Here is a 48146-nt window from a genome sequence, read left to right as displayed (position 1 = left end):
GAAGATATGTAAGGCATCAAGAAAAGGTTGAAAAACAGGAGCAGCCGCAATTAGATTTGAAGTAGACAACGCCCCCTTTTAGGGGGCTAATGCAAAGCCACCTTCTTCAGAAGGTGGATTCTTTACTTACTCGAAGCCATTTCTTAACAGCTAAAAGATTTAGTCAACGATTCTGAGCAGTTCGTTGATCCCCACTTTTCCGCGAGTTTTAGCATCGACTTTTTTAACTATGATTGCAGCGTAAAGGTTATAAGTTCCGCATTTAGAGGGAAGGGTACCTGATACGACGACAGATCCAGCAGGAACTCGTCCGTAGTGAATTTCACCCGTTTCGCGATCATAGATACGTGTACTTTGTCCTAGGTATACGCCCATAGAGATAACGCTACCCTCTTCTACAATCACACCTTCAACGACTTCTGAGCGTGCTCCGATAAAGCAGTTATCTTCAATAATGGTAGGTCCAGCCTGTAGTGGCTCTAATACGCCGCCTATGCCAACACCACCAGAAAGGTGTACATTTTTACCTATTTGAGCACATGAGCCAACTGTCGCCCATGTATCGACCATAGAGCCTTCATCAACATATGCTCCAAGGTTGACATATGAAGGCATCAATACGGTATTTTTGCCGATAAAAGAGCCTTTACGGACGGCTGCTGGAGGGACGACGCGAATCGCCTCCTCTCTGAAGCGTGCTTCATCGTAATCGGCAAACTTCATTGGTACTTTATCGAAGTACTTAGTTTCTGCTCCATCGATAACACCATTATCGAAGATACGAAATGAGAGTAATACGGCTTTCTTCAGCCATTGGTGAACATACCATTGGCCATCAATCTTTTCAGCAACTCTAGCTTCACCTGTGTCGAGCATGTTAATTGCTTTCTCAACATCTGCACGTACACTTGGCTCCACAGTACTTGGACTAATCTCTGCGCGCACTTCAAAAGCTGCTTCTATGCGTTGGCGTAAAGCCTCCATTAAAATCTCCCAATTGTGTCATTGATTAAATTTGTCGAGCAATGATTATATACTCAAGTCATCTAAAATTGTTTTGCTCTGAGAAAATATAAAAGAATCAATTAGCATAATTCATGCAAACTGACACTTTTCTGATGATTAATCAGCAAACTGATAACCTATTTCTCTTGCTATTAACTCTTAGCTTGCTTTGAAAACGCCTTAATTAGGCTCTCCTGGAGCAAGCCCTTCTGCTCTGAATTAAGCTCTTCACCATCGATGTTTTGTAGCATAAAAAAGTCTTCAGCGCGTTCACCTATGGTGGTGATTTTTGCTGCCAGTAGCCGGATCTGGCAGCGATATAAAATATCTCCTACTTTTGCCAGTAACCCAGGACTATCTAGTGTAATAAGCTCCATCATACTTGTACTGCTGCGACGCGAGGGCAGGAAACTCACCCGAGTCGGCACATTAAAAGGCTTCATCTGGCGTGATAGTTTTTTGAACTTGGGTAACTTGGCTGTATCACTGTTGAGGGCTTTTATCAGGGCTTTTCTGAGACTCTGAATCCGTGATATTTGAGATACCGGTGTCCCATCCTGTTCAAGAATGACGAAGGAGTCGAGTACATAACCATCTTTTGAGGCCATGACGGTGGCATCATGAACATCGATATTCTTATTATCTAAAACCGCCATGACGGTGGCAAACAGTTTAGGTTTGTCCTGACCGTAGATAAATAGCTCAGTGCCACCACGAGTGGTGTGTTTGGAGATAAGTACTAAGGGCTCGGTCTGCTTATGTTTTAAAATTGCATCACAGTGCCAGGCTATCTGGTTGGCTTGATGTTTTAAAAAATAGTCAGCTTTAAACCTCTGCCAAAGTGTGTCTATGCCTTTCTCTTTCACGCCACGTCTGAGTAGCTCTTTTTTTGCTTTAGCCTGATGCTCTCGGACTCGAGCGCGAATATCGACAGGCTTCTCTTTACCCCGGGCAAGCACCCTCTGTGTTGAGAAGTAGAGATCTCTAAGTAGCGAGCCTTTCCAGCTGTTCCAGGTTTTTTCGTTAGTTGCACATATATCAGCCACAGTTAGACAGTAGAGATAGCTAAGATGTACCGCATCACGCACTTTATCGGCAAACTCTCCAACCACATCGGGATCGGATATATCGCGTCTTTGAGCTGTGACGGACATGACTAGATGATTCTCAACCAGCCAACTAACCAGTCGGCCATCATGATCGTTAAGATCATGTAGTTTACAAAACTCCAGTGCGTCTACAGCGCCTAATTTACTGTGATCGCCACCTCGGCCTTTACCAATATCATGGAAAATGGCCGCCAACACCAAGAGCCCTTTTTTAGGGAGTTGATTGATAAGTACTGAGCCTAAGGGAAACTCCTCTTTCTGCTCAGTTTGGGAGAACCTATCAATATTTTGCAAAAGCCTGTGGGTGTGCTCATCGACAGTATAAGCATGGAATAGATCAAATTGCATCTGACCTTCAATCTCTCGCCATGCAGGCAGGTATGACGAGAGCACACCATGTCTGTGCATGAGTGAGAGTGACGCTATGCCGCGAGGGTGACGTAATATCTCTGAAAATACGGCGCGGCACTCAGGAATCTCCATTAAAGGTCTAGTTAGCGAGCGTCTTGCCTTTCTTAAACTTCTTAGTGTCGGTGCATAAATCCCTTGAATATTGGAGTTTTTTGCAGCAAGCAAGAACAAGTTTAAAATCTCAACTGGGTTATCAAACAGCGACTCGTTTAAGCTTTCAATAAAACTTCCACGTAGCTGGTAGTTTTGATTAATAGGTTTTATTTCAAGAGCCTTTGTATGACCAAGCGTGGCTCGTTTAAACAGTTGTAGCAGCATCTGATTGAGTTCCATCACTCGGCGAACCGTTTGATAGTAACGCTTCATCATCTGCTCAACACCCAGTTGAGTCGAGTCTTCATAACCGAGAAGGTCTGCGACTTGGCGTTGAAGATCGAACAGTAATCGATTTTCATCTCTGCCAGAGATGATATGCAGGGCAAACCTGAGTTCCCACAGGAATGATTGGCACTCCAGCAGCTCCTCCAGTTCATCGGGTTCTAAGAAACCATGGCCAACCAGATCTTCTGTTTTTGAGGCATCAAAATAACGCATTGCCACCCAAGCGACAGTATGAATATCTCTTAATCCGCCGGGACAGGTTTTCAGGTTCGGCTCTAGGTCAAAAGCACTGGCTTTGGCATGGCGGGCAAATTGCTCATCTCGTTTGGCGATATAGAATTTGCTTGGGGGCCAGAACTCATCATCCCTGATACTTGCATATAAAGCTTGATATAAGGCATTTGGGCCAGATAGTAACCTTGATTCAATAAGGTTTGTGGCTATGGTGACGTCGCTCTTTCCCTGTTCAATGGTCTCCTTAATACTGCGAACACTGTGTCCAACTTCGAGGCCTGCGTCCCATAGAAAAGCGATATATTCACCGAGTGCGGCTTCAGCGTTTGGACTTAGCTGTGAATCGATAAGAAACAGCAGGTCAATATCTGATTGAGGGTGTAGTTCGGCCCTACCATAACCGCCAACGGCGATCAGTGCGATAGGAAAAGTATCGAGTTTTTGTTCGGCCCATTGTTGTTGCAAAAGTTGGTCGACAAAGTGACAGCGCTGAGCCACTAACTGTTTGATATCTCCCTTAAGACGAAATTGAGAGAGTAGTTCATTATTCTGTTCGAGTAGTGCTGCTTTGGCGAGTAGCGCTGGTGAAGTGGTCATCGAGTCCCTTGAAATACGCTAAACATGACCTAATCAGTTGATAAAACCTGCACTGGTTAGGTCATCAGTCTGTTTGAGATTAGTGATTAATTATCCGTGGGAAGTCCTCTTCTGCACGAAGCGTTAATACCTCGACCCCTGTTTTAGTCACTAACAGTGTATGTTCCCACTGAGCTGATTTTTTACCATCTGAGGTCGTCACAGTCCAGTTGTCCTCTTTATCTAGGATACAGGTGTGGCGTCCGGCATTGATCATAGGTTCAATGGTAAAGCACATACCTGGACGTAAAACAGTTTTGTCATTGTTTTTGTAGTGCATGACCTGAGGCTCTTCGTGGAAACCCGCGCCGATACCGTGGCCACAGTAATCTTTGACTATGCTGTACTTCTCAAGGCCTGTTTTCTTACCTTTGATAAATTTCTCTACAATGGTGCCAATTTCGCCTAATTTCATTCCTGGACGAACCTTTTTGATACTGGCGTAGAGGCTCTCTTGAGCGACACGGCAAAGACGCATATCTTTAGCACTAACATCACCGATAAGGAACATCTTAGAGGTGTCACCATGGTAACCATCTTTAATTACGGTGATATCCAGATTGACGATGTCACCGTCTTTTAGTGGGCGATCATTTGGGATGCCGTGACAGATAACGTCATTGACCGATGTGCAGATCGATTTTGGAAAGCCGTGATAATCGAGAGGGGCAGAGATAGCACCGTTCTCTTCAGTGAATTTTGCACAAATTTCATTAAGCTCATTCGTCGTCACACCCACCTTTACAAAAGGGGCTACCATCTCTAGAACTTCAGAAGCCAGCTTGCCCGCGGCGCGCATCTTTTCAATCTCTTCAGCAGTCTTTATCACTATACTCATTAAGCTATCTCTCGGGGGTTATTTCATGACGAATTCAGCGTGCAATTTACATCAAAAATTTGTGTTTGTAATCCTAATATGGTATAAAGCGCGCCGTTATGTTTGACTCTAGCACCTCTTTTTGCAAATGCGAAGTGACTCTTAATGCTCTGCATTTAGAATTCTAGCAACTTGCTTGGGGTGAAGAGTTAAGATGGCGGCCATTATACATGGCTAACTTGTAAATACTAAATCACACACGTGTCGACACATTCTCCGGGGTGCCTCTAGAAGGTCGGAGATATGGGATACGTGGAGGTCTAACCCCTAAATTATTAAGGTATTAAAATGACTACAGTTTCAATGCGCGACATGCTACAAGCCGGTGTTCACTTCGGTCACCAGACTCGTTACTGGAACCCAAAGATGAAGCCATTCATCTTCGGTGCTCGTAATGGTGTTCACATCATCAACCTAGAGCACACTGTGCCTATGTTCAATGAAGCACTTGCTTTCATCAGCAACGTTGCATCAAAGAAAGGTAAAGTTCTTTTTGTTGGTACTAAGCGTGCTGCAAGCGAAGCTATCAAAGAGTCTGCTATCTCTTGTGATCAGTACTACGTTGATCACCGCTGGTTAGGCGGTATGTTGACTAACTGGAAAACAGTTCGTCAATCAATCAAGCGTCTTAAAGATCTTGAGAGCCAGTCTGTTGACGGTACTTTCGACAAGCTTACTAAGAAAGAAGCGCTTATGCGTACTCGTGAGCTTGAGAAGTTAGAAAAATCTCTTGGTGGTATCAAGAACATGGGCGGCCTACCTGACGTTATCTTCGTTATCGGTGCTGACCATGAGCATATCGCTATTAAAGAAGCTAATAACTTGGGTATCCCAGTTGTAGCTGTTGTTGATACTAACTCTTCTCCAGACGGTATCAACTACATCGTTCCTGGTAACGATGACGCAATGCGTTCTATCCGTTTATACACTGAGTCTGTTGCTGCCGCTGCTAAAGCTGGCCGTGGCCAAGACCTAGCTGTACAAGCTGAGCAAGACGGTTTCGTCGAAGCTGAATAATAAGGCTGATGATTTTCATCTCCCATATTAACCAAGATACTTGATTGGTGAACAGGGGCCCTCTCATCTAACATGACTGGCCCCTGTTTTATATCTAGTGAATTTGTAGAATTATCTGTAGAGGATTTAACAATGGCAATTACTGCTGCCCAAGTTAAAGAACTTCGTGACCGCACTGGCGCTGGCATGATGGACTGTAAAAAAGCACTGACTGAAACAGCCGGTGACATCGAACTAGCGATTGATAACATGCGTAAGAGCGGTGCTGCAAAGGCTGCTAAGAAAGCAGGTAACATCGCTGCTGAAGGTACAATCCTAATTAAGAATGGCGAAGGTTATGCCGCGCTGTTAGAAGTTAACTGTCAAACTGACTTCGTAGCAAAAGATTCTAACTTCCTAGCTTTCGCTAACGAAGTGCTAGACGTTGCTGCTGCATCTAAAGTGACAATCGAAGATCTGAAAGCTCAATTCGAAGAGACTCGTGTTGCTCTTGTTGCTAAAATCGGTGAGAACATCAACGTACGTCGTGTAGAGTACATCGATGGTGCAAACCTTGCTCAATACCGTCACGGTGAGCGTATCGGTGTTGTTGTAACCGGTGAAGCTGACGAAGAAACACTTAAGCACGTTGCAATGCACGTTGCTGCTTCTAAGCCTGAGTATGTTAATCCTTCTGACGTTCCTGCTGAAGTTGTTGAGAAAGAAAAAGCACTTCAAATCGAAATCGCTATGAATGAAGGCAAGCCTGCTGAAATCGCTGAGAAGATGGTTATTGGTCGTATGAAGAAGTTTACCGGTGAAGTTTCTCTTACTGGCCAAGCTTACATCATGGAACCTAAGAAAACTGTTGGCGAAGTTCTTAAAGAGAAAGGCGCTAGCGTTTCAAACTTCATTCGTTTAGAAGTTGGCGAAGGTATCGAGAGAAAAGAAGAAGATTTTGCTGCAGAAGTTGCTGCACAAATCGCTGCTACTAAGGCTTAATCTCCTTAATCAAGCACCCCTAAGACCGTAGCAACCGCTGCGGTCTTATCGTATTTTACCTATCGGCAAAAATCAGGACAATAACAATGAGCACGAATCCTAAACCTGCATTTCGACGTATTCTTCTTAAACTCAGTGGTGAAGCCCTAATGGGCGAAGAAGGCTTTGGCATAGATCCTAAAGTGTTGGATCGTATGGCTCAGGAGATAAAAGAACTGGTTGAGCTTGGCATTCAGGTAGGTGTTGTTATCGGTGGTGGTAACTTGTTCCGTGGGGAAGGGCTAGCACAGGCTGGTATGAACCGCGTAGTGGGTGATCACATGGGTATGCTAGCAACTGTGATGAACGGCTTGGCGATGCGTGATGCATTGCACCGTGCCTATGTAAATGCAAGACTGATGTCTGCAATTCCGCTTAAAGGCGTATGTGATGATTACAACTGGGCAGAAGCGATTAGCTTACTAAAATCTGGCCGTGTAGTTATCTTTGCTGCGGGTACTGGTAATCCATTCTGCACAACCGACTCTGCTGCTTGTTTACGCGGTATTGAGATCGAAGCTGAAGTCGTTTTAAAGGGCACAAAAGTAGACGGCGTTTACTCAGATGACCCTGTTAAAAATCCAGATGCAGTAAAGTACGACGAAATGGGTTACGATGAAGTACTTGAAAAAGAATTAAAAGTGATGGATCTTGCTGCGTTTACCATGGCGAGAGATCACGATATGCCTCTATTGGTATTTAACATGAACAAACCTGGTGCTCTACGCCGCGTTATTATGGGTGAGCATGAAGGGACTATGATCAGGGCAAGCCGTCCCGAGTAAGCTTGTCATTGATACGTTAGCTTTAGATTAGATAGATTAAGCATTCAGAGACTTATAAAGGATAATTAACGTGCTAAATGAAATTAAGAAAGATGCTCAGGATCGCATGGATAAATGCGTTGAAGCGACTAAGACACAGATGGCTAAGGTTCGTACTGGCCGTGCACATCCAAGCCTACTAGATTCGATTAAAGTGCCTTACTACGGCTCTTTAACGCCACTAAAGCAAGTGGGTAATGTCTCTATTGAAGATTCACGTACTCTGGCTATCTCAGTATTTGATAGCACGATGATCCCAGCTGTAGAGAAGGCGATCATGAGCTCAGATTTAGGTCTAAACCCTATGTCTGCTGGTGCGACAATTAGAGTTCCACTTCCTGCATTGACTGAAGAGCGTCGTAAGGACCTCATCAAAGTGGTTCGTGCTGAAGCTGAAAACGGCCGTATCGCTGTTCGTAACGTTCGTCGTGACGCTAACTCAGATGTTAAAGCCCTAGAGAAAGAGAAAGAGTGTACAGAAGATGATGTACACCGCAGTGAAGATGAAGTGCAAAAGTTTACCGATGCACACATTAAACTGATTGATGAGATATTGGCTGCAAAAGAAGCAGAGTTGATGGAAGTCTAATCTAGGACTAAGAAACTAGAGTTCAGACGCCGTGTAGAGGTATACTACACGGCGTTTGTCTATTTAAAGGGTTGTAATAGATGTCGATCGACTCCCAATCTGGTCCTGAGTTCTCTGCTGAAGAGCTCGCAGAACTTGTTAAGCTGTCTATTCCCAAGCATGTTGCCATCATTATGGATGGTAATGGTCGCTGGGCGCAGGCGCAGGGTAAGCCTAGGGTCATGGGGCATAAAGCGGGTGTGAAAACAGTGAGGCGTGCGGTAAGTACAGCCAGAGAGATGGGGATTGACTCGTTAACACTGTTCGCATTTTCGAGTGAAAATTGGCGTAGACCCGACAAAGAGGTCACCCTCTTGATGGAGCTGTTTTTTACCGTGCTTCAACGAGAGATTAAGCTGCTACATAAAAATGGGGTAAGGCTGAATATCATAGGTGATACTAGCCGTTTTTCAGAACGACTACAGAAGCAGATCGCTGCGGCGGAAGAGAAGACCGCTGAGAATACTGGCATGGTCCTCAATGTGGCTGCTAACTATGGTGGTCGTTGGGATATCATGCAAGCGGCTAAAACGTTAGCTGAAAAAGTACAATCTGGTGAAATGAGCAGCAGTCAGTTCACTGAAGAGGCCCTAAGCCAACATTTAAGCATGCAAAATCAGCCTGAAGTTGATTTAATGATCCGTACAGGTGGCGATTACCGCATCAGTAACTTTGTTCTCTGGCAAGCTGCCTACGCAGAGCTAGTGTTTACTGATACGCTATGGCCGGATTTTGATGAGCATGCTTTTAAACAGGCAGTAGCGACCTTTGCTTCAAGGCAACGTCGATTTGGTTTGACAGGCTGTCAAATAGAGTCGTTGCAAGAAAATAAATAATTTAGAGGGACAGTTTTGCTAAAACAACGAATAATAACGGCAATTTGGTTAATTCCCTTGGTTTTGGGGGCTATTTTTGGGCTCCCCACAGAATACTTCTCCTGGGCTCTTATAGGTGTATTTCTGATCGCAGCCAAGGAGTGGGGGCAGATAATCGATAAACGCTGTCAAATGACGCAGTGGAGTTTTACCATCACCATAGGTGTTTTGCTGGTCGCACTTAACCTGTTTGTTCCAAGTGATGAACTTTGGTTTAAAGGTCAACTTCATCCTGTGTTTCTTTCGATTATTCTCATTGGTGCTATCTGGTGGGCTGTTGCATTTCTTTTAGTGATCTCTTTCCCTAAAAGCGCCGCATTGTGGCAAAAAAGTCACATGTTTAAGTCTATGTTTGGACAACTCACTCTCATTCCATGCTACACAGCCCTTGTTGCACTTAAGGGGTTGAGCACTCAAGTGGATCCATACTATGGCGGCTCTCTTGTATTTTTGGTCATGTTAGTTGTGTGGGCAACGGATAGTGGTGCTTACTTTGCAGGGAAGGCACTGGGTCGTACTAAATTAATGCCAAATGTGAGCCCTGCTAAAACTATCGAAGGTTTAGTTGGCGGTTTGGCCATGAGTATGTTGATAGTGGTGGGAATCATGCAGGTTTCTCCTGAGCAGGAGTTAGGCTTACTGGTTTGTGTGACACTTTTTGTGGCCTTGGTTTCTGCCGTTGGCGACCTGTCTGAGAGTATGTTTAAACGTGTTGCTCAGATTAAAGATTCAGGCAAGATATTACCAGGTCACGGTGGGGTGCTAGATCGTATCGATAGTTTAACGGCCGCACTGCCTATATTTACACTAATCTATATCGCATTTTGGATGTAACTTTATGCAAAGCATGGTGATTTTGGGGGCGACTGGCTCCATAGGCGCTAGCACGCTCAGCGTTATTGCCAGTAACCCTGAAACATATTCAGTTTACGCCTTAGTCGCTAATACGAATGTTGATAAGATGATGGCTCTGTGCGAGCAGCACAGACCCAAAGTCGCGCATATGGTCGATGAGCAGGCTGCAAAATCTTTGCAAGCACGTCTGTCACCAAGTTTAAAGATAGAGGTAACAACAGGGGAGTCACAGCTTGAAGGTATTGTGACTTCAAGCTCTGTAGACACTGTGATGGCTGCGATTGTTGGAGCGGCAGGATTAGTGCCTACGTTAGCTGCGGTTAAAGCGGGTAAACGTGTGCTCTTGGCAAATAAAGAGTCATTGGTGATGTCTGGTCGTCTCTTTATTGAAGAGATGAAAAAGTCTGGTGCTCAAGTGCTACCTGTTGACAGTGAACATAATGCCATTTTTCAAGCACTTCCTGAGTCAGTACAGCAAGAGATCGGTTTCTGTGATTTAGATGGAGCTGGGATCTCGCATATCCTGCTTACTGGATCTGGAGGGCCGTTCTTGACATCACCGTTAAGCTCATTGCCTCAGATGACACCTGCTCAGGCTTGTAAACATCCTAATTGGTCCATGGGGCGCAAGATCTCTGTTGATTCAGCCAGTATGATGAATAAGGGTCTTGAGTATATTGAGGCGCGCTGGTTATTTAATGCATCGGTAGAACAATTGAAAGTAGTGATCCACCCTCAAAGTGTTATCCACTCGATGGTTCAGTACCGTGACGGCTCTGTTATCGCTCAATTAGGCAACCCGGATATGCGTACACCGATTGCACATTGTATGTCCTATCCACAAAGAATTAACTCTGGAGTTGAACCTTTAGACTTTTTCAAAGTCGGACAGTTAAGCTTCTTAGAACCTGACTTTACTCGTTTTCCCTGTTTGGCATTAGCCATCGATGCTTGTAATCAAGGACAGGAAGCCACCACAATATTAAATGCAGCCAATGAAATCTCAGTTGCTGCGTTTTTAGATAATAAAATTAAGTTTACCGATATTGCTAAAGTGAATGAAACCTGTTTAAGTCAGGTTGCAAAACAAGCACTAAACAGTATTGATGACATTTTAGCATTAGATGTACAGACTCGTGCCTATGCTTCAGAATGGGTAAATAAGATTTAACTGATCTCTGAGGAAGGGAATGATCGATTTTTTATGGAACTTAGGTTCCTTTATCATTGCGTTAGGTATATTAATTACTGCACATGAGTATGGCCATTTTTGGGTTGCTAGGCGCTGTGGAGTTAAGGTCGAGCGTTTCTCTATCGGTTTCGGTAAGGCGATTTGGCGTAAAGTGGGTAAAGATGGCACTGAGTATGTCATCGCGCTTATCCCGCTTGGTGGCTATGTTAAGATGCTTGATGAGCGAGTCGATGAGGTTCCTGAAGAGCTTAAAGAACAGGCATTTAATCGCAAATCAGTGTGGCAGCGTATAGCCATTGTTGCCGCAGGGCCGCTAGCTAACTTTATTTTCGCTATTATCGCTTTGTACTTTATGTACTTGATTGGTGTCCCATCAATCAAACCTGTTATAGATACCACCACAGAGAATACACCTGCTGAACTGATTCAGGTGCAAGAGCCGATGCAGATAACCTCTGTGGGTGGAAAAACGGTGAGAAATTGGGAAGAGGTTACTTATGCCTTAGTTGGGCATATTGGTGATCCTGAGATAGCGTTGACGCTTAGACCCATGAGCCAAAACAGTGAGGTTAACGATTCAACCCCGTTAAATTTAGGTAAAACCTACACATTAGATACTAAAAACTGGCAGTTTGACCCAGATAAAGAGTCGCCAATTACCTCATTAGGTTTGGGCATCTATAGGCCCGCTATTACACCGGTATTGGGTCTTGTTAGTCCAGATGGTGCTGCAGCCGCAGCGGGTATTGAAGTGGGTGACAGTTTAGTCTCCATGAATGGCGAGCCTTATCAGAGTTGGGATGGGTTTGTTGAGGTGATAAAGTCTTCAGCAAATAAACCCGTAGAGTTAATGGTGAGACGTGGTGGCGAGCAGCTTAAATTTATCGTTACCCCCCATGAAAGAAAAGGCGCTCAGGGCCAAGTCGAGGGAGTGATAGGAATCGCTCCAACTCAAGCTGCTTGGCCTGAGAATATGAAACTTCAGTTGGAATACGGTTTTATCGAATCTTTTGCGGTAGCAGCAGATAAAACATGGCAACTTGTCGATGTCAGCTTTAAGATGATTGGCAAGTTGATCTCCGGCGACGTTTCGGTGAAAAATTTAAGTGGACCAATATCCATTGCACAAGGTGCGGGTAGTAGTGCTAACTATGGATTGGTTTATTTTTTAGGTTTCCTCGCGTTAATCAGCGTTAACTTAGGTATTATCAATTTATTACCTTTACCAGTGCTTGATGGGGGACATCTGTTATATTACTTCGTTGAAGTGATCACAGGCAGGCCTGTACCGGAAAAGGTTCAGGAAATTGGATTCAGATTTGGGGCAGCTATGCTGCTAATGTTGATGAGCATTGCGCTTTTCAATGATTTCTCCCGACTCTGAGCAAGGACACACATATAATTAGAAGTGCTCTATGAGATTGAATAAACTTTTTGCCTCGATGGTATTAGTCGGTGCGTCTTTATCAGGGAACGGTTGGGCAGACACATTCCAGCCTTTTGAAGTCACAGATATTCAAGTGCAAGGTCTACAGCGTGTAGCTCTTGGTGCAGCCTTACTGACAATTCCAGTCAAGGTTGGTGATACTGTTGATGAACTTAAACTTCGTCAAGCGATCAAAAGCTTGTACGCCTCCACAAACTTCGAACATATTGAAGTGAGCCGGGATGGCGGGGTGTTGGTTGTTACGGTCAAAGAGAGGCCGACAATCAGCGCCGTTACTTTCGAAGGCAATAAAGATATTAAAGATGAGCAGCTGCAGGAGAGCTTAGATGGATCCGGAGTGAAAACCGGTGAAGCGCTCGATCGCACTATGCTGTCTGGTATCGAGAAAAGCCTACAAGATTTTTACTATGGTGTTGGTAAGTATGGTGCCAAGGTAGAAGCTCAAGTTATTAATTTACCTCGTAATCGTGTTGAGTTGAAATTCAACTTTACCGAAGGTTTAGCGGCTGAAATTAAGCAGATTAACTTTGTTGGTAATGAGGTCTTCAGTGATGCAGAACTGACTGGCATGCTTGAGCTTAAAGACTTTGTGGCATGGTGGGATCTGTTTGGTGAGCGTCGTTACCAGAAGCAGAAACTGCAAGCCGATCTTGAAACTGTCAAATCTTTCTACCACAACCGTGGCTACATTCGCTTTGATGTGACCTCTACACAAGTCACCATGACGCCTGACCGTAAAGGGCTTTACATCACGATTAACGTCAATGAAGGTGAGCCGTATAAGGTTAAAGAGGTGAACCTAACTGGCGACTTGATGGGGCGTGAGAAATTGATGGAGGCGATCCTTCCGATTAAGGCTGGAGATACCTACAATGGCGCTGATGTGACCTTTGCCGAAGAGATGTATGGCAAGTATCTTGGTCGTTTTGGTTACGCTTATCCTGAAGTGAAAACTTTTCCTGAAATTAATGATGAGACCAAAGAGGTCAGTCTGAACGTTAACATCAAGCCAGGTAAACGGGTTTATGTTCGTAGCATTAACTTTTCGGGTAACCAGATAACCAAAGATGAGGTGATGCGACGCGAGCTTCGTCAGATGGAAGGTGCTTGGTTAAATTCAGCTCAAGTTGAGCAGTCTAAAGCTCGTTTGAATCGACTTGGTTATTTTGAAACGGTTGATACTGAAACCGTACAGGTTCCAGGTACTGATGATCTGGTTGATGTGGCGTTTAATGTAAAAGAGCAGCCCTCAGGTTCCTTTAATGCGGGTATCGGTTACGGCACAGAGTCTGGCATGAGCCTGCAGTTTGGTGTGCAGCAGAGTAACTTCTTAGGCACAGGTAATCAGGCAGGTATTAACTTAAATACCAACAAGTACTCTAAGAACGTTAATCTCTCTTTCACCGATCCCTACTTTACTAAAGATGGGGTGAGTTTAGGTGGAAGTATTTACTGGAACGAGTTTGATGCAGATGAAGCAAACCTAGAAGCTTATAAAAACAGCTCATACGGTATTGCGGTTAACTCAGGTTTCCCGATAAACGAATATAACCGTATCAATGGTGGTTTAGGCTACCGTCATAACGAAATTTCTGAAATTTCCGCTTATGAGCAGGCACTGCGTTTCTATAACATCTATCGTGATAGTGACGATCCTAATGCATCTCTCTCTTTTGATAACTTTGAAGCAAATTTGGGCTGGTACCGTAGTACGCTAAACCGAGGCACTTTCCCGTCGGATGGTTCATCACAGCGTTTAAGTACTAAAATGACTGTTCCAGGTTCAGATCTGCAATATTTTAAAGCTGATTTGGATACTAGTTTCTATTTCCCAATCACTCGAAATCACAGCTTTGTGCTATTAACTAAAGCACGCTTGGGTTACGGTAACGGTTATGGTCAGTTTGAAGATAACGATCAGATCTTACCATTCTGGGAAAACTATTACTCAGGTGGTAGTAGCTCACTGCGTGGATTTAAGTCTAACTCAGTGGGGCCACGTTCATTCTATTTGACTCGTGGTTTAGAGCCTTGCTCACCGGATCCATCGGGTGATGGTTGTTACTTACCAGGGGATCCTAACCAAATTCAGGTTAGCTCTGGTCGCTCTATCGGTGGTAATGCGATAGCTACTGCCAGTATCGAGATGATAGTACCAACGCCTTTCTTAGATGAAGCATATACCAACTCAGTTCGTACTAGTTTCTTCCTTGATGCTGGTAACGTTTGGGATACTGAGTTTGATTATGATTCATATAGATACCTTCCGGCTCATGAATTTGATAAGCTAGAGGATTACTCTGATCCGGCTCGGATCCGTGCCTCATGGGGTATGAGTGTACAATGGTTGTCACCGATGGGACCTATGGTGTTTAGCCTTGCATGGCCACTTAAAGAGTATGAGGATGATCAAACTGAGATCTTCTCATTTAATATTGGTAAAACTTTCTAAATTCTAACTAATTAAATAAAGATATCTCGGCAAGTTTTGCTGAATACAAGGAGTATTTTTGATGAAAATGTTTAATCGCGCGATGACGGTTTTGGTTCTACTAGCAGCCCCTTTAGCTGCACAGGCAGAGAAGATTGCAGTTGTTGATATGCAAGCCGTTTTCGAACAGTTACCCCAGCGCGAGCAGGTAAGTAAAACTCTGAAAACTGAGTTTGGCGATCGTGTTGCTAGCGTACAAAAGATGCAGGAAGATCTGCGCGGTATGCTAGAGAAGCAACAACGTGACGGTGCCTTGATGAGCGAGACTCAGAAAACTGAGATGGTTCGTAAAATGGAGTCAATGAAGTCTGAGCTTCAACTTAAAGGTAAGGCGCTGGATGAAGATATGCGTCGTCGCCAAGGTGAAGAGCAGAACAAGCTATTAGTTAAGGTTCAGCAAGCTATTAACAAAATTGCTGAGAAAGAGAGTTATGACATGGTGCTACAACGTGGCGCTGTGATCTATGTTAAGCCAACTGCTGACATTAGCAATAAAGTTGTTGATGCTCTAAGCAAAGGTTAACAACAAAGGCTAATTATTGATGAATAGCTACACGTTAAGAGAGCTTGCAGAAGCTCTCGACGCTGAGATTCAAGGTGATGAGACACTGGTTATTTCCAGTGTCGCGACACTGGAAAATGCTGCCCAAGGGCAGCTCTCTTTTTTAGCGAACCCTAAATATCGCGCTCAGCTTGAAACGACTCAAGCGAGCGCGGTGTTGATCTCACCAAAAGCACTTGATGGCTTTAGTGGCAATGCTCTGGTTCTGAATGATCCCTATGTGGGCTTTGCCAGAGTCGCTCAACTATTAGACACTACCCCTAAGTCAGCAGTTGGTATCGACGCATCTGCAGTCATTCACCCGAGTGCAAGCTTAGGTGAGGGTGTGGCTATTGGCGCTAATGCGGTGATTGGCGAGAATGTTATCTTAGGTGAAAACGTTCAGGTAGGCCCTGGTTGTGTTATCGGTCAAGCGTCTATTTTAGGAGCTGGCACCCGCCTTTGGGCTAATGTGACTATCTACCACAATGTTCACCTTGGACAAGATTGTATTATTCATTCAGGTGCAGTGCTTGGCTCTGATGGCTTTGGTTATGCGAATGAACGTGGTCAGTGGATCAAAATTCCACAAACTGGTGGTGTTCGTATCGGTAACCGAGTTGAGATAGGCGCCAGTACTACTGTCGATCGCGGCGCGATTGAGCACACAGAGATCCACGATGGTGTTATCCTTGATAACCAAGTACAGATAGCTCACAACGATATTATTGGTGAAAATGTTGCGATAGCGGGTAATTCTACTATTGCAGGCAGCACTAAGATTGGAAAATACTGTATTATAGGCGGAAATAGTGCGGTTGCTGGCCATCTAACGCTCGCCGATGGTACCCATGTTTCCGGTGGTACTAATGTCACTAGCGTGATCCGTGAGCCTGGTGTTTACACCTCAACAAGTGTCGCTATGCCAAATAAATTATGGCGTAAAAATACAGTTAGATTTAAACAGTTAGATGAACTATTTCAACGAGTTAAGAAACTTGAGAAAAGTGTTCAAACAGAGGATTAACTGCTTATACGCAGTTTGAGGAATATTTAGTGTCAGAACAATTAAATACTATGGATATCAAAGAGATCATGAGCTTTTTGCCCCATAGATACCCGTTTCTATTGATTGATCGAGTGTTGGATTACACACCTGGTGAGACGCTACATGCGATCAAAAATGTCACTATCAATGAACCTTTTTTCCAGGGACATTTCCCGGTTCAACCTGTGATGCCTGGTGTACTTATCTTAGAAGCGATGGCACAAGCGACGGGTCTTTTAGCTTATAAGACCATGAAAGAGGTGTCTGACAACTCTCTCTATTATTTTGCTGGTATCGACAAGGCTCGTTTTAAGCGTGTTGTTGAGCCTGGCGATCAGCTTCATTTTGAAGTTAAGATGGTCAAAGAGCGCCGAGGGATAGGGGTGTTCACTGGTGAGGTTAAGGTTGATGGTGAGCTAGTTTGCTCGGCAGAGATCATGTGTGCTCGTAGAGAGATCAGCAAGTGATAGATAAATTAGCGTATATTCACCCTGATGCCAAAATTGGTAACAATGTCACTATCGGCCCTTGGACCTATATCGGTGCAGATGTTGAAATCGGTGATGATTGTTGGTTAAGCTCTCACGTAGTCGTGAAGGGGCCAACGGTTATTGGTAAGGGCAATAAAATATTTCAATTTGCCTCTGTGGGTGAAGATTGCCAAGACAAAAAGTACGCTGGTGAGCCGACACGTCTAATTATGGGTGATAATAATATCATTCGTGAATCTGTGACGATCCACCGTGGTACTACCCAAGATAAAGGTGAGACTCGCATAGGCTCAAACAACCTGTTTATGGCCTATGTTCATATCGCCCATGACTGTGTTGTTGGCAACAATGTGATCATGTCTAATAACGCCTCTATTGCTGGCCATGTACATGTAGGCGACTGGGCTATTTTAGGTGGTCTAACTGGTGTACACCAGTTTGTTCATATCGGTGCACATGCCTTTACAGCCGGCTATTCGCTTATCTTGCAAGATGTCCCTCCATTTGTGATGGCATCTGGTCAGCCAGGCATTCCTCGTGGCTTGAACAGTGAAGGAATGAAGCGTCGCGGCTTCTCTAAAGAGAGTCAGATGGCGGTTAGAAGAGCGTACAAGACCCTTTATCGTAAGGGGCACACAGTTGAAGAGGCGGTAGCCGCTTTGGCTGAAGAGTCTGATGATGAGCAAGTTAAGCTGTTAATCGACTTTGTAACTAGCTCTAGTCGTGGCATTATTCGCTAACACTAGCAACAAATAGCACTATCGATGAGCCCGTTAATAGACGGGCTCTCTGTTTTATAGCTATTTATGATTGGTATAATAAGTCTGTTCGCGACAATTAATTTTAGTCTGTGCTGATGTCGATTAGTATTAACCTTCTTTTTTAATGTAACCTAAGATTTGATCCTATGAGTGAACCTATACCCCCTACATTTGCCATGGTTGCCGGAGAGCTCTCCGGAGATATATTAGGTGCTGGTCTGATAAAGGCGCTAAAGAAACAGTACCCTAACGCTCGCTTTATTGGTATTGGCGGCCCCAAAATGGACGCTTTGGGCTTTGAGTCTCTCTTCTCCTTTGAAGAGCTTGCTGTGATGGGAATTGTTGAGGTGCTCGCTCGCCTACCTAGACTATTGAAGGTGCGTAAAACATTAATCGATGAGATCTGTGCCATAAAGCCTGACTGCTTTATCGGTATCGATGCGCCGGATTTTAATATTGGCTTAGAGTTAAAGTTAAAAGATCGTGGGATCAAAACAGTTCACTATGTCAGCCCGTCAGTCTGGGCTTGGCGTCCTAAACGCATCTTCAAGATAGCCAAAGCGACCAATATGGTTTTGTCCTTGTTGCCATTTGAGAAAGCGTTTTACGATAGACATGATGTCCCTTGTACTTTTGTGGGTCACACCTTAGCCGACGACATTCCAATGAGCAGTGATAAGAGCGCTGCCCGTCAACTGCTTGGACTTGACCCTGAACTTGAGTATTTGGCTCTTCTTCCTGGTTCAAGGGGCGGTGAGCTTAAGCAGCTCGCCGAGCCCTTTGTTAAAGCGGCGTCAATCATTAAGCAGCGATACCCAGATATTCACTTTGTGACCCCCCTTGTTAACGCTAAGCGGCGTGAGCAGTTTGAGGAAGCATTAAAGCTTTATGCTCCCAACCTTGAGATCACACTGGTTGAGGGTCAGTCACGTGAGGTGATGGCCGCTGCTGACTGTATTTTATTAGCCTCAGGCACTGCAACGCTTGAAGCTATGCTGGTGAAGCGTCCTATGGTAGTGGCATATCGTGTTAATGCCATGACCTATAGCATTGCCAAGCGCATGATGCAGATAGATAAGTACTCTCTGCCTAATTTACTGGCCGGTGATGATCTAGTGACTGAGCTTATTCAAGAAAACTGCACCCCTGAGTTGATAGCGAACTCTGTTTGTGAACAGCTTGATAGAGACTTTGCTCCCCTAAAGGAGAAGTTTATTAAGTTGCATGAGCAGTTAAGATGTAACGCCAGTGAGCGGGCTGCCGATGCCGTGGCTGAACTGATTAATAGTGAGAAAAGCTGATAATGGCTGTATTTAAAGGTATTACCCCTGAGCAGGTAGAGAGCTTATCTAGTGTTCTCCACGCTGGCGTTGATGAAGTTGGCCGTGGACCTCTTGTGGGAAATGTTGTCACTGCCGCTGTCATTTTAGATCCTAATAATCCGATTACTGGATTGAATGATTCTAAGAAGTTAACTGAAAAAAAACGTGAATTGCTATTTGCTGAAATACATGAAAAAGCACTTTGCATCAATGTGGGTCATGCCACGCCTGATGAGATAGATGAGCTCAACATTTTACATGCAACTATGCTAGCGATGCAGCGGGCAGTGGCAGGACTAGAGATTAAACCTCTGTCTGTGTTGGTTGATGGTAACCGTACGCCTGCTTTCTATCATGGTGAGGAGACAGAAGAGAGGATTGAAGCTCATGCGGTGGTAAAAGGTGATGGTTTAATCTCAGCGATTAGTGCCGCGTCGATTGTTGCTAAGGTCATACGTGACAGAGAGATGGAACTACTGGATATGGAGTATCCACAATATGGTTTTGCAAAGCATAAAGGCTATCCGACCAAGGCGCATTTTGAGGCGCTTGAGTTACACGGGGTATTGCCTGAGCATAGAAAGAGTTTTCGGCCAGTAAAAGAGCGATTAGCTAAGAGCTAAATTTGCATGCTATCTCTTCAGCCTATCACTCTGGCTTGGTCTGTTTGACTCTGTTAATCTTTCATAAGCTGTCACTTCCATCTTTATAATATTAAGTATTTAAAAAATATGTCTGATCCCAGTTTTGTCCATTTACGTGTCCACAGCGATTTCTCGATGTCAGATGGATTGGCGAAAGTTAAGCCAATTATCGCTAAAGTATCAGAACTTGGTATGCCAGCCGTTGCGCTGACAGATCAAACAAACTTGTGTGGTCTGGTAAAGTTCTATGAAGCGTGTCATGGGGCAGGGATTAAACCGCTTATTGGTTCAGACTTCTGGGTAAAGGTTCCCGGTTTTGATAAGAACCTTTGTGCCGTCACTGTGTTAGCGATGAATAATGAGGGTTATAAGAATTTAACCTTGTTGATCAGTGACGCTTACCTTAGGGGGCATATTGATGACAGAGCCGTTATCGATCATGAGTGGCTAGCAAAGTATTCTGAGGGGATAATTCTCCTGTCTGGTGGCCGCCAAGGAGATATAGGTCAGGCTCTATTAAAAGGAAACCTGCCTCAGGTTGAATCATTGGTCGAGTTTTATCAGACCCACTTCCCCGATAGATATTATCTTGAGTTACTGCGTACAGGACGTCCAGATGAGGAGCGTTATCTGCATATGGCAGTCGAACTTGCAGAGGTCAAAGGTCTGCCAGTCGTTGCCACTAACCAAGTTGTATTCAATACCCCAGAACTGTTTGAAGCCCATGAGATCCGCGTAGCCATCTCTGATGGCTTTACGTTAGCCGATCCCCGCCGCCCTAAAAAATACAGTGCGGAGCAGTATTTTAAAAGCAGCGAGCAGATGTGTGAGCTGTTTGAAGACATTCCAGAGGCGATCGAAAATACCGTTGAGATAGCTAAACGTTGTAACGTAACAGTAAGATTAGGCGAGTACTTCCTGCCTAACTTCCCAACTGGTGAGCTTACCATTGAGGACTTCTTAGTTGAGGTTTCTGAGAAGGGACTTGAAGAGCGTCTTGAGTTTCTTTTTCCTGATCCCGAAGTCAGAGCTGAAAAACGCCCTAAATATGATGAGCGTCTTGATGTTGAACTAAAAGTGATTAACCAGATGGGATTTCCTGGTTACTTTTTGATTGTAATGGAGTTTATTCAGTGGGGTAAGGATAATGATATCCCTATCGGCCCAGGTCGAGGCTCTGGTGCGGGCTCGTTAGTGGCTTATGCCCTTAAAATTACCGATCTTGATCCATTGGAGTATGAGCTTCTTTTCGAACGATTCCTTAACCCTGAGCGTGTCTCTATGCCGGATTTCGATATCGATTTCTGCATGGATAGACGAGATGAGGTGATCGATCACGTTGCTGAGCTGTATGGTCGCGACGCGGTGTCGCAAATTATCACCTTCGGTACCATGGCAGCGAAAGCGGTTATTCGAGATGTAGGACGTGTGCTCGGTCACCCCTATGGTTTTGTCGATCGGATCTCTAAAATGGTGCCAGCAGAACCAGGCATGACCTTAGCCAAGGCGTTTGAGGTTGAGCCTGCACTGCAGGAGTCTTATGACGCCGATGAAGAGGTGAAAGACCTTATCGATATGTGCCGCATCCTTGAAGGTGTGACACGTAACGCAGGTAAGCACGCGGGTGGTGTGGTTATCTCGCCGACAACAATTACTGACTTTGCGCCAATTTACTGTGATGCAGAGGGGCAAAACCCGGTTACTCAGTTTGATAAGAACGATGTCGAGACCGCTGGTTTGGTTAAGTTTGACTTCCTAGGTCTGCGAACCCTGACGATTGTCGATTGGGCATTGCAGATGGTCAATGCCAAGAAAGATAAGCTTGGGGAGGAGCGAGTTCGTATTGAGTCGATTCCCCTTGATGACCCAGCGAGCTTTAGACTGTTACAACGATACGAAACCACGGCAGTATTTCAGCTGGAATCCCGAGGGATGAAAGATCTGATTAAACGTCTACAGCCAGATTGCTTTGAAGATATGATCGCACTGGTAGCGCTGTTTAGACCAGGCCCACTGCAATCGGGGATGGTAGATAACTTTATCGAGCGTAAGCATGGCCGAGAGGCGGTCTCATACCCAGATTCTGAGTATCAACACGAGTCTCTTCAGTGGGTGCTCGAGCCAACCTATGGCATTATTCTCTATCAAGAGCAGGTGATGCAGATTGCGCAGGTTCTTGCTGGTTATACCTTGGGCGGCGCGGATATGCTCCGTCGTGCTATGGGTAAGAAAAAGCCGGAAGAGATGGCGAAACAGCGTGGCACCTTCGAAGAGGGCTCTATCAATAATGGTGTCGATGGCCCATTGTCGATGAAAATTTTCGATCTGGTAGAGAAGTTTGCAGGTTACGGTTTTAACAAATCACATTCGGCTGCATACGCATTGGTGTCCTATCAAACGCTGTGGTTAAAGACCCATTATCCTGCTGAGTTTATGGCTGCGGTGATGTCGGCAGATATGGATAACACTGACAAAATAGTTATCTTAGTCGATGAGTGTGAGAGGATGGAGATGCCACTTCTTCCGCCAGATGTGAATAAGGGCTTACTTAAGTTTAACGTCGATGACGAAGGCAATATTGTTTACGGTATCGGTGCGATTAAAGGTGTGGGTGAGGGGCCGGTTGATTCTATTCTTGCTGCCCGAAAAGATGGCCCCTTCAAAGATCTGTTCGACTTTTGTGCTCGTGTCGATCTGAAAAAACTCAATAAGCGCATTATGGAGAAGCTCATCTGTGCTGGCGCATTAGATACCTTAGGTCCTCATCGTGCGGCGATGATGGCCACTTTGCCTGAGGCCATACGTGCAGCGGATCAAAATGCCAAAGCGGAAGCGATAGGTCAACATGATATGTTTGGCTTGTTAAATTCAGATCCAGAGGATGTAAAACAGCAGTTCGTAGAGTGCACGCCTTGGCCTGATAAAGTTTGGCTTGAGGGGGAGAGAGAGACGTTAGGCTTATATCTGACTGGTCACCCGATCAATCAGTATCTCAAAGAGTTAAAGCACTACACCTCATGCCGTCTTAAAGATATACATCCGACAGAGCGTGGTAAAACCATGAAGGCGGCAGGTCTCGTTGTTGCTACCCGCGTTATGATGACTAAGCGCGGCTCAAAGATGGGACTTGTGACCTTAGATGATAAGAGTGCGCGCCTTGAGGTGATGTTATTTACCGAAGCGTTTGAAAAGTTTAACCATCTTTTGGAGAAAGATAGGATCCTCATTATCGAAGGCGAGGTCAGTTTCGACGATTTTGCTGGTGGTAACCGCATGACCGCCAGAAATATTATCGATATGGGTGAAGCGCGGAGTCACTTTGCCAGCGCCGTTGAGGTTGATATCGAGAGTCAGGCCATATCTACCGATTGGCTTGATCAGTTTCAGGGGGCGATTGAACCTTGGAAAAATGGTGCGGTACCTATCATGGTGAACTATAGCCAACCTCAGGCTAAAGCCCAGTTTAAGCTAGGGGATAGCTGGCGAGTTAATCCAACGGATGAGCTGATGTTAGCGCTGGAAACATTAACCGGTGCGGGTAAAGTCAGGATCCTGTTTTAATCATGACTGAACCTAGTTTTAACACATCGGCCTTGATTGAAGAGAGTATCAAGTCTGCGAAGAGTCATATTGGTGCTAAGTTAGTGCTGGCTTACAGCGGAGGTGTTGACTCAGAAGTATTGGCCCAAGGTCTGTCCTCATATGCTAAATCGCACCCAGAGTTTCGTTATCTGTTAGTGCATGTTCACCATGGGCTTAGTAGTAATGCCGATGCTTGGGTAACACATTGTCAGAAGCAAGCTTCAGATTATCAACTACCGATCGAGGTTGTTCAGGTACAGGTAGAAACAGGTCCTAGACTTAGCATTGAAGCAGAAGCTCGTCGCGCGCGTTATAAGGCGATTACATCGTTTATGGATACTGGAGATGTATTGTTAACTGCGCATCACTTAGATGACCAATTAGAGACAGTCCTGCTAGCATTAAAGCGTGGGCTTGGGCCTAAAGGCTTGTCAGCAATGGGCACATTGCAGGTGTTCGATGGAGATAAGCAACTGCTCCGCCCCTTACTGAGTGTCAGCCGTGAACAGATAGAAGCTAAGGCTTCGAGTCTATCTCTGCCTCATATCGAAGATGAGAGTAATACTGATGATAAGTATGACAGGAACTTTTTACGTCTGCAGATCATCCCTAAACTTAAATCTAGATGGAGCGCGATTGCAACGACGGCAAGCCGTAGTGCAGCCCTTTGCGCTCAACAACAAGCAGTTATTGATGATGAGGTAAGTGCTCGCTTACCTAACTTCATTGAGCAGGTTCCACACGGCGAAGGAACGGCATTAAATCTGGAGTTATTAGGTCATCAAACTCCCAATTGGCAGGCATTGTTGCTTAGGGGGTATATTGAGAGCTCTGGCTTTGCTCCTGTCTCTCAAGTACAGCTTGAACAGTTATTGTCTCAGTTATTGACTGCTAAGCCTGATGCTAACCTTGAAGTGAGAATCGCCGATATGTTGGTGCGCAGGTTTAGAGAGAAAGCTTACCTAAGCTCATTTAGGCAGGAGTCTTATAAGCCAAGAACACTCTCAACAGTTGAGCTAAGACTAGAGCGTGATATTCACTTAATTCAAGAGATTAATATTCCGCTCTCACCCAATATCAGAGTAGAAGTGATTGAAGCTGATGGGGAGGAGAGAGTTCGTCAGCCATCTATTGAGGAAAAGGTATCGGTTCGTTTCTCTGCTGTTGGTAGTATGCGTTGCCATCCACATAATAGACAAAAGGGGAGAGAGCTTAAAAAACTTTGGCAGGAGTATGGGGTACCGCCCTGGGAGAGGGAGCGAGTTCCACTTATTTTTTATAATGAGAAGCTTGTCTGCGCTGTCGGTTATTGGGTTGAGCACTCTTTTCAATCTGCAGAACATGAAACTGGTTTACGTTTCTCGGTAGCCATCTAATAACGAGCGTGAGCCGATTTAAATGTCATCGACTTTAAAGCATCGTCGACCAGCGGCTTTTGCTCGATATAGTGCTTTATCTGCGCGCTCATAAACATCAGTTGCGGTCTCATCTTGTTGCCATTGTGAAACCCCTAAACTGGTCATCGCCTGATATTTCTCAAATAGGCTATGGTTTGAGATGGAGGCTAAAACTCGCTCGCAAAGAACACTGGCTGCTTTAACATCCCCCCTGACAATCACCACAAACTCATCGCCACCGACACGAAAGGCTTGATCTGTATCTCTGATCGCCGAAGTGAGCAGTTGGCCAAACTCAGAGAGAACCTCGTCACCTAGTACGTGCCCGTAACTGTCATTGAGTTTTTTAAAGTTATCCAAGTCTAATATAACAATAGAGAGGGGATTATCATGTCGGCTAGAGGTAGCAATGGCCTTTTTTAAGCTTTCGGCATAATAATGTCGATTACCAAGCTGAGTCAAAGAGTCATACATGGCTTTTTGTGATATATCTTGAAACTGGATAGCATTAAACAGTGGCAACAAGACCAAGGTTTGCATTGTCTGTAATCGCTGGGATTGAGAGGGGGTTAATGGACTTTTCAGCGAATAAGTTAAGTTTGCTGCCTCTCCTGAAAAAGCGAGCTGCTGAGTAACCTTGATCCCCAGAGTCCTTCCCCAGTTAAATTGGTGGCGTTTAAAGGTCATCTGTACGCCATCAATGGGCAAGTATTGTCCCATTATCTTGCCGAAGCAGGCAAAAACTGTCCTAGGATCTAAACTTTCATGTAAGTGTTGAATTATTTTCACCAAATCAGGTTCGGGATCATTCACCTGATATATTTCAGGTTGATATCGATACTCTTCCGGTGAAAACTCTGCTGCTAAGCCAAAGTCCATAATTTGCACTCCATATTTCGCGGACTTGTTTAAATAATAAATCCTCTACAATGAAGAAATACAAGCAATATACGTGCCTAAATATTTGTTAATTAAATTTGTCTTTATTTGTCATTCAGTTAATCTTTCAGGTGTCGGTAGGTAAATCGGTTAGTCACTTTTTTGACTGGGAGAATTCTTAGCATGGAACATAGCTTTCTTATCCAAGTTTTAATGATGCTTGTGATTGCCATCATCTCCATCGCCATATTAAGACGTGCAGGTTTGCCCGCTATCTTGGCTTATCTACTCACTGGCGTCATCAGCGGGCCTTCGGGATTCAACTGGTTTAGCCAGCAGCAGATGCACTCAGTGGCGGAGCTAGGTGTGGTTTTGCTTATGTTTAGCCTTGGGCTTGAGTTCTCTCTGCCCAGACTGTGGGCCATGAGGCGAACCGTATTTGGCTTAGGTAGTGCGCAAGTGGTGATAACCGCTGCACTAGCAACCTGTATTGCCCTGCTTAGCTCATTGACCATTGTTGAGTCCGTTGTTGTGGGCTCAGCGATCGCCTTGTCATCGACGGCAATTGTGTTGAAGCTGCTCAATGAGCAGGGCTGGTTAAGGCGCAGACATGGCGAGCTCTCTGTCAGTGTTCTGCTATTTCAAGACTTAGCCGTGGTGCCGTTGCTCATTTTACTCCCCTTGTTGGCCTCCGGTGAAGATGTGCTCTCTTTTAAGAATGTTGCTTGGGCGATGGCTGAAGGCGGCCTAATCTTTGCGGCCTTAATGGCATTTGGTAAATGGGGATTACCGAGAATGTTTGATGAGGTGGCCCGCTCTCGCTCAAACGAACTCTTTATGCTCTCAACCTTAGTGGTGGCACTCTTAACTGGCGCTTTGACTCAATGGTTAGGCCTTTCGATGGCGCTGGGGGCATTTTTGGCTGGTATGCTTCTGGGGGAGAGTCAGTATAAAGGCCAACTTGAAGCGGATATTCGTCCCTTTAGGGATCTGCTAATGGGCCTCTTTTTTATCTCCATAGGTATGCTACTGGACTTCTCTTTGGTGGTCGATTATTGGGGAGAGATCTTAATCCTGCTGTTTGCGGTTATTTTAGGTAAGGCTTGGGTGATTTTTGCTCTGCTACGTTTTGCCCGTGAATCCTTTAGAACATCTGTATCCACCGCGTTGACCTTAGCGCAGGTGGGTGAATTTAGTTTTGTTGTGTTGGCTTTGGCAGTGAATTACCACCTTTTAGATATCGTGTTAAGCACTAAGCTTGTGATGGTGGCCGTGCTCTCAATGGCGCTTGCTCCTTGGCTGGTACGCCATAGCGTCGATATTGCTCGAGTTATGCAGGGGGTTAGGCCAAAAGAGATTGAGGCGCCCTTGATTGTGCCTAGTATTGAGCATGATGAAGATCATGAAAAAGATTTGGTTTTGATCTTAGGTTATGGCCGTGTTGGTCAGACTATTGCGCGGTTTATGAAGACAGAAGCTGTGCCTTTTCTGGTGATAGATCTGGACCCGACTCGGGTTTCAGAGGCGAGAAAGGCGGGGGAGCCTGTCTATTTTGGTGATGTGTGTAAGCGCAGTATCTTAAAGCAAGCCAGAATCAAAGAGGCGAAGCTTATTGTCTTAACTTTTAGTGATAGCCGGATCCTTGAAGAGGTGTTGCCTCTGTGTCGCTACCTTGCCCCTGATGCAAAAATTTTAGTGAGAACACGTGATGATAGTAACCTTGAGGAGCTTGAAGCTGCGGGAGCCAGCCAGGTTATTCCTGAGAGTTTAGAGGGAAGTTTGATGTTGGTGTCTCAAGTACTCTATCAGTGCGGCGTGCCTTTAACCCGTATTTTAAAAAGGCTTGAGTTTGAACGCCGTAACCACTATCAGTACCTTCATGGTTTCTTCTCCGGCTCTGAAACCGATATTACCTTAGAGCATCTTCATGCCGTGGCGCTTCCTAAAGGCGCACATGCTGTAGGGCTCACACTTGGAGAGATCCCTTGGGATAAACTCAGGGTTGAGCTTCGAGCGGTAAGACGTTGCGGCGCTGAGATAGAAAAACCTGAAATGGATTGGAAAATTCGTTCTGCCGATACGCTTATTTTGCTTGGAAAACCACGTCGAATAGAGAAAGCGGAGCATTACCTCCTGCAGGGGTAGACAATTCATTTTCAATATCTTGTTACTTTTCGCTGGTGTTACACCCTGTTAACAAGTTGGATATGGTGTTAGCCTAGTTGCGATAAAATGAGTAACAGGGAATGTCATGTTTAAAAAAATACTAAAATATACTGGTTTGGGCCTGCTAATTTTGCTGCTCAGCGGCTCGGCACTGGCTGCACATGAGTGGTATGCTAAAAAGCCGTTTTTCTTTCGTGCATTTTTAGATCGTACCTTAATTAAAATCGCATTTGATAGCCCAGAAACATTAACGTCACTGGGATTTCTGGAGTCGGTAGGTATTAAGGGTCACAATGCTGAATTAGATGATGATAGGCCTGAGAAGGGAGATGAGCTATTTGCTCAGCTCGATACCATACATGAAACTTTACTGAGCTATGAAGATTCAGGGTTAGATGAAAACCAACTATTATCGAAAGAGATAGCCCTATATCTGTTAGATTTTTCTTCGCAAGCTAAAGCATATCGCTATCATAACTATCCAGTGAATCAGCTGTTTGGCGTGCAAAATGGTTACCCTAGCTTTATGGAAGCACAACATAGAGTAGAAACCGTTGAAGATGCTGAAAACTACCTTTCCAGATTAGAGAAAGTAAAACTCAAGTTTGAGCAGAATCTATTAGGGTTAAGGCTCAGAGAGCAAAATGGGATAATCCCACCTCGTTTTGTTATCGACCGTGTACTTACTGAGATGACAGAGTTTGTCGAAACGCCAATCAATGAAAATATTCTCTATACCTCATTGGAAACTAAACTTGCTGAGGCTAAAGAGATCCCGATTAAGGAGCAAGCCGAGCTGTTAGCTCAGGCCGAAGAGAATATTCGAGAGTACGTCTACCCGGCATACGGGTTATTTATCGATTACTTTGCTGGTATAGCCGATAAGGCTGGCAGTGATGATGGTTTATGGCGCTTGCCAAATGGTGATAAAGCCTATCAACTCTCACTGAACTTTTTTACCACAACCGATTATAGTGCCGATGAGATCCATCAAATGGGTCTGTCTGAGGTCGCGCGTATTCAAGGTGAGATCATGGCCATTCTCAAGGAAGAAGGGTTTGATACTTCGGCTGGTTTTTCTCAAGCAATCGAAACGTTAGCTGCAGATCCTAAATTCTACTATGAAGATAGTGATGAGGGGCGAGCGCAGATATTAGTTGATTACCAAAAGATCCTTGATGAGATCAATGCCGGACTCGATGATGCTTTCAGGATCCGACCTAAAGCCGGTATGGAGGTGGTACGTATTCCTGAGTTTAAGGAGAAAACTGCCCCAGGTGCTTATTATCAGCAGCCAGCTATTGATGGTAGCCGTCCTGGTCGATTCTTTGCCAATCTTTACGATATTAAAGCAACGCCTAAATACGGTATGCGAACCTTGGCTTATCATGAAGCTATTCCCGGTCATCACTTTCAGGTAGCGGTGGCGATGGAGCTGGAAGGGATGCCCTTTATCCGCAAGATGGCGCCTTTTACTGCATACACTGAAGGGTGGGCGCTCTACTCTGAACAAGTGGCTTGGGAGTTAGGTTTTCAGGATGATCCTTTCGATAATATCGGCCGCCTGCAGGCTGAACTTTTCCGAGGTGTACGTTTAGTCGTCGATACTGGGATCCATGAGAAACGTTGGACTAGGGAGCAGGCTATTGAGTATATGAAACTCAATACTGGAATGGCGGAGACAGACGTTATTTCTGAAATTGAGCGTTATATTGTGATGCCGGGCCAAGCTACCTCTTACAAGGTGGGGATGATGAAAATCTTAGCTTTGCGTGAAAAGGCTAAGTTAGCATTGGGTGAAAGGTTTAACCTTAAAGATTTCCATGATGTGGTCTTAAAGAACGGTCCTGTTCCTCTGGATATTTTGGAGCGCTTGGTTGATAAATATATTGCCCAGGGAAGTGCAGTAAGCCGAGTTTAAATCCCTAGTTAGCATCATAAAGCAAAGCCTAGTTTACTCTCTAGTGCTTTGCTTTTTTCGTTAAAGGAGCCTTATGTCCCATTATCTAGTTTTACTGCTGCTGGCGCCTTTGTTGGCTTTACAGGGGCTTTATGTACGTCGAACCAGCTTGGTGCTACCAGAGGCGGCTGGAGAGCGAGCTGGGAGTATCGGTAAAGGGGAGAAGCTAAAGGTATTGATTGCAGGTGATTCTGCAGCTGCTGGCGTGGGCGTCGATAACCAAGAGAGAGCACTAACAGGCTATTTAACTCGTGAACTGGCTAAAGAACACTGTGTTACTTGGGCTCTTATTGCCAAATCTGGCAGCAATACTCACGATCTAATTCAGCACCTTAGTAAAGTGAAAGGGGATAAGTTCGATGTGGTACTGCTCTCGTTAGGAGTCAATGATGTGCTGACTCCATTGAGCGCGTCAAAATGGCAGGGGCAACTTGGCCAATTGACTCAAGTGCTACACCATGAGTTTGGAGCGAAACAAGTCTGGTTCACTTCGGTGCCTCCAATGGAGAGGTTTCCCTTGTTACCTCAACCTTTACGCTGGTTTTTAGGTAGAAGAGCTCAGGAATTTAATCGTGCTTTGACAGCATATGTTGAGCAAGATGAGTGTTGTGGGCTGGTGGACCTGAGTATTTATGTTCCTAAACGAGACCCGTATTCAAGCAAGAGCGTGGAGGTTAGCGCCATGGCCGCTGATGGTTTTCACCCCGATGAGTCCCTGTATCAGTTATGGGGAAGCAGTGCTGCTAGAGTGATTGATAAACAGATAAAGTTAAACAGCGTGGCGTAAAATGAGAGCAGTTTGAGTTACTGCTCTATCTCAAAGAAATCTCTAATCTCATCGATTTGGCACATGGCATCTTGATACCCTAAGTCGATTAACGCGGAGCAGTATGATTTTTCGAATAATAGGTAGGAGACAATACTTGAATCAGTTTGTTGGTTAATACCGATAGGCCTGAGCATCGACTTAACCGCGAAGGGCATCTCGTTATAATAACGAGATGCCAGTTTACTTAAGTCTTCGCTGGGTTTGATCACCAAAGTTTGGATCTGAGTTAATGGCAGTTTCTTGGTATCCTCCTCTGGGATTAAAGAGAGGGTATTATTTATCCGCTCTAGCCTTTCCAGATCGCTGTTAAGAGTATCTGAAAAGATGGTGTCCAGTAGATGACCCGCGATAGTGGCCGTTTTTGGATGATGTTCCAGTTCCTGAGGCAACTGCTTATGAGGACTCTCAAGGTTTATTACAAATAATTTCTTTGCCCCAAGATGAATAGGGCTGCTTAAGGGGGCGAGTTGATGTACAGAGCCATCGCCGTAATAACCTTGGTTTAGCTTCACCGAGGGAAAGACCAGTGGAATGGCTGAGCTGGCCAGCAAGTGATCGGTATTGAGTTGGGTTCGTTGACCACTTCGTCTGTCTCTATGCCACTGGGCTATATCATGACTGCCCTGAAAGAAGGTGACAGAGCGGGCACTGTTATAACAAGAGGTATCGATACTTAGGGCACTGAGCGCACCACTGCCAATATTTCTGTCGATGCGGGCAAAATTAATCAGCTCATTTAGTAAGCCCCTTAAAGGCTCACTGTTAAATAGGCTACCGGCATTGGTATTAACCTTGTCATCTTGCATACTCATCAATAGCATCTTGCCTAAATGCTTTAATACTCCAGACATGGAAGCACTGTAGATTTTTTCGGTGCGAAAGTTACGCCAGACCCATTCTAGTTTTCGAACACCTAGATGAAAACAGGAGGCATGAGTAGCAATAGAGGTGCCATTGATTGCACCAGCAGAGGTGCCGCAGATTATTTTAAAAGGGATGCCATGATTTCTGGGGTAGAACTGGACGATGGCCTTGAGTACACCTATTTGATAGGCCGCACGCGCACCACCACCACCAAGAACTAATGCTGTTTTATCTGGCACCATAACTCCATTAAAATTATTCTTTCTTTACAGTTAGTAAAGCTAATATCGAATTTCAAATCAAGGGGATTATTCGAAGTCGCTTAATTGTGATGATTAAAATAGTGATAGGAGGTTATTTTTCAGTGCCTCCTCAAGAGTGGTTCATAACCTTAGGGTATGCCTTAAGCCTAGAATGGAATGGAGAACGCTGGCGGTAACGTGTTAATTCTTTTATGGTAAAAGTTAATAATAACAACGTAATTGTTAACTCCTATGTCGATTAACGCTACCCATAAAAAGAATAGCCAGATTTGTTTTTTTCTTTTCATTGTGCTGTTTAGCCTGCCAGCACTGAGTGAGGTGATCTCAGTGCAAGGCAGAGTACTCGATGATGCCTCTCGGCCCATTAAAGGCGTTGTTATTGAAGTGCAGGGCTTAAGTAGGACAAGTACAAATAGATTGCCTCCTTCCCACAGCGTGATCACTGATTTGGATGGGCGTTTTACTATCAATCAGCCTGAATCTTTGTTTCAGTTAACACTCGATAGCCAAGGTTTTTACCCCTCTATTCACTCTTTTAGTCTGAGGGAGTTGGTGCAAAATGATGGCACTATCCCGACCATCAAGTTGACAGAGAAAAGAGCTGGTCGTGTCATGTTAGCGTTTGGCGGCGATGTCATGATGGGCAGACGTTTTTTTAAACCTTACTTTGATGATCCTGTGCAGCTTCATGATAAGAGTCTGTTAGATGACAGTCGAATAGTCGTGGAGCAGATAAAGCCATATCTGAGCTTAGCAGACCTTACTGCGGTTAATCTTGAGACTCAAATTGCGACTGAGACGCCAGAGAAGAAAGCTAAAAAGTCGGTGGTTTTCTTTAGTCAACCTGCGTTGTTATCAGCACTTTCTTGGGCTGGAGTTGACTATGTGACCTTAGGTAATAATCACACTTATGATTATTTGGGATCTGGGCTGGATTCAACACTAAAATACCTTTCACAAAGTTCGTTAGGCTATTCTGGCGCGGGAAAAACATCCTGTGATGCATTAAAAGCCCATAGAGAAATAATCAATGGTCAGCCATTTTCGATGCTGGGCTATGTCGGATGGGAAGGCGGTGCGAAGATCGGTCAAGCGGCGACAGCAGATCATGGCGGCGCCGCATATGGTAGCTTAGAGAATATCGTCTCAACCGTGAAGCGTGAGATGAATGCGAGCCGTCATACTGTGGTGCAATACCATGGGAGTTTAGAGTATAAAAACGAGCCTACTGGGGTGACAGAGCAGAGACTGAAATCTGCGATTGATGCTGGGGCATCGCTTGCTATAGCCCATCATCCCCATGTTGCTCAAGGGCTAGAGTTATACCAAAACCACTTGATTGCTTACTCCATGGGTAATTTTATATTCGATCAAAACTTCAATTCGACACAACTCAGTTTTATCTTGTATGTATGGCTTGATGAGGGAGAGTTTCACCGTGCTGAGGTTGTTCCCATCTATCTTAAAGGCTACAAACCCACCCCAGCTATCGGTTTACAACGATATTACGTGATGAAACGTTTATCTGAGCTTTCAGCAAAGCGAAATACTTATATCAAGGGATCTGGAGGACATGGGGTTATCGAGTCCGATAATAAAAGGGAGTTAAAAGCGCAGTACAGTAAAACAGTTCAGCATAGTGGTAGTAGTCGGCTATTGAGCCTGAGCACTTCACATTGGGGGGACAGGCTCACTGACGTTGTGATGGAGGATGAGCTGCTGCAGTATCGACTTGGGGTGAATCTTATCAATGGTAGCGACTTTGAACACTATACTGATTTCGATAGCAGCGACCGCACTTGGCTGATTGATGCTAAAAGCTATCGATTAGATGTCGATGAGAGTAAAAAGAGGAGTGGGCTCAATGGTAATTCTAGCCTTGAGCTAACAGTTGAAAATAGAGCCTGGTTAGGCATGAAGCACTTTAGGCGTGTTTATAACCCTAGCTCACCGATGACGGTACACACTCAGGTTAATACGGCGACACCAGTGACACTGAACTTTTATTGGCAAGGGCGTAAAACGCGTCAAAAACTTTTTGATGCTTTTGAGAACAGTGAAAAACAGCTGATCCAGTCCGTGAACGTATCGGGTAAGGGAGGCTGGCAAACCATTATTGCAGACTTTAACTCTCCAAGAATTGGTTATAAAAGCTACCGAGTATTAGTCGAGGTCGTGCCAACACATCAAGATAGTCAAGCACAGGCGCAAACCATAGCGTTTGATGATTTCTCTTTAGTCGAGTGGCAAAGTGCTTATAGCAGTAATTCAGAGCCTAACGGCTTTCATTTTGGTGAGACGCAAGCCAGTGTGATTGGTTTCAATAAAGCACCGTTGCGGCCAGTGGTATTGAATTTTAATTAGTGTTGGTAGTTTTATTAATGGAATACAAAGCGGCTAGGTGAGCATTATATCGCCTAGCCGCTTTAGTTTGAATCGAAATGATAGGTATCTATTTGTAACTAAACTAACCCTTTAAACAAGGGCTAAAGTTTGAGTAGTTGCTCCGCTTCAGTGTTGGACTCTAGGTTCACCCCACCCCAAAGCTGTTCATTGAAGGGCTGCATAAGGCCGTTATCAATATCGAAACTCATCAGCCTGTCCTCTTTGACTAATAAAGGGCCATCAAGGTCGATATATTTTGCAAAAGGAGTGAGTAAAAAAGCGGGAGCCATGGCCAGTGAACTGCCGACCATACAGCCTAGCATGATGTCGAAACCCATCTCTTTAGCTTGCGCCGCAAGAGCTACGGCTTGGGTTAATCCGCCAGTTTTATCCAGTTTGATATTGACGACATCATACTTGCCTGAAAGCGCAGAGAGATCCTTGACGGTGTGGCAAGACTCATCGGCACATAACGCAATATTGATAGTTAAACTTGCAAGTGCTTCATCTTTTTCTGCGGGTAAGGGTTGCTCAATCAGTACCACGTTTAGCGCAGCAAGTTTATCTGCACATAATCGTAAATCTTCAATAGACCATGCTTCATTCGCATCCACAATAAACTGACTATGGGGAGCCATAGTATGGATAGCTGTCATCTTTTCAATAATGTCGATATTGTCGAGTTTAACCTTGATTAATGGTGCTTTTACTAAGGGTTTAGCCGCTTCTGCCATTGCCTCTGGAGTGTCTATGCTCAAGGTCTGCGCTGTGATCACTGCTCCTGTTTTTGGCAGATTAAAACGAGCCTGTGTTGCAATGCCGGTTAACTTTGCTTGAAGATCTAAGTAGGCGCAATCCAGTGCATTTTGAGCAGCGCCTTGACTATGAGCTGAGATAGCATTGGCAAAGTCGGTAAACTGTTTAGCGTGAGTACAGACGGTTTTGATGCTTGATATAGTGCCTTCAATAGTTTCTCCATATCGAGCATAGGGGACGGATTCGCCCCATCCGATAACTTCTTGATATTTAATTATTACCACAATCACTTGTGCGGCATTTTTTGCTCCGCGAGCAATTCTAAATACCTGCTTAAGAGGAATTGATTGTTGAATAGCGACTAGCTCAAAATCTTCTCCGTGGAAGTGGAGCCGTTTAGTTGAGTCGATCATGCTCTTTTCGCCATATCTGTTATTTTTGCACTATGACTTTTCAACGAGCTATCATCCATTACTGTGAGTTTAGGCGGGGGCAGCTGTAGGTGACTAACGATACTTGCAACACCATCACGCAGAGGATCAACGCAGGCTAAACCGAACTTTTGACCAATAGCACGACAGATCTCCTGTCCTTTATCGATAGATACACTTGAGGTGTTTATTGCGATGCCTGCGACATAGACATTGGGGTTAGTGAGCCTTGCAGCCTGTAAGTTTAAGTTGATAGTATCGGCAATCGAGGGGAACTGACTATTTGGTAGCCCGCGCATATGGCTTCGGTTAAGTGCGTGACAAATTACCAGTGCATCGGGCTGTGAGCCATGAAGTAAGCCTAAGCTGACGCCAGCAAAGGCTGGGTGTGATAGTGAACCTTGCCCCTCAATGATATCCCAATGCTCACCTCTATTATCGGGGGATAATGATTCCGTCGCACCTGAGATAAAGTCAGAGATGACACAGTCGATAGCCACACCCTTACCTTTAATCAGGATCCCGCACTGACCTGTAGCTCTAAAATCAACATCGAGCTGTTGGGCTTTCATCTCTTTTTCTAAGGCAAGTGAGGTGTACATCTTTCCTACTGAGCAATCGGTGCCCACAGTTAGCAAGCGTTTACCACTGCGTTTTTCACCAGTCCCTGTTTTAAATGATTGCTGTGGGTGGCGGATATCAATGAGCTGTCTGCCCAAGTTACTAGCAAGTTGAGCTAAGTCGTCAATGTCTGCTAGTTTCTGATGTAATCCGCTGACAACATCTAAACCCTGCTCTAGTGCTTGCTTAATCACATCGTGCCATTTGGCATCAAGTACACCGCCGCTATTGGCAAATCCTAATACAAATGATTTTGCTCCCATTTTTGCGGCTTGAGCGATAGAGAGCTGTGGCAGACCTGTTGTGACAGTGCAGCCTGTAACGCTAAGTTCACCTAAGCACTGCTCTGGGCTCCAGTCGACAGGGCCTTGTGCCATTTTGATTGAGAGCTTGTCTGTGGCATCGCCGATAAAGAGGAGATAGGGAGCTTTTATCATGGGATGATGACCCTTATTATTAAGTGTAATTGCGATTAATTACAGCTTAGCGGATCTATCATTTGGATAAATTTGAAAGAGTTATCATGGCTATAACTCAAGGTTATAGGTTGCTGTAAGACTATGATATTACACTGGTTAAATAATTTAAAAACTCTTTGTTAGCGGAAGATAAATTGCTGTTCTCTAAGTGTAATGCACTGATACTAAACTCTAATGGTGGGTCAAATGAAGCCATTGCCGTGTTTGGGGATAGATTGCCAAGGGCGGTAAATTTATCGACCACACATAGTCCAATATTTTGCGCCACTATTCTGGCTGCAAGGAAATAGGTTTGTACCCTAATATTGGGGGTTATATTGATATTCTCTTCAAGCATTCGAGTCCAGAGTAGATCCCCAAGTGGACCGCTATCCCCGATGTCGATAAATTCATGTTCGCTCAGCTCTGCAAAAGAGAGTTTAGTGGGGCAGTGCGGGAACAGTGCCTTAGGGTAAACGATGGTGAGTTCTGAGCGAGCCAGTTCTATCTCATTGAGACCAGGTTGTTTATCCGGGGAGAAGACAATGGCAAGGTCGCACTTTCTTTCAAGCAGGGTGTGCATCACCGATTCATTGTGAATGGTCTGCAATTGAATACTCACTGCAGGGTGATCACGATGAAAGTTGGCCACGGCTTCTGGAATGCTGTCAAAACCAAGTGCAGGGGTAAGCCCTATTTTGATGCTTCCAAATTCTGATTTTTTAATATTGTTAGCCGTGTTTTTAATGGATCTTAACTGTTGATAGATTTTATCAACATCACCAAATAATATTTTTGCTTCTTCGGTGGGCGTCAATCGCCCTTTTACTCGGTTGAATAACTGAAATCCCAACTGCAGCTCGGCGTGTGACAGCACCTTACTGACTGAGGGTTGAGACACATGCAAGATTTTAGCTGCATTGGTGATAGAGCCTGTGGTGTAGATGGCGTGAAATATCTCTATGTGTCTCAGTCTCATGTATTTTCCTTAAACAATTCGTCTCTCATTGGCTATATTAATGGGGACTAAACGTAGATATACACTAATGCAGCCCAAAGGATAGCCGCAATGGCGGCGGCAAGTGACGCGGGGACGATTTGGGACTTTACATGATCCATAAGATCGCAGCCAGTCGTCATGGCGCTCAACACGGTAGTATCTGAGATTGGAGAGCATTGATCGCCATAAATACTGCCATTTAGCACAGTGGCAAAACAGATCATTAAGTAAAGCTCTGGATTCGCCAGCTGTTGTACTTGAGATATCTCCCACGCCAGAGGCATAGCAAGAGGGAAGGCGATAGCGTAAGTTCCCCAACTGGTACCTGTAGAGAAAGCGATGAGCATAGTGATCAGCTGTAATGTTAATGGCACCAGCCAATAGGGTAGTTGCTCGGCCAGCAGTGACACTAGGTATAGACCCCCACCAATCTGCTTACTAATGCTACCTATGATCACTGCTAACATTAAAATTACTGAAGCGAGTACGACGCCCTTAAGGCCTGTACCGAAGCCATCAATGAGGTCGTTTAAGCTCATCCCTTTGATAAGCGCAATACCGCCAGAAAGTAACAGTGCAGCGGTGAATGCCCAGTTCACTTTAGGTGATCCTAGGGCTATAAAAGTGCCTATTGCGATACAAATTAGGCAGACTAGGGGCACAACAAACTCCAGCATATTGGAGCGATAGTTGGCGGGGACTGCAACTGTCTGTAGCTCTTTGGCGCTCAAAGGTCTAGCGTGGGGAGCATCAAGTTCGCCGGTTGTTGCCGCTCTTTGGTGAGCTTGTTGGATACGTTTTCCTGAAAACTTGGTGATGTTTAAGCTGAGCAGAAGAGTACCCAAGACGGCAAAAATACCGTAAAAACTAAAGGGAATACTGCTAAAAAAGAAGCTCAATCTATCCGATTCAGTGGCAAGAAAGGCCACACCAGGGACAAAGATGAGGGCTTGAACATAAGCGGGCCAGGCATTAAAAGCAAGCACGGCTGCGATGGGGGAGGCGGTAGAGTCAACAATGTAGCTCATCTCTTCGTGACTCACTTTAGCTTTATCTGCTAAAGGGCGTACCGTAGTGCCTACAAGCACGGTACTCATGGTACCACCTTGGAAAAAGAGCACCCCAAGAAGCCAAGTGACTAATTTGGCACTTTTAGGTCCTTTAACAAAATGTTTAGCCATATAGTCTGCAAAAGCTTGTGCTGCGCCTGTCTTGGTCCAGATCCCTAACAGTCCTCCCAATAACCACAGATAGAGCAGTAATAAGCCCGCCGTCCCTTCGCTGGCTAAATTTGGAATGAGCACTTTATCGATAACATCGAACTGTCCCAGCATAAATGCACCGACTATGATGCCAGTCAATAGTGATATTAAGGGTTCGCGAGTGAGTAAGCATAAACAGACAGTAATGAAAGCGGGTAGTAGTGACCAGACTCCAAAGTGAAATGCAGGTTTGAGTAAACGTATTGTCCCTTGAGAGTCCTGTACCCACTGCTGTTCAATACTTGGCTCAGTTTCAAGTTTATCTAGATTTTCTTGGGATAAAGGGGAGAGTTTATAGGGGATTAGCTCTCCTACGAGTATCTCTTTACCTTTGAATTTATAAGCGAGTTGGCCATCGAGGTTCGAATAAAGCTCGTAGCTAACGGCTCTCTCTAACCATTGCTTGTCGATATAGTGGTGGCAAAAAATGCCTGCTAACAGGCCGAATATCAGCATAAAAAGCGCTGTTGTCTGGTTTTTCCTCATCATTATCTCTTTTATATTTCTAATTATTGAGATCCAGTTTACCGAGTTAAATTAACATTTCTCGACTTATTTCGCTACAAACGTATAACCTAAGGTTATGCCGTGATTAGAAACGGGTATTGGTAATGTCAGCAGAGTTTATTCAGTGTAAGTGTCAGGAAAAAACAGATAAAGCCGGTATGAAGTGAGCTAGGCAAAATGGGAAGGGAAAAGCTAAATGAACAATAATAAAAAGACCTATGGTGTTGGGCTGAAATTAAGCTATTTAAGTGTCTGCTTATGCAGTGCGTTAGCAACAAACGCGCTGGCTGCAGAGGAAGAAGACAAGCAAGCAGCGGATGAGTCAATTGAGCGTGTAAGCGTGGTTGGTTCTAATATTAAGCGCGCTGTCGACAGTGGCTCACTCCCTGTCACTATGCTGACAGAGGAGGACATTGAAAACACGATGGCGATGTCAGGCGATGACCTTTTACGTCAAATTCCGCAGATGGGTGAAGTTAATTTTGGCGCGTCAACCGGTAATGGTGGTGTGAACGATGCCCGTGGAGATGTAGCGTCAATTAACCTCAGAGGATTGGGTACGGGGAATACCTTAACCTTACTCAATGGTCGTCGTGTTGTGACCCATCCCGGTACTCAGACCGAAAATTTTGTACCAGTTACAACGGTTAACTCGAATGCGCTTCCTATTTCGGGTCTACGTTCATTAGAGGTGCTCCGCGATGGCGCTGCCGCGATTTATGGCTCTGATGCCGTTGCTGGTGTGGTGAACTACAAGTTAAAAGATGATTATGAAGGACATAAAGTCTCTTTCTCCTATGGTGGTTCTGAAGGCACCTCTTTGCGGGAGGGAACGATGAGCTATTTAGGTGGCATATCACTCAACGAAGGCAAGACTCACCTTACTGGTTCATTAAGCTACTTTGATAGAGAAGGTATGATGGCATCAGAGCGAGACTATGCTAAAAGCCATGACCTACGTGAGTATCCTACACTGCCTGAAGGTTTTATTGGTGATACCCAGCTTGATAACCGTACCACGACAACCCCCTGGGGAGAGTTTAGAAGTGGGTCGTTAAAAACTTTTCATATTCAGCCAGACAGCATGGATGGATGTGTCCAAGATCTCGGTAATGGGATCTGCGCTGATAAAGGCAGTTTGTCGAGAGATCTTCGTTTCGACCGCGGCACAACACGCTCTTTAGTATCAGATGTCGATAGACTCAATTTTTATGGTTACGCTACCCATGATCTGAGTGATTCACTCGAGTTTTTCTCAGAAATTACCTATTACAAGGCCAACTCAGAACGAAGGCGTGAACAGGCTGGTAACTTAACGGCGCAGAGATTTACTATCGATGAGAATGCCTATTACAACCCGTTTGGAGAGAGTGTGGATGTTAGACGTTATCGTCCGATAGATGCGGGCCCAAGAATCATCAATGTCGAAAACACCAGTTACCGTATTCTGGGTGGTTTTAAAGGAAACTTCGGCGATTGGGACTGGGATAGCGCGATCTTCTATACAGCTGCTGAAACTAACGATGTTGCTAACCGAGTGCAGGCAAGTAAATTTCAAGCCGCAGTCAACAGTACCAATCCGGATCTGGCGTACAATATCTTTAATGGCGGGGATATTAATAACCCCAATGCTGGGGATGGAACGCTTAACTCTCAAGCGGTGATCGATCAGTTTATGGTCGATGTACACAGAGATGGTAAAACGAGTTTAGCGTCAATAGACTTTAAGGTGAGTAACGGCCAACTTTGGAGCCTACCTTCAGGTGATATTGGTCTTGCGATGGGGGTTGAATATCGCAGAGAGACCTTTGAGGATATCCGTGATCCTCTATTAAATGGCAGTAACCCTTTTGTTGACTCAGTCACAGGTGAGGAGCTTTCTGGTAGTGATGTGTTGGGGTCAAGTCATACACCAAATTCAGATGCTGCAAGAAATGTCGCTTCAGTTTATGCTGAACTACTTATCCCGCTGTTAGACTCCTACTCGCAATATATTGAGCTACAGATTGCTGGTCGTTATGAGAACTTCTCCGATGTGGGATCGGCGGCTAAACCTAAAGTCGCGCTCTACTGGGAACCTATCGATTGGTTAAGTATTCGTGCTTCTTATGCTGGTGGCTTTAGGGCACCAGGTCTGCCGCAAGTGAGCGCAGAAGGTGTGCCAAGAAGTAATGGACTCTATGATCCTGTATTGGACGAGACTTATGGCATTATCGATATTCGCAGTGGCTCTACTGATCTAAAACCTGAAGAGTCGGTGAATACTTCAGTTGGTTTTGTGTTTAATCCAACCAGTAATTTTACCTTTACGGCTGACTATTGGCAGATAGAGCAGGAGAACATTGTTGGTATCTTACCCGGTTCATCTCATCTGCTTTATGACTCGCTACTTCGTAGTCAAGGCTCATCTAATCCCGCAGTGCTTCGTGATGACAGCACCATGGAGGTGATTCAGATCAATAACGATTATTTAAACCTGAATATTCGTAATATCGAAGGCGTCGATTTCAGTTTTCTTTACTCGCTTGAAACCGATATTGGTGAATGGGATTTCTCTGCTAACGTGGCTCACTTGATTAAGTTCTACCAAGATGCAGATCCGATCTCAGCTCAGCTAATTGCGGCGCAAGAGGCGGGCAATCCTGCGGTTCCAGTTGATAGAACGGTTGCTGGGGCTGGCGATCTCATTAAAGAAAATGGTCGTCCTGAGTGGCGTGGCAGAGCTGAGGTAAACTGGCGTTTAGATCAAATTGCTGCAGGAGTCAGCTACAATTACATCAGTGATGTGATTGATACGAGTGCGACTTACACCAATGACAATGAGGAGGTGATTAAGCTGCCCGTAGACAATTTTGAAACCATCAATGTTTATGCTGATTACCGTTTTAAAGGGGCTCACCTCCTTGATAATAGTAAGCTGCGTTTAGGCGTCAGAAACATCACTGACGAGCAGCCACCTTTAGCTGATGAGTTAGCCCATGGTTACTTTGGCAGTTTACATTCAAACCGTGGTCGATACTTTTACATGAACTTTAGTAAGTCATTCTAACTTTGGTATCTTCTTATAACATGGCCTATTAAGGCCATGTTTTCTTACATTTAGGTTCTGTTATGTTGTCTCCCTACAAATTAGTTACGACGGTTTTTTATACTGGATTATCACTGTTTGTCTTTACCGCTTGTCAGAGTGTTTCCACTTCGAACGAAAATAACTGTCATTTCGCCAACGTTAAGTTTGAAACTGACTTTTCAACGGGTCGGCTTGACCGTTGTCAGCAACTCAGTGACACGCGATTTTTACTGACCTTGCGCCCTGAAAATAGGCCGATTAATGACAGTGCTTGGTACGCCTTCAAACTGGTAACCCAATCCCCCCAAGAGGTGGAGATTGTGATGGAGGTCGAAGGGGGCAAACATCGATATCTACCCAAAGTAAGTCGTGATGGCGAGGTCTGGTCGCTTAAAGAGTACAAATTGAGGAGCCAACAGCTTAAGATGCACTTTGCTGCTACAGACCAACCTATCTGGGTTGCAGGGCAGGAGATCATCGATAATCAAGATTACCTAGAGTGGGGCGAAGCATTAATGGCCCAAGGAAAGGTAAACCATGAGCAACTTGGCTTGTCGACTGAGCAGCGCCCTATTATGAAGCTAGAGGCGAGTACAGACAAAGGGGATAAAGAGTGGTTGTTGGTGCTGGGGCGTCAACATCCCCCTGAGTTAACAGGTGCTATGGCACTGTTTCCATTTAGCGAAGTGTTACTGTCGAACACTCAGCTTGCTAAGGAGTTTAGGCAGAGGTTTAACATTGTCATTATTCCAAACTTGAATCCTGACGGCGTAGAGGTGGGTAACTGGCGCCATAATGCGAATGGCGTTGATCTCAATAGAGATTGGGGGAAGTTTAAACAGGCTGAAACTCGTGTCGTGGCAAGCTACCTTGAACGTTTGATTGCATCGGGAGATAAGCTCCACTTTGCCGTAGATTTTCATTCGACTCGAAAAGATATCTTCTACACTATGCCGAGTGATTATGGGTTACAAAACCCGCAGATGGTGGAGCACTGGTTAGATGAGTTAGACAACCAATACACAGGTTTTAAGGTGATTCAACAACCAGGTAATAATCCAGATATAGGCGTATTTAAGCAGTATATTGCCGATAAATATGGGGTTCATGCCATCACTTATGAGATGGGAGATAATACCAACAGACGATTTATCGACAATCTCGCGATAAATGCCGCAAACAGTCTGATGCAGACCATGCTTGCATCGAAGCCAGTAGAGTAGACCTTGATATGATTAGAAATGCATATTTATTTCTCTTAATCTTGCTGCCCGCTTTGCAGGGATGTTCAAGTGACAATCAGTTACCGCCCCAAGCATCTTCTAAAGTTGCGAAGGTGGATATTTTGATCCACTCAGGTCAAGTGTTTAACAGTAAGAGTAAGCGGTTAGAGCCGATGGATTTGGCGGTTTGTGGCACTATTATTTGTGATATCTATCCAAGAGGAAGTAAGCAAATAAGGGCGAAGAGAAGGATAGATGCCAAAGGGAAAGTGGTGAGTCCTGGCTTTATCGATCCCCACACTCATGCTTTAGCCGAGCTTAAAAGCCATGATAACAACCATAACCTCAACTATCTGACCCAAGGTGTCACTACAGTCATTATCGGCAATGATGGTGATGGTAGCGCTGATATCGATAAGCTGAGTAAAGAGTTATTAGCCAATGGTATTGGCACTCATGTCGGCATGCTGGTGGGTCATGGCGCAGTGCGTCAGCAAGTGATGGGTAAAGCGAAACGAATGCCCACAAGCAAAGAGCTCAATGCAATGGAGTCACTGGTTGAGCAAGCGATGGCCCAGGGGGCGTTGGGGTTTTCATCGGGTCTTTATTATGTGCCGCAAAACTACGCGAGTACAGAAGAGGTGATTGCGCTGGCGAAAGTGGCTGCTCGATATCATGGGATCTATGATACTCACCTTCGTGATGAGAGCAGCTTTAGTATCGGTTTATTGCCCGCTGTTGATGAAGCGATTGCGATTGCAACGCAAGCTAATGTTCATCTGCACCTTGCACACTTAAAAGCACTTGGCGTCGATGTATGGGGGCAAAGCGGTGCCGTGATAGATAAAGTTGAACAAGCTCAATCTCAAGGGATCTCAATTTCGGCAGATCAATACCCCTGGCTTGCATCAGGTACTAAGCTACATAACGCCATCATGCCTAAATGGGTGATGGCGGATTCTCAAAACGCTTTTTTCAAACGCTTAAATGATCCTGCGCTCTATCAGCAACTCAATCGTGAGATAACTGAGAATCTGCGTCGCCGAGGCGGTGGTAAGGCCCTGCTTATTACTGCGTTTGACGAGCAACAACTCATCGGGAAAACCTTAGAGCAGATCGCTATCGCATTGGATAAATCTGAAGTGGACGCAGCAATTGAACTGGTGCAGCGCGACGAGGTGAGAGTGGCTTCTTTCAATATGTCAGAGCAAGATCTAGCGAACTTTATCGTTAAACCTTGGGTGGTGACTTCATCAGATGGCACCGATGGTCATCCAAGGAAATATGCTTCGTTTCCGCAAAAGTACCAGCAGTATGTAAAGCAAAATTCGCTGTTAACCCTTGAAGAGTTTATCTACCAAAGCGCCACAAAAACAGCGGAGATATTAAGTTTGAGTAAAAGAGGGCAACTGGGCGTAGGCATGTTTGCTGATATTGTTATTTTCGATACAGAAAACTACCGTGCACAAGCCGACTTCTCTCACTGGAACCGTTATTCAACTGGGGTTGAAGCTGTACTTATTAATGGCCAGTTAGCGATAGATAAACAGCAATATACAGGGATATTGGCAGGGCAGGTATTGAAGCCGTGAATTTTGTTTTTGCTAAAAAGTGTTGTAGAAACAGGGTTGTAAGGAATAGTACTGTAAAAAATAACGCCACTCAGTTGAGTGGCGTTATTAATATATCTAGAAACATATTTAGAAAAGTGTCTATAAGATAAAGCTTATTGAGCCGACTTTAAGAACTCAACGATTTGATCGAATGGCACTTCTTGCTTCTCACCTGTGCGGCGGTTCTTATACTCGAATACACCGTTATCAATATTACGATCACCAATCACGACAACATGTGGCAGACCCACTAGCTCCATATCGGCAAACATCACACCTGCGCGCTCTTTACGATCGTCAAACAAGACTTCGATACCCGCATCATTCAAATCTTTATATAGCTGTTCTGCCATATCTTGAACGCGATGTGACTTATGCATGTTCATCGGTAAGATCCCAACGCGGAAAGGCGCAATGGCATCTGGCCAGATGATACCGCGGTCGTCGTGGTTCTGCTCAATTGCAGCGGCAACCATACGGCTCACACCAACACCATAGCAACCCATGAGTAAGGTTTGCGCCTTACCATTTTGGTCAAGTACATTCGCATTCATCGCTTCTGAGTAGTTCTTACCTAACTGGAAGATATGACCGACTTCGATACCGCGAAGTAGTGCGATAGTGCCTTGACCACAAGGGCTAGCTTCACCTTCGATGATGTTACGTAGATCGAATGCTTCAGCTTGTGGAAGATCGCGCTCCCAGTTAATGCCAAATAGGTGCTTATTATCTTGATTTGCACCGGCTGCGAAATCACTCATCACGCTGACGCCATGATCGATATAAACAGGGATTTCAAGACCTACTGGGCCGATAGAACCTGGGCCTGCACCCACGGCTTTACGGATCTCGGCTTCATCTGCAAACTCAAAAGGTGCATGAACCGCTGGGATTTTCTCAGCTTTAACTTCGTTAAGGTCATGGTCGCCACGGATAACAAGCGCCACAAGAGGCGTGTCTTCCGATGAACCTTTAACGATAAGTGTCTTCACTGTTTTCTCGATAGCAACGCCGTGCTGCTCAACAAGCTCTGCGATAGTCTTAGCATTGGGTGTATCAACTAAGCTCATCTCTTGCGTTGCTTCACCACGGATCTGGGTTGGCATTGGAGACTCAGCTTTTTCGATATTTGCAGCGTAATCACTACCTGTCGAGTAAGCGATTAAGTCTTCACCGCTGTTTGCCAGCACATGGAACTCGTGTGACATGCTGCCACCGATAGAACCAGTGTCTGCAATTACAGGACGGAAAGCTAAGCCTAGACGAGTCAGGATATTGCTATAAGCCTGGAACATAGACTCATAGGTCTCGTCCATAGTTTCTTGATCTAAATGGAAAGAGTATGCATCTTTCATCAAGAATTCACGTGAACGCATCACACCGAAACGAGGACGTACTTCATCGCGGAACTTCGTTTGGATCTGGAACAGGTTCAAAGGTAACTGTTTGTAAGAGTTAACCTCTTTACGCACGATATCTGTGATCACCTCTTCATGAGTTGGGCCAAGCACGAAATCACGGTTGTGACGATCCTGAAAGCGCAACAACTCAGGACCAAACTTTTCAAAGCGGCCAGTTTCGACCCAAAGATCAGCGGGCTGAACCATAGGCATCAGTATCTCAACAGAACCGGCTTTATTCATCTCTTCACGGACAATGGCTTCTATCTTGCGCAGCACACGAAGTCCTGTCGGCAACCAGCTGTAAAGGCCTGAAGCGTTACGACGGATCATGCCGGCACGTAACATTAATTGATGACTGATCACCTCTGCATCAGCAGGGGTCTCTTTTTGTGTTGAAAGCAGGTACTTGCTAACGCGCATTACCGATATCCAGTTCTGAAAATAAAATTGGACGACATTTTATCATCTATAGGGTTTCTGTCATCAAGTTTATTACACCAAGATAGGCTGGCTTTGGAATGAGGGTCGATGACATTTTCAGATTTGGCTTATGGCTGGTTTGTTATTTTGGATTTGTCGCTCTCCTCTAGAATATTTCTTGCTAAGCAAGGAGAAGGTAGAGGGAAGCAAAAAAGAAAGTATTTAAGATTGTGTAGAATTAAGAATTTTATCTCTTCTGCCACAGAGCTGCTTCGTTCAACAGGAGACTATGGCGTCAACAGCTAATTTGAAGTTTTGGTGCTTCCCACACTATCCCTAAAAAAGGGCCATATCTCAGCATCGAATTTAACGTTACAACCACCTTTCTTATGCAGGCAATAATGGCAACTTTTTTGGGTTTTCCGGCCGCGACCAGCTGCTGATAAGTTTCTTAATGTTTTATATAATGGCTGGAGCTTCGGGATTCCTATAAAATAAGATAGTTAATTGGCTATCAATGAACATGGATGTGATATGAAATTTTGGCTTTTTTTATTTTTTAGTTTCTACTCTCTCGATGGTAATGCCGTTGTGAAAAGGCATGATATTCCCCCAGAAAATTATGTTTTAAACAAAATACCTGAATATCTAATTGATATGCCCTATGAAGGTCATGGCGTACTCATAAATTCGCAATGGGTTGTGACCGTAGCACATACTATTTTTTATGATTATATTGGTAAAGAATTAATAGTTGGTTCAAAAGCTTATGAAATTGAAAGCGTTCATATACACCCTGATTACACTCAACCTCATAAAGACTTACTTAAAGGCGATTTGGCGCCCTTAATGAGTTTCTTTAAATCTAGAAGCGATATTGCGCTAATTAAATTAACCTCAAGGGTTAATGGTGTAGAACCAATCAAAATATTTTCTGGTAAAAGTGAAAAAGGTAAAACAGTTACAGTCTATGGTAGAGGGGCTACTGGGAACGGATTAACTGGCGAAGACCCAGGTACCAAATCACTCGGTGTAATGAACCAGTTTCAGAATATTGTTGAAAGCGCGGAAGGTAACTGGTTAGCATTTAAATTTGACCAGCCTGCAAACGCATTACCACTTGAAGGTATGCATGGTTCAGGAGATAGCGGCGGAGCTGCGGTTATATTTCAAGAAGGAGTCCCTTATCTTGTTGGGTTATCAAGTTGGCAGCTGGGGCATGGTGACATATCTTCTTTTCAAGGTGGT

36 protein-coding genes and 1 pseudogene (1 of these 37 running past the window's edge) are annotated in these 48146 nt (G+C 44.7%); 27 read left to right on the top strand and 10 right to left on the bottom strand.

From position 1 onward, the window contains the following. A pseudogene (locus K0625_RS02250) lies at positions 1 to 65 on the top strand (IS200/IS605 family transposase); the annotation flags it as partial. 94 nt (positions 66 to 159) lie between these two features. Here the strand turns inward: K0625_RS02250 and dapD are convergent. The 3 genes from dapD to map all read right to left on the bottom strand — a co-directional run bounded on the left by dapD (position 160) and on the right by map (position 4614). Beyond that, complete coding sequence (gene dapD / locus K0625_RS02245) at positions 160 to 984, bottom strand: 2,3,4,5-tetrahydropyridine-2,6-dicarboxylate N-succinyltransferase (RefSeq protein ID WP_220108162.1); 825 nt, start codon at positions 982 to 984, stop codon at positions 160 to 162. A 173-nt stretch (positions 985 to 1157) separates the two neighbouring features. Then, positions 1158 to 3737, bottom strand: a complete 2580-nt coding sequence (gene glnD, locus K0625_RS02240; RefSeq protein ID WP_220108161.1) for a bifunctional uridylyltransferase/uridylyl-removing protein GlnD — start codon at positions 3735 to 3737, stop codon at positions 1158 to 1160. Positions 3738 to 3816: 79 nt separating this feature from the next. After that, positions 3817 to 4614: a type I methionyl aminopeptidase gene (gene map / locus K0625_RS02235; RefSeq protein ID WP_220108160.1), complete on the bottom strand. Its 798-nt coding sequence runs from the start codon at positions 4612 to 4614 to the stop codon at positions 3817 to 3819. 327 nt (positions 4615 to 4941) lie between these two features. On the opposite strand from map, the gene rpsB reads away from it, so the two are divergent. From rpsB to tilS, 17 genes are all read left to right on the top strand, one after another. Continuing rightward, complete coding sequence (rpsB, locus tag K0625_RS02230) at positions 4942 to 5670, top strand: 30S ribosomal protein S2 (RefSeq protein WP_012325887.1); 729 nt, start codon at positions 4942 to 4944, stop codon at positions 5668 to 5670. A gap of 132 nt (positions 5671 to 5802) precedes the next feature. Beyond that, positions 5803 to 6651: a translation elongation factor Ts gene (gene tsf, locus K0625_RS02225; RefSeq protein WP_012325886.1), complete on the top strand. Its 849-nt coding sequence runs from the start codon at positions 5803 to 5805 to the stop codon at positions 6649 to 6651. An 86-nt stretch (positions 6652 to 6737) separates the two neighbouring features. Beyond that, positions 6738 to 7475, top strand: coding sequence for a UMP kinase (gene pyrH / locus K0625_RS02220; RefSeq protein ID WP_012325885.1), 738 nt, complete (start codon positions 6738 to 6740; stop codon positions 7473 to 7475). A gap of 70 nt (positions 7476 to 7545) precedes the next feature. After that, positions 7546 to 8103, top strand: coding sequence for a ribosome recycling factor (frr, locus tag K0625_RS02215; RefSeq protein ID WP_012325884.1), 558 nt, complete (start codon positions 7546 to 7548; stop codon positions 8101 to 8103). 80 nt (positions 8104 to 8183) lie between these two features. Then, complete coding sequence (uppS, locus tag K0625_RS02210; protein WP_220108159.1) at positions 8184 to 8978, top strand: polyprenyl diphosphate synthase; 795 nt, start codon at positions 8184 to 8186, stop codon at positions 8976 to 8978. A gap of 15 nt (positions 8979 to 8993) precedes the next feature. Continuing rightward, positions 8994 to 9851 (top strand): phosphatidate cytidylyltransferase, encoded by an 858-nt coding sequence (locus K0625_RS02205; protein WP_012325882.1) that lies wholly within the window; start codon positions 8994 to 8996, stop codon positions 9849 to 9851. A 4-nt stretch (positions 9852 to 9855) separates the two neighbouring features. Beyond that, entirely contained in the window at positions 9856 to 11043 is a 1188-nt protein-coding gene (gene ispC / locus K0625_RS02200; RefSeq protein ID WP_220108158.1) for a 1-deoxy-D-xylulose-5-phosphate reductoisomerase, read from the top strand. A 19-nt stretch (positions 11044 to 11062) separates the two neighbouring features. Continuing rightward, positions 11063 to 12448: a sigma E protease regulator RseP gene (gene rseP, locus K0625_RS02195; protein ID WP_220108157.1), complete on the top strand. Its 1386-nt coding sequence runs from the start codon at positions 11063 to 11065 to the stop codon at positions 12446 to 12448. Positions 12449 to 12479: 31 nt separating this feature from the next. Beyond that, positions 12480 to 14963, top strand: coding sequence for an outer membrane protein assembly factor BamA (gene bamA / locus K0625_RS02190; protein WP_220108156.1), 2484 nt, complete (start codon positions 12480 to 12482; stop codon positions 14961 to 14963). 67 nt (positions 14964 to 15030) lie between these two features. Continuing rightward, entirely contained in the window at positions 15031 to 15525 is a 495-nt protein-coding gene (locus K0625_RS02185) for an OmpH/Skp family outer membrane protein (RefSeq protein ID WP_041418226.1), read from the top strand. Positions 15526 to 15544: 19 nt separating this feature from the next. Continuing rightward, entirely contained in the window at positions 15545 to 16570 is a 1026-nt protein-coding gene (lpxD, locus tag K0625_RS02180) for a UDP-3-O-(3-hydroxymyristoyl)glucosamine N-acyltransferase (protein ID WP_220108155.1), read from the top strand. A gap of 29 nt (positions 16571 to 16599) precedes the next feature. Then, on the top strand, positions 16600 to 17058 hold the full coding sequence (gene fabZ / locus K0625_RS02175) for a 3-hydroxyacyl-ACP dehydratase FabZ (RefSeq protein WP_220108154.1): 459 nt from the start codon (positions 16600 to 16602) through the stop codon (positions 17056 to 17058). After that, entirely contained in the window at positions 17055 to 17822 is a 768-nt protein-coding gene (lpxA, locus tag K0625_RS02170) for an acyl-ACP--UDP-N-acetylglucosamine O-acyltransferase (protein ID WP_220108153.1), read from the top strand. The genes fabZ and lpxA overlap by 4 nt, the downstream gene beginning before the upstream one ends. 167 nt (positions 17823 to 17989) lie before the next feature. Further along, the gene (gene lpxB, locus K0625_RS02165; protein ID WP_220108152.1) at positions 17990 to 19144 is read left to right on the top strand and encodes a lipid-A-disaccharide synthase; all 1155 of its coding nucleotides are present in this window, start codon (positions 17990 to 17992) and stop codon (positions 19142 to 19144) included. A 2-nt stretch (positions 19145 to 19146) separates the two neighbouring features. After that, complete coding sequence (gene rnhB, locus K0625_RS02160) at positions 19147 to 19788, top strand: ribonuclease HII (protein WP_220108151.1); 642 nt, start codon at positions 19147 to 19149, stop codon at positions 19786 to 19788. 108 nt (positions 19789 to 19896) lie between these two features. After that, positions 19897 to 23370 carry a DNA polymerase III subunit alpha gene (gene dnaE / locus K0625_RS02155; RefSeq protein ID WP_220108150.1) on the top strand — a complete coding sequence of 1158 codons (3474 nt, stop codon included), beginning with the start codon at positions 19897 to 19899 and terminating at the stop codon, positions 23368 to 23370. A 2-nt stretch (positions 23371 to 23372) separates the two neighbouring features. Further along, positions 23373 to 24767, top strand: coding sequence for a tRNA lysidine(34) synthetase TilS (tilS, locus tag K0625_RS02150; protein ID WP_220108149.1), 1395 nt, complete (start codon positions 23373 to 23375; stop codon positions 24765 to 24767). Positions 24768 to 24785: 18 nt separating this feature from the next. Here tilS and dgcS read toward each other — a convergent pair whose 3' ends face one another. Then, positions 24786 to 25667, bottom strand: a complete 882-nt coding sequence (gene dgcS, locus K0625_RS02145; protein ID WP_220108148.1) for a diguanylate cyclase DgcS — start codon at positions 25665 to 25667, stop codon at positions 24786 to 24788. Positions 25668 to 25850: 183 nt separating this feature from the next. Between dgcS and K0625_RS02140 the strand changes: the two genes are divergently transcribed. From K0625_RS02140 to K0625_RS02130, 3 genes are all read left to right on the top strand, one after another. After that, positions 25851 to 27812 carry a monovalent cation:proton antiporter family protein gene (locus K0625_RS02140; RefSeq protein ID WP_220108147.1) on the top strand — a complete coding sequence of 654 codons (1962 nt, stop codon included), beginning with the start codon at positions 25851 to 25853 and terminating at the stop codon, positions 27810 to 27812. A 106-nt stretch (positions 27813 to 27918) separates the two neighbouring features. Continuing rightward, the gene (locus K0625_RS02135; RefSeq protein WP_220108146.1) at positions 27919 to 29754 is read left to right on the top strand and encodes a DUF885 domain-containing protein; all 1836 of its coding nucleotides are present in this window, start codon (positions 27919 to 27921) and stop codon (positions 29752 to 29754) included. A gap of 73 nt (positions 29755 to 29827) precedes the next feature. Then, on the top strand, positions 29828 to 30580 hold the full coding sequence (locus K0625_RS02130; protein ID WP_220108145.1) for an SGNH/GDSL hydrolase family protein: 753 nt from the start codon (positions 29828 to 29830) through the stop codon (positions 30578 to 30580). 17 nt (positions 30581 to 30597) lie between these two features. On the opposite strand, the gene K0625_RS02125 is transcribed toward K0625_RS02130, so the two are convergent. Further along, positions 30598 to 31725: a patatin-like phospholipase family protein gene (locus tag K0625_RS02125; protein ID WP_220108144.1), complete on the bottom strand. Its 1128-nt coding sequence runs from the start codon at positions 31723 to 31725 to the stop codon at positions 30598 to 30600. Between the two features lie 255 nt (positions 31726 to 31980). On the opposite strand from K0625_RS02125, the gene K0625_RS02120 reads away from it, so the two are divergent. After that, positions 31981 to 34113 carry a CapA family protein gene (locus K0625_RS02120; protein ID WP_220108143.1) on the top strand — a complete coding sequence of 711 codons (2133 nt, stop codon included), beginning with the start codon at positions 31981 to 31983 and terminating at the stop codon, positions 34111 to 34113. Positions 34114 to 34235: 122 nt separating this feature from the next. On the opposite strand, the gene K0625_RS02115 is transcribed toward K0625_RS02120, so the two are convergent. The 4 genes from K0625_RS02115 to K0625_RS02100 form a co-directional block, all read right to left on the bottom strand. Beyond that, complete coding sequence (locus tag K0625_RS02115; RefSeq protein WP_220108142.1) at positions 34236 to 35303, bottom strand: dipeptide epimerase; 1068 nt, start codon at positions 35301 to 35303, stop codon at positions 34236 to 34238. Continuing rightward, positions 35300 to 36379, bottom strand: a complete 1080-nt coding sequence (dgcN, locus tag K0625_RS02110) for an N-acetyltransferase DgcN (protein ID WP_220108141.1) — start codon at positions 36377 to 36379, stop codon at positions 35300 to 35302. The genes K0625_RS02115 and dgcN overlap by 4 nt, the downstream gene beginning before the upstream one ends. 121 nt (positions 36380 to 36500) lie before the next feature. Beyond that, positions 36501 to 37379: a LysR family transcriptional regulator gene (locus K0625_RS02105; protein ID WP_220108140.1), complete on the bottom strand. Its 879-nt coding sequence runs from the start codon at positions 37377 to 37379 to the stop codon at positions 36501 to 36503. A gap of 47 nt (positions 37380 to 37426) precedes the next feature. After that, positions 37427 to 39151, bottom strand: coding sequence for a Na+/H+ antiporter NhaC family protein (locus tag K0625_RS02100; protein WP_220108139.1), 1725 nt, complete (start codon positions 39149 to 39151; stop codon positions 37427 to 37429). Positions 39152 to 39365: 214 nt separating this feature from the next. On the opposite strand from K0625_RS02100, the gene K0625_RS02095 reads away from it, so the two are divergent. From K0625_RS02095 to K0625_RS02085, 3 genes are all read left to right on the top strand, one after another. After that, on the top strand, positions 39366 to 42218 hold the full coding sequence (locus K0625_RS02095) for a TonB-dependent receptor domain-containing protein (protein ID WP_220108138.1): 2853 nt from the start codon (positions 39366 to 39368) through the stop codon (positions 42216 to 42218). A gap of 62 nt (positions 42219 to 42280) precedes the next feature. Next, positions 42281 to 43462: a M14 family metallopeptidase gene (locus tag K0625_RS02090; protein WP_220108137.1), complete on the top strand. Its 1182-nt coding sequence runs from the start codon at positions 42281 to 42283 to the stop codon at positions 43460 to 43462. Between the two features lie 8 nt (positions 43463 to 43470). Next, on the top strand, positions 43471 to 45054 hold the full coding sequence (locus tag K0625_RS02085; protein ID WP_220108136.1) for an N-acyl-D-amino-acid deacylase family protein: 1584 nt from the start codon (positions 43471 to 43473) through the stop codon (positions 45052 to 45054). Between the two features lie 134 nt (positions 45055 to 45188). Here the strand turns inward: K0625_RS02085 and K0625_RS02080 are convergent, their stop codons facing one another. Next, the gene (locus tag K0625_RS02080; protein ID WP_220108135.1) at positions 45189 to 46898 is read right to left on the bottom strand and encodes a proline--tRNA ligase; all 1710 of its coding nucleotides are present in this window, start codon (positions 46896 to 46898) and stop codon (positions 45189 to 45191) included. Positions 46899 to 47006: 108 nt separating this feature from the next. Between K0625_RS02080 and K0625_RS02075 the strand changes: the two genes are divergently transcribed. Next, a complete protein-coding gene (locus tag K0625_RS02075; RefSeq protein WP_220108134.1) occupies positions 47007 to 47204 on the top strand; it encodes a hypothetical protein in 198 nt (65 codons plus the stop codon). A gap of 228 nt (positions 47205 to 47432) precedes the next feature. Then, on the top strand, positions 47433 to 48146 hold the 5' portion of the coding sequence (locus K0625_RS02070) for a trypsin-like serine protease (RefSeq protein WP_220108133.1). It continues 75 nt past the right edge of the window; only the first 714 of its 789 coding nucleotides appear in the window; its start codon is at positions 47433 to 47435; its stop codon lies off the right edge, out of view.

Source organism: Shewanella nanhaiensis, from assembly GCF_019457885.1.
Classification (GTDB): Bacteria; Pseudomonadota; Gammaproteobacteria; order Enterobacterales; family Shewanellaceae; genus Shewanella; species Shewanella nanhaiensis.
Note: the sequence above shows the minus strand (reverse complement) of the source record. Positions and strands in the feature narration are given on the sequence as shown.

Excerpts from the sequence above, each read along its gene's own strand:
- K0625_RS02080 (WP_220108135.1), bottom strand. The coding sequence starts at position 46,898 with ATGCGCGTTAGCAAGTACCTGCTTTCAACACAAAAAGAGACCCCTGCT.
- K0625_RS02185 (WP_041418226.1), top strand. The coding sequence starts at position 15,031 with ATGTTTAATCGCGCGATGACGGTTTTGGTTCTACTAGCAGCCCCTTTA.
- K0625_RS02100 (WP_220108139.1), bottom strand. The coding sequence starts at position 39,151 with ATGATGAGGAAAAACCAGACAACAGCGCTTTTTATGCTGATATTCGGC.
- map (WP_220108160.1), bottom strand. The coding sequence starts at position 4,614 with ATGAGTATAGTGATAAAGACTGCTGAAGAGATTGAAAAGATGCGCGCC.
- rseP (WP_220108157.1), top strand. The coding sequence starts at position 11,063 with ATGATCGATTTTTTATGGAACTTAGGTTCCTTTATCATTGCGTTAGGT.
- rpsB (WP_012325887.1), top strand. The coding sequence starts at position 4,942 with ATGACTACAGTTTCAATGCGCGACATGCTACAAGCCGGTGTTCACTTC.
- K0625_RS02135 (WP_220108146.1), top strand. The coding sequence starts at position 27,919 with ATGTTTAAAAAAATACTAAAATATACTGGTTTGGGCCTGCTAATTTTG.
- ispC (WP_220108158.1), top strand. The coding sequence starts at position 9,856 with ATGCAAAGCATGGTGATTTTGGGGGCGACTGGCTCCATAGGCGCTAGC.
- K0625_RS02120 (WP_220108143.1), top strand. The coding sequence starts at position 31,981 with ATGTCGATTAACGCTACCCATAAAAAGAATAGCCAGATTTGTTTTTTT.
- K0625_RS02105 (WP_220108140.1), bottom strand. The coding sequence starts at position 37,379 with ATGAGACTGAGACACATAGAGATATTTCACGCCATCTACACCACAGGC.
- tsf (WP_012325886.1), top strand. The coding sequence starts at position 5,803 with ATGGCAATTACTGCTGCCCAAGTTAAAGAACTTCGTGACCGCACTGGC.
- K0625_RS02115 (WP_220108142.1), bottom strand. The coding sequence starts at position 35,303 with ATGATCGACTCAACTAAACGGCTCCACTTCCACGGAGAAGATTTTGAG.
- glnD (WP_220108161.1), bottom strand. The coding sequence starts at position 3,737 with ATGACCACTTCACCAGCGCTACTCGCCAAAGCAGCACTACTCGAACAG.
- K0625_RS02085 (WP_220108136.1), top strand. The coding sequence starts at position 43,471 with ATGATTAGAAATGCATATTTATTTCTCTTAATCTTGCTGCCCGCTTTG.
- tilS (WP_220108149.1), top strand. The coding sequence starts at position 23,373 with ATGACTGAACCTAGTTTTAACACATCGGCCTTGATTGAAGAGAGTATC.
- K0625_RS02140 (WP_220108147.1), top strand. The coding sequence starts at position 25,851 with ATGGAACATAGCTTTCTTATCCAAGTTTTAATGATGCTTGTGATTGCC.
- uppS (WP_220108159.1), top strand. The coding sequence starts at position 8,184 with ATGTCGATCGACTCCCAATCTGGTCCTGAGTTCTCTGCTGAAGAGCTC.
- lpxB (WP_220108152.1), top strand. The coding sequence starts at position 17,990 with ATGAGTGAACCTATACCCCCTACATTTGCCATGGTTGCCGGAGAGCTC.
- dgcN (WP_220108141.1), bottom strand. The coding sequence starts at position 36,379 with ATGATAAAAGCTCCCTATCTCCTCTTTATCGGCGATGCCACAGACAAG.
- K0625_RS02090 (WP_220108137.1), top strand. The coding sequence starts at position 42,281 with ATGTTGTCTCCCTACAAATTAGTTACGACGGTTTTTTATACTGGATTA.
- dgcS (WP_220108148.1), bottom strand. The coding sequence starts at position 25,667 with ATGGACTTTGGCTTAGCAGCAGAGTTTTCACCGGAAGAGTATCGATAT.
- lpxD (WP_220108155.1), top strand. The coding sequence starts at position 15,545 with ATGAATAGCTACACGTTAAGAGAGCTTGCAGAAGCTCTCGACGCTGAG.
- dapD (WP_220108162.1), bottom strand. The coding sequence starts at position 984 with ATGGAGGCTTTACGCCAACGCATAGAAGCAGCTTTTGAAGTGCGCGCA.
- K0625_RS02130 (WP_220108145.1), top strand. The coding sequence starts at position 29,828 with ATGTCCCATTATCTAGTTTTACTGCTGCTGGCGCCTTTGTTGGCTTTA.
- bamA (WP_220108156.1), top strand. The coding sequence starts at position 12,480 with ATGAGATTGAATAAACTTTTTGCCTCGATGGTATTAGTCGGTGCGTCT.
- K0625_RS02095 (WP_220108138.1), top strand. The coding sequence starts at position 39,366 with ATGAACAATAATAAAAAGACCTATGGTGTTGGGCTGAAATTAAGCTAT.
- K0625_RS02075 (WP_220108134.1), top strand. The coding sequence starts at position 47,007 with ATGACATTTTCAGATTTGGCTTATGGCTGGTTTGTTATTTTGGATTTG.
- rnhB (WP_220108151.1), top strand. The coding sequence starts at position 19,147 with ATGGCTGTATTTAAAGGTATTACCCCTGAGCAGGTAGAGAGCTTATCT.
- dnaE (WP_220108150.1), top strand. The coding sequence starts at position 19,897 with ATGTCTGATCCCAGTTTTGTCCATTTACGTGTCCACAGCGATTTCTCG.
- pyrH (WP_012325885.1), top strand. The coding sequence starts at position 6,738 with ATGAGCACGAATCCTAAACCTGCATTTCGACGTATTCTTCTTAAACTC.